Source organism: Actinoplanes sp. L3-i22 (assembly GCF_019704555.1).
GTDB lineage: Bacteria > Actinomycetota > Actinomycetes > Mycobacteriales > Micromonosporaceae > Actinoplanes.
On the sequence record NZ_AP024745.1, the window covers coordinates 1010795 to 1068200 of the forward strand.

Sequence of the window (57406 nt, forward strand, 5' to 3'; positions counted from 1 at the left end):
CTGTGGGCGGCCCGGCAGGAGTGGCCGGCGGCTAGATGAGGCGGAGGGTGGTGGCGGACCAGGCCTCCTGGTGGAGTTCGAGGCGTAGTGCCATGGCCCAGGTGCGTTCTCCGGTGACCAGTGCCACGGCGACCTCCACAGCGCCCGCCCGAGGCTCGCAGAGATGGACCCGGAGCACCGCGACCGGGGACGGCCGCTGCAGACGCCGGTCACCGGGCCGGCGCGGACGGCGCATGTCGGCGACCCGCCGAGCCCCGGCGAGCCCCTGCGCCACCACATCGGCGGCCTCGGCGGGAAGCGACAGTTGCCGCAGGTGCGTCGCCGGGCGGTGCCCGTTGAGGACCTCCACGCACATCCGCACGAACCGTTTGACCGCCAGCTTCGCGTCCCCGGAAGCACCCGCCACCACCGGCGGCTCCACCGCCACACCGCCGGATCCGGCCCCGGCGCTGCCGTGAGCTGTACCGCAGCCCACCCCGGGGCAGTCCGCGCCGCCGTCGCAGGCCGCGTTCGCCCGGGACAGATGAGTGCCGAGCCGCGGCCCGACCCGTCCCGGCACGCCCCGCCCGCCGGCATCGAGCCCCGGGCCGGCCGCATTGGCGCCGCCCCCGGACCCATGGCTCGCGTTGCTGTCGAGCCCGGCGGACCCGCGCTGCCCACTCGCGCCGGGTTCGTGGATCTCGCCGCTCGTGCCGGACCCCCGGCTCCTGCCACGGACGCTCAGCCCCTCGGCCCGATCGCCGCCGGACCCATCCCCGCCGGCAGGACCGCCGCCGGCAGGACCGCCGCCGGCAGGACCGCCGCCGGCAGGACCGCCGCCGGCAGGACCGCCGCCGGCAGGACCGCCGGCGGGCCTGCGCCCCGCCGCCCGGCCTCGACCGGATGGCTGGTCCGGCGCGGGCGGCTGGGACCAGTCCAGCGCCAACTGCTGAGCCGACGACCACAGCTGAGGCGTCAGCTCGTCGTCGAACGGGGGTTCATACCGCGGGACCGGGCGCAGGCGTATCGCCGCGCGGGACCCGGCGGGTGCAATGTCGGTCGCGGACCGCATCTTCACCGCCAATCCTTGCGTTTGCCTCCGTTTGCTTGCGACAGGCCCAGTCTGCCCACGTCCACAAGCGACCGTCAACGCCGCGAGGCGATTCTGAAACGACGCACAAAAGCCACATGAGCCGCTTAAAGCGCACGTACTTGGGAGGCACAAACTCGAGGAGGCGGCAGGATCCGCCGAAACCTAGGACCCGCTCACTCCGGATCCCGCTCGCTCATCGGGTTCTCCCGGACCCAGGCCGCGGTCTCCGCATACTTCCCCTGGATGTACTCCTCCAGCCGGGCCCGCTCCACCCGCCACTGCCCCCGCCCCCCGATCTTGATCGCGGGCAGTTCACCGCTGCGCACCATGTGATAGACCTGCGAGTCCGAGACGTTCAGCTCGGCCGCCACGTCGGACAGCAACAGGAACCGGGACTCCACGGTGGCCTCCACCCTCGTTGACTACGGCAGCTTGAGTTTGCCACCGTTTGCCGCTGTCATCATCCCGGGTGTCCACGATCCGGAGACGCCTGGTGGAATGGGCCTCTCCCGGACCGCGGCGGCGGTGTACTGACCGGGATGGCGACACAGGAGGAGAACGTGCCGATCACCGAGCTGGTCCGGGTCTACGTGCCGGCCACCATGCCGATGCTGGCGGCCCTGCGGGCGGAGGGCCGGCTCGGCACCGGGGCGACCGAGGCGCACGCGGTGACGCCCGCGCTGCGGGAGTGGTATGCCGAGGGCGACGAGGAGGAGCTGGAGTACGTGGCCTTCACCCGGGCCGCGCAGGCCGCTCTGCAGCTGCTCCGGCACGACGGCGACGCGCCCCGCCGCCGGGTGGTGGTTTCCGCGGACGTGCCGGCCGCCGCGCTGCTCCGGGAGGAGATCGAGCTGGGTTCCAGCACGGTCCGGCTGCCCGGCGCGGTGCAGATGACCGAGGTGGCGAGCATCCACGTGGACGGGACCGACGCGGTCGAGGCGGTCGCGGCGGCCGCCGAGGTGATCGACGAGGCCCTCGCCGGCGACCCGGACGCGCAGTTCACCGTCGACAGCGCCGAGGATCACGAGCTGGAGTGGTACGCCGTCACCGAGCTCGGCGAGCTGCTCTGAAACCCGTACTTCAAAAGATCAAATTCTTCATTGCCTCGGCTGCGGCCAATAACTGATCGTCGCTCCCGCGGGGACCCTTCCGGTCCTCGCAGGGCGCTGGCGCGCCCAGAACGCGAGGCCCTGCAGGGCGACGTCCGAGGGTGGTTGCGGAAACCCTCAGCCCCGCTCGGCGGGCGCTGACCGCTCCTCGTGGACGGCCTCGTCGGCGGTCTCCGCGTCGGCCTTGAGCTCGACCGGAGCGTCCGCTTTGTCGGACCGATCGGCCGGGCCGGACCACCCCGCCGCCGGAGTGTCCGCAATGTCGGACTGATCCGCGGCGTCCGCCCGGCCGGCCGCCGCGGCGTCGGTGATCTCGTCCTCGTCCTCGTCCGCCGCCGGGGACAGCGTCCGTCCGACCGCGACCATCGCGGTGAACGCGCCGACGAAGAGCACGATCAGCGCGCTGTTCAACCGGTTGGTACTGAGGATCTCCTGCACCGACTTCTCCAGCTCACTGACCTTGCCGGCCAGGTCGAGCACCTGCGCCCCGGCGGTCCGGGTCAGCACTTCGGAGATCACCGACAGCAGGCCCGCACCGGCGCCCGCGATCAGGTAGAACGGCCAGTGCAGGTCGGCGCCGGCCCGGCGCCCGGCGCGGCGCAGGACGACGAACACGATCAGGCCGGCGGCGAGACCGCTGAGCGCGGACTGCCCGTACGCGAAATTCTGGTTGGCATTCGCCGCGGCCTCGGTGGAGTCGTTGCCGAGCAGGTTCAGCACCGGGTTCTGCACGTACTGGTCGTTCAGGACCAGGCCGACGGCGAAGACGCCGAGCGTCGCCCAGCCGGCGGCGGCGATCACCGGCGGGACGCGCAGGCCGGCGAACGCCCCGCCGATGGTGGCGGCCGCGGCGACCGTTCCGCCGACCGCGGCGTACATCGTGCCCTCGGTGTTGATCGTGAAGAGCACCAGCGCGCAGAGCACACCGACCAGGAGCCCGCTGCCGGTGCCGATGGTGAACCGGACGGTGGCGCCGAGCGGCCGGCGGCCGCTCAGCAGGGTGAGCACCAGCAGGGCGACGGCGGCACCGGCCACGATGGCCGCGGAGACGGCGCCGGGCAGCGCGTAGGCCGTCGAGGTGACCTCCATCGCCGCGTCCGCCCAGCTGGTGATCTTGGCGCGGGCCGACAGCAGCATCCCGGCCGCCCAGGCGATCGCGGCGACTGCCAGCAGGATCGCGGTGAGGCGGGAGACCTCGCGGGTCTCCGGGGCGGACTGGGGCTCGGGGTCGGTCATGGGGTCAGGGTAATAGGCGAACCTGCGGACCCCTTACCGGCCGTCAGCGGGCCGGAAACCGCCCGTGGGAGCGGGCCCAGGGAGGGAGAACCGCCACATGTACTGATTGTCCGAATGTGCGCGGCGACTTGTCCAGCTATGGGGTTTTCCTGCCTCGGCCTGCCTGTCTGACCGAATAGGTGCTCCATTTTAGCTGGTCAACTCGGCGATGGGGCGCGAAACGCCCGGTCTGACCGCTCGTTGTCGGACTGTCTGTGCGGGACAGTCGTTTGTGGAGGCGCAAACTGGACGGATCGTGCGAAATCCTGGACGCCGGACCGACAAAGTGGCAGCTTAGAAGGCATGCCCGACTTCCAAATCAATCCCACGGCTGCCGCCTTGCTCGGCCTGCTTCACGAGGGGCCGATGACCGGCGGACAGCTCATGGCGGCTGCCGAACGCCGCCTCGGGCCCTACTGGTCGATGACGCGGAGCCAGGTGTACCGCGAGTTGCCCGTACTGGCCGAGATGGGGTATGTACGCCTCGGCAAGCCGGGTCCACGTTCCAGTCAGCCCTACGCGATCACCGCCTCCGGGAAGCGTGCCTTCGGGCGTTGGCTGACCGAGTCGCCCGGCCGGGACGCGCTGCGCAATCCGGTCGCGCTGCGAGTCGCCTTCGGTCAGCAGCACAGCACCGAGCAGCTGCAGACCCTCTACACCACTGCCAACCAGTACCACTCCGAGGCTCTGGCGATGGCCAAGGAACAGGCCAAGGAGGCGAAGAAGAACGACGACTCGTACGGCGCGGCCGCGCTGGAGTTCGCCGTCGCCTATCACAAGGCGGCGCTCAGCTGGTTGAAGACCGTTCCGTCCGATTGAGTTTTCCCGACGCCCCGGCCAGTGATCTGGCCGGGCGGCGTAGTCTTGAGTGTCGTGACCGCTGCCGACTTTCCCGAACAACTCAAAGCGCTCGACTCCACCCTGCGCAACATCGAGAACGTCCTGGACGTCGACAAGCTGCGCCGGGACAAGGCGGATCTCGAGGAGCAGGCGTCCGCGCCCGACCTCTGGGACGACCAGGCCCGTGCGCAGGAGGTCAACAGTCGTCTGTCGTACGTCGCCGGTGAGATCTCCAAGCTGGAGCGCCTGCGCTCCCGCCTGGACGACGCCGGCCTGCTCCTGGAGATGGCCGAGGCCGAGAGTGACGCCGACTCGGTCGAGGAGGTCGGCGCCGAGATCGCCACGCTGACCAAGTCGATCGAGGAGATGGAGGTCCGCACCCTGCTCTCCGGGGAGTACGACTCCCGCGAGGCGCTGGTGGCGATCCGGGCCGGGGCCGGTGGCGTGGACGCCGCCGACTTCGCCGAGATGCTGCTGCGGATGTACCTGCGGTGGGCCGAGCGGCACGGCTACCCGACCGAGGTCTACGACACGTCGTACGCGGAGGAGGCCGGCCTCAAGTCGGCCACCTTCACGGTCAAGGTGCCGTACGCCTACGGCACCCTGAGCGTCGAGTCGGGCACCCACCGGCTGGTCCGGATCAGCCCGTTCGACAACCAGGGCCGCCGGCAGACCAGCTTCGCCGGTGTCGAGGTGATGCCGGTCGTGGAGCAGACCGACCACATCGAGATCCCGGAGAACGAGCTCAAGACCGACGTCTACCGCTCGTCCGGCCCGGGTGGGCAGAGCGTCAACACGACCGACTCGGCGGTGCGGCTGACGCACATTCCGACCGGCATCGTGGTCACGTGTCAGAACGAGAAGTCCCAGCTGCAGAACAAGGCGTCCGCTTTGCGTGTTCTCCAGGCCCGCCTGCTGGAGCGCATCCGCCAGGAGGAGCGGGCCAAGATGGCCGATCTGAAGCAGGACACCACCGGATCGTGGGGCGACCAGATGCGTTCGTACGTCCTGCACCCGTACCAAATGGTGAAGGACCTTCGTACGGAGTTCGAGGTCGGCAACCCGATGTCGGTTTTCGACGGCGATGTGGACGGCTTCATCGAGGCGGGCATCCGCTGGCGCAAGCAGAACGAGATGGCCGCCTAGGCGGTTTGGTGACGTTGAGCGACCCCATCTGAACGCTCGGTCAGGTGAGGGTCGCTCATTTTTGTTGTTGCCGCAGGTCGCGAAGATTCCCGACCCCGGCGGACTTGGCGAATTCGTTACACCGCGTAGACTCCACTCCCGTGATTCAGCTCGAGAACGTGACGAAGACGTATCCGAAGGCGTCTCGGCCGTCGTTGGACAATGTCAACGTCGGGATCGAGAAGGGTGAGTTCGTCTTCTTCATCGGCCCCTCCGGTTCCGGTAAGTCGACGATCATCAAGTTGCTGTTGAAGGAGGTCCAGGCGACGCGCGGCAAGGTGGTCGTGAACGCCAAGGACGTCACTTCACTGCGCTCCTGGAAGGTCCCGCAGTTCCGCCGTTCGATCGGCTGCGTGTTCCAGGACTTCCGGCTCCTGCCCAACCGCACCGCGTACGAGAACGTCGCGTTCGCCCTCGAGGTGATCGGCAAGACCAAGGCCGTCGCCCGGCGGGTCGTTCCCGAGGTTCTCGAGCTGGTCGGCCTCGGCGGCAAGGAGCACCGGTATCCCCACGAGCTCTCCGGTGGTGAGCAGCAGCGTGTCGCGGTGGCCCGGGCCTTCGTGAACCGGCCGCTGATCCTGCTCGCCGACGAGCCGACCGGTAACCTCGACCCGGACACGTCGATCGAGATCATGCGTCTTCTGGACCGGATCAACCGGACCGGTACGACCGTCGTGATGGTCACGCACGACTCCAACATCGTCAACCAGATGCGCCGGCGGGTCATCGAGATCGAAAGCGGACGGATCGTCCGTGACCAGGCCCGCGGTGTCTACGGCTGAGACCGGCTCCGCCCACATGTTCAACGCCGATTCAGCAACACGCGGAGTCCTGGAAGGATCCCCCCGATGCGCGTGAAGTACGTTCTCAACGAGGTCCTGGTGGGCCTGTGGCGGAACGTCACGATGACGGTCGCCATGATCATCACCATTACGGTCTCGTTGGCCATGCTCGGCGCCAGCGTGCTGATGTATCTGCAGGTCGACCGGATGAAGACGTTCTACTACGGCGAGATCGAGGTTTCGATCTTCCTGGCGGACAACGTCGAGGACGCTCAGATCCAGGCACTGGATCAGAAGCTGAAGGCGAGCCCGCTGGTCAAGTCCTCCAACCACGAGACCAAGGAGCAGGCTCTCGAGCGCTTCAAGGTTCTCTACGCCGACTCGCCCGACTTCGTGGCCGCCGTGAACGCGGACAGCCTGCCGGAGTCGTTCCGCGTGAAGCTGAAGAACCCGGAGGACTACGACAAGTTCGCCAAGGAGATCGAGGGCGAACCGGGCATCCAGCGGGTGATCGACCAGCGGGAACTGCTGCAGAAGGTGTTCAACATCTTCAACTCGGTCCAGCTGATGTCACTGGTCTTCGCGATCGTGATGGCCGTCGCCGCGTTGCTGCTGGTGGGTAACACCATCCAGGTCGCCGCGTACAGCAAGCGCCGAGAAGTGGCGGTGATGAAGCTGGTCGGCGCGTCGAACTGGTTCGTCCAGGCACCCTTCGTCCTCGAGGCGGTGGTCGCCGGCGTGGCCGGCGCGGTCCTCGGGTTCGTCGGGCTGTTCATCGGCAAGGTGGTCCTGCTGGACAACAAGCTGCAGGCGCTGACCGCGATCCTGACGCCGGTGCCGAACGGCAACGTCTGGCTGATGTTGCCGCTGCTGGCCGGGGTCGGTGCGGTGCTGAGCGCCGGGACCGCCTGGATCACCCTGCGGTTCTACCTCAAGGTCTAGTCCCTTATCCGGACCTTTGTGCCGAAGGCCGCGACCCGACCGGGTCGCGGCCTTCGTGGCCTTCGGGCGGTTTGCAGCAATGCGGGCGATTAGTCGGAGTACGGTGACTCCCCGTGAGGTACCGCCGACCGAACCCGCTGCTGACCGTCGTCCTCTGCCTGCTCAGCGCCGTCGGACTCACCCTCGCGGTGCCGGCGCCGGCGCTCGCCGACCGGGACGACGCCGCGAAGGCCGCCCGCGCGGTACGCCAGGCCGAGGCGCTCCTGGAGAACGCCGGAGTGACCGCCCGAGCCGCCGCCCGCCGGCTGGCCGTGGCCTCCGCCGCCCTGCCGGTCGCCCAGCACCGGGTGGCCGCCTCACGGGGCGCCGTCGTCGCCACCCGGGTGCAGGCGGCCACCGCCCGGACCCGGGCCGACGCCGCCCGCCTCGGATACCAGACGATCGCCGCGGACTGGGCGGCCGCGCGGGAGCGGGTCGCCGGCGCCCGCGACCGGGTCGCCCAGATCGCCCGGAACAGCTACATGGGCAGCCCGATCACCCGGTTCAACCTGCTCGCCTCGGCCAGCGGCCCGGTCGACCTGATGGACCGGATGAGCCTGGTGGACGAGATGGTCCGCTCGGAGAACGCCCAGGTGGGCGAGCTGGTCGGGGCCCGGCGGGCGGCCCGCGCCGCACAGGACCGGGCCGGCGCGGCGAAACGGGCCGCCGAGGTGACCGAGGCGGACGCCGGCACCCGGCTGCGGGCCGCGCAGACCGCCCAGGTCGAGGCGGTCCGCGCCCGGCGGGACGTCTACCAGCTGGTGCTGGCCCGGCGGGCGGCGCTGGCCGCGGCGAACGCGCAGCGGGCCACCGTGCTGGAGCAGTACCGCGCGGCGGTCGTGGCGGAACGGAAGACCCGCACCAGCCTGCGTGGCTGGGAGACCCGCTCCGGGTACACCGGGCGGTACCACGGGCAGCTGCTGATGCCGGTGCACGGGTGGAAGAGCAGCGATTACGGGAACCGCTACGACCCGTACTATCGCGTCTGGCAATTGCACGCCGGGACCGACTTCGCGGCCGGGTCCGGAACCCCCATCCGGGTCGCGGCCTCTGGCCGGGTGATCCAGGCCGGCTGGCGAGGTGGGTACGGCAACTACACGTGTGTCAGCCACGGGCGGATCATGGGGACGAGTTTCTCCACCTGTTACGGCCATCAGTCCCGGATCTACGTCCACGTCGGGGAGTACGTCCGGCAGGGCGAGATCATCGGTCTGGTCGGAAGCACCGGCGCGTCGACCGGGTCGCATCTGCATTTCGAGACCCGTTTCGGCGGTGCGCCCCGAAATCCGCTGAATTATCTCCCGCCGTGCCTCTGCTGAGTCGCTCCGGCGGGTCGAGCTAAGATTGATCAGCACGATCGCCCGATCCGTCCTCGCCCGATCCGTCCTCAATAGCAAGGAGTCGCGGTATGCCACGCGAACAGGGGCGCAAGCTCGTCGCCTCCAACCGCAAGGCGTATCACGACTACGCGATCAGCGACACGTACGAGGCCGGCATGGTTCTCACCGGCACCGAGGTGAAGTCCCTGCGGTCCGGGCGTGCGTCGCTGGTCGACGCGTTCGGCCACGAGAGCGACGGCGAGATCTTCCTGCACGGCATGCACGTCCCGGAGTACACGCAGGGCACCTGGACCAACCACGAGCCCCGGCGGGTCCGCAAACTGCTGCTCAAGCGCGACGAGATCCACCGGATCATCGGCAAGCTCCGCGACGACGGCGTCACCCTGGTCCCGCTCTCGGTCTACTTCCAGAACGGGTACGCGAAGGTCGAGATCGGCGTCGCCAAGGGCAAGAAGAGCTACGACAAGCGGCAGGACATGGCCGAGCGGGACGCGAAGAAAGAGATCACCCGGGCCATGGGTCGCCGCGCCAAAGGCATGGGCTGACGGGGTATTCTGCCCAGCCAGACTTGTTGATCACTCCGCTCGGCGTGACCCGCCTTCCTCGAGGAGATCGGCCGTTGTCCTCCCAGTCCAAGCACAGAGACCGCCAGTTCTTCCTGGCCCGGGGCGTTTTCGGCCTGGCTGCCGCGATCCTGGTCGGCCTCGTCGTCTTCATCGCGGTACGGGCCGGCGGCTCCGCCTCGGCCGCCGACGACGCGGTGATGGTGCAGCCCTCGGCCGACCTGCGAGCCGTCGAGTCGACCGTCGTCCCGGCGACCGGCACCACGCCGCCGGCGTCCCCGTCCGCCCCGGTCGCGAGCTCCGCCTCGCCGTCCGCGTCGGTGTCGGCCAGCCCGTCGAAGAGCTCGTCGTCGCCGAAGCCGTCGAAGTCGTCGTCGAGCCCCAAGCCGTCGGTGACGAAGACGACCAAGGCGCCGGTCGTGGTCAAGCTGACCGTCGGTTGCTCCACCAACAAGTGGAACGGCGGTTTCGTGTCCAGCGTGACGGTGCAGAACACCGGCTCGCAGCCGCAGAACTACGACGTGACCGTGACCTACTCGGAGAACGTCCGGCTGGTCTCCGGCCCGTGGAGCAACGCCCACGCGGCAGGCGGCAGCGGCACCCGGCTGACCTTCCGGGGCAACTCGGCGGTGGCACCGGGTGGCTCCACCACTTTCATGTTCCAGGGCGGCCCGAGCGACTCACACAGCCAGGCCCGCGTCGATCAGAAGGGCTGCACGGTGGGGCTCGCCGCGGGATGAGCTAACATGGGCGAGCTGTACCAATATCCAGGGGGTGACTGGTTTCGACTTCGTACGTGGAGACAGGGGAAGCGAGCCGAGGAAGCCAACGTCGTCTCGAGAATCGGTCGTTGGAAACTTATAAGCGCCAACTCTAAGTTTGACGCTGACCAGTACGCTCTCGCCGCCTGAGGCAAGTAGCGTGGTCTGTCGGTCTGGGAGCGCCTCCGTCCCAGCTGCCGGCATCAGCTAGGAGGCTGGCCAACCGGTCCCGGTCGCGGGGACCGCACGGCGAGATTAATCTGCGACTGGGCCCATCGTCCGGACTTGCTCACGTGAGCCGGAGGGCCGAGTAGGGATTTAGTGAGCTGCGCTCGGAGAAGCCCTGACGAAGCAGCGAAGGACCCGGGTTCGATTCCCGGCACCTCCACCCAGTGGGGGTCACTCGAAGCCGCGAGAGCGGTGAGAGTTCACCTGGAACGGCGGCACGGCCCGAAATGGGTCGGGCCGCCGTTGTCGTTTCCTGCTTGGTCGGACGGTGGGGATCGCGGGGGTGTGGTTATTTGTCCTGGTAGTGGCGGTAGCAGGAGGCAATCTCCAGATCGGTGCCGCGGACGCGGTAGATCAGGCGGTGTTCGTCGTTGATGCGGCGGGACGACCAGCCGGCCAACGGGCCTCGCAGCATCTCGGGCTTGCCGATCCCGGTTCCCTGCGGGTCCCGTTGTACGTCGATGATCAGCTTGCTGATGCGCCGGGCCATCTTCATGTCCCGGCGCAGCCAGCCGTCGTAGTCCTGCCATGCGTTGGGCGTGAAGACGATGCGCAGGCTCACGCGGCGTCCTTGCCCCGCTCGGGCGTGGTGGCGGCGCCGGGGTCCAGCAGCGGGTGTTCCTCGAGCAGCCCGGCGTCGGCCTGCGCGATGCTTTCCAGCAGGCGGCGAGCGTTGGTGGCGGACCCGAGCGCGTGCAGCGTCTCGGTCATCGCGTTCCATTCGTCGAGCGAGACCATGACGACCGCCTTGCCGCCTCCGCGGGGGATGACGCACTCCTCGGCGTCCTCGATCACCGCGTCGACCACGGCCGCGAAGTTCTTCCGCACATCGCTGATCGTCAAAACCTTCATGGTGGTGGCCCCCACTTTCACGTTGCGTACCTCCGAATGTACGTCTGAGCGTACGGCTGCAGCAATCGAAGCGGCCGTACGTCGGTGGTGTCGGGCCAGCAGCTTGGCCCGGTCGGTCGGGCGGGTGTGGATGGGCTGTGGACAACCCGCTGGTGTGGACAGCCCGGATCGATGGGCGTCACGCAATCAGGCGGCGTGGGGTGCATGATTAGGTTGAGGTTACTGAGAGTGATGTGATGAGTTGTAGGGTGACGAGGGTCATGGGGGAGCGTAAGCTACCGGCGAGTAACAAGCTCATGCCTTGAACGCGTTCATGGTCGGCATCCGTGAAGACACCCACATTCACGTTTCCGCCGTAGGTCCGGCAACGTCGCTAGAACTACATGGGAGTCGATTGATGATCATTGGTGTTCTTGGGGAGTCCAGTGCTGGTGAGCGGCGTGTCGCCGCGACGCCGGCGACTGTGGGGCAGTTGCTCAAGCTGGGGTATGAGGTGGTCGTCGAGCCGGGGGCGGGGCGCCAGGCGTCCTTCTCCGACGAGGCGTACGCGGAGGCCGGCGCGACGATCGGCGATCCGTACCGGGCCGATGTGGTCTTCACGATCAACGCGCCGGAGCCGGCCCGGCTCGATCGGCTGAAGCCGGGAGCGACGCTGGTCGGGGTCTTCAGCCCGCGGCTGAACCAGGAGCTCGTCGACGAGTTCGCGCGGCGGCCGATCACCGTGCTGTCGATGGACGCGGTGCCGCGGATCTCGCGGGCGCAGTCACTGGACGTGCTGTCGTCGATGGCCAACATCGCCGGGTACCGCGCGGTGATCGAGGCGGCGCACGCGTTCGGACGGTTCTTCACCGGGCAGGTGACCGCGGCCGGCAAGGTGCCGCCGGCGAAGGTGCTGGTGGCCGGCGTCGGCGTGGCCGGGCTCGCGGCGATCGGCGCGGCCGGCAGCCTGGGTGCGATCGTCCGCGCCACCGACCCCCGGCCGGAGGTCGCCGACCAGGTCAAGTCGCTGGGCGGGGAGTACCTCGCGGTGCGGGCGGCGGACGTCGAGGTCTCCTCGACCGGGTACGCCAAGGAGATGTCCGACGACTACAACGAGCGGGCGGCGCGGCTCTACGCCGAGCAGTGCGCGGACGTGGACATCATCATCACCACCGCGCTGATCCCCGGGCGGCCCGCGCCGCGCCTCCTCACCGAGCGCATGGTGGCGAGCATGAAGCCGGGCAGCGTGATCGTCGACATGGCCGCCGCGAACGGCGGGAACGTCGAGGGCGCGGTCGCCGGCGAGGCGGTCACCACGGCGAACGGCGTGACCATCATCGGGTACACCGATCTGGCCGGGCGGCTTCCCGCGCAGGCGTCCCAGCTCTACGGCACCAACCTGGTGAACCTGATGAAGCTGATGACGCCGGAACGCGACGGACAGCTGGTGCTCGACTTCGAGGACGTGGTGCAGCGCTCGATCACGGTCGTACGCGAAGGGGATTTGACCTGGCCCCCGCCGCCGGTGGCGGTCTCGGCGGCGCCGCCGGCGGTGGAGCAGCCGCCCGTCAAAGCGCTGGAGAAGCCGAAAAATCGGACGCTCCCCGTGGCCGGTGTGGGCGCGGCGCTGTTGTTCCTGCTCACGGCACTGGCGCCGGCCGCGCTCCGCGGGCATCTCACGGTGTTCGCGCTGGCGATCGTGATCGGGTACTACGTGATCGGGCACGTGCACCACGCCCTGCACACACCGCTGATGTCGGTGACCAATGCGATCTCCGGGATCATCGTGGTCGGCGCGCTCCTGCAGCTCGGGCACGGCGGCGCCGTCGTCACCGCGCTGGCGTTCGTCGCCATCCTGCTGGCCAGCATCAACGTCTTCGGTGGCTTCGCGGTGACCCGCCGCATGCTCGCCATGTTCACCAGGAGCTGACCCCGATGACCATCGAAACGGCCGCTCAATCCGCGTATCTCGTCGCCGCGCTGCTCTTCATCCTGGCGCTCGCCGGACTCTCCCGGCACGAGAGCGCCAAGCTCGGCAATGCCTTCGGCATCGCCGGCATGGCCCTGGCTCTTCTGGCCACCATCGCGCTGGCCATCGACGACCATTTGCACGGTACGGCGTTGGCCCTGCTCCTGGTCGCCGTCGCGGTCGGCGCCACGATCGGCCTGTACCGGGCCGGCAAGGTCGAGATGACCGGCATGCCGGAGCTGATCGCCCTGCTGCACAGCTTCGTCGGCCTGGCCGCGGTGCTCGTCGGGTGGAACGGTTACCTGCACGTCGAGGGCGATCCGGACGGGGCCGAGGCGACCGTGCTGGCCGCCCAGGACCTGCTCGGGATCCACAGCGCCGAGGTGTTCATCGGGGTGTTCATCGGCGCGGTGACGTTCACCGGGTCCATCGTGGCGTTCCTCAAGCTGTCCGGGCGGATCAACTCCCGGCCGTTGACGCTGCCCGGCAAGAACCTGCTCAACGTCGGGGCGCTGGTCGCGTTCGTCCTGCTCACAGTCTGGTTCGTGATCGACCCGCACCTGTGGCTGCTGATCCTGGTGACGGCGATCGCGCTGGCGCTCGGGTGGCATCTGGTGGCGTCGATCGGTGGCGGGGACATGCCGGTCGTGGTGTCGATGCTGAACAGCTACTCCGGCTGGGCGGCGGCGGCCTCCGGCTTCCTGCTCTCCAACGACCTGCTGATCGTGACCGGGGCGCTGGTCGGGTCGTCGGGCGCGTACCTGTCGTACATCATGTGCAAGGCGATGAACCGGTCCTTCCTGTCGGTGATCGCCGGCGGGTTCGGGATCGAGTCCGGGCCGTCCGACGACACCGACTACGGCGAGCACCGTGAGATCCAGGCCGACGCGGTCGCCAAGCTGCTCGCCACGGCCGAATCGGTGATCATCACGCCGGGGTACGGGATGGCGGTCGCCCAGGCGCAGTACGGCGTCGCCGAGCTGACCCGCAAGCTGCGCGAGAAGGGCGTGGACGTCAAGTTCGGCATCCACCCGGTCGCGGGCCGGCTGCCCGGACACATGAACGTGCTGCTCGCCGAGGCGAAGGTGCCCTACGACGTGGTCCTCGAGATGGACGAGATCAACGACGATTTTGCCCGTACGTCGGTGGTCCTGGTGATCGGCGCGAACGACACGGTGAACCCGGCCGCCACCGACGACCCGTCGAGCCCGATCGCGGGCATGCCGGTCCTGAAGGTGTGGGAGGCCGCCGAGGTGATCATCTTCAAGCGCTCGATGGCGTCCGGGTACGCGGGCGTGCAGAACCCGCTGTTCTTCCGCGCGAACAGCGCCATGCTGTTCGGCGACGCCAAGGACCGGGTGAACGACATCCTCAAGGCGTTCTGAGTACGGCGTGACGTCGCTGGGCCCCGGTCGATACGGCCGGGGCCCGTTCCGTCGTACCCAAATCGATTGTGGTTTTCGGGGTTGTTCTTTTGCGGCTTGCTCACTGGCGGCGGACGAAGAGGGGGTAGGCCTCCGGGCGGCCGTGCCGGTCCTGGGTGACGCTCCAGTGCTGCAGGACCCAGCCGGCCCGGGTGATCGCGCGGAGCATGACGGTCCAGTCGGCGATGTTGCCGGAGAGCTGGTGGCCGCTGGCCGGGGATTTCAGGCGCGGCGTGAAGTACCAGTCGCCCGCGTCGAACGCCTCCTGCGCCTCGGTGCCGAGCGTGTTGGCCTTGGCGTTCTTGATCCACCCCATGCCTGGTCAGGCTAGTCCAGGCGGGCGACCGTCGATCGTCGAATCGGCCGACAACGGGGCAGTTCCATGTATCGATGAAAGGTTAAGATTCTTTCACGTTCGACCCATGGGGGATATTGATGAGCCGTATCAGTCTGGCTCGCCTCGGAGCTGCCGCCGCCGTCGGGATGCTGGTCGCGGGGGTCTTCGCCGCGCCCGCCCTGGCCGCCACCGGCACGGTCCTGGGCGTCTTCACCACGAGCTCCGGCACGCCGATTGCCGGCGCCAGCGTCACCGCCTACTCGGGCGAGGGCGACTGGCTCAAGGACACCACGACCAACTCCGCGGGCAGCTACCGTCTCACCGGCGTGACCGCCGGTGGCGGCGTGCAGCTCCAGTTCAACAACAACGGCCTCGAGCACTGGGCTCCCGGCGTGATCGACCAGGCGAATGCCACGACGTACGCGCTGGCGGCGGGCGGCACCCTCACGGTCGACGAGAAGCAGCCGGTGACCGGCACCATCGCCGGGCACTTCACCGACGCGGGTGGGGCGCCGGTGCCGTACGCGAACGTCACCGTCAGCGGCCTCGCCTCGTGGGCCTGGCTCTACGGCTCCGCCGACGACCAGGGCGCCTACTCGGTCGAGGCGCTGCCGGGCACCTACCGGGTCTCGTTCAAGTGGGACAGCGTCGAGCAGTGGGCGGTCCAGGCCGCCGACGAGGACGCCGCGACCACGATCACCGTCACCGGCGGGCAGACCACCACGGTCGACGACCACAAGCTGCCGACCGGCACGGTCGGTGGCCACCTGGCCGCGGCCGACGGGTCGCCGCTGCCCGAGGCGCGGATCACCCTGCACCGCGGCGACCAGCAGGTCGGCTACGCGGTCACCGACGAAGAGGGCAACTACTCGCTCGGCGAGGCGCTGGCCGGCGACGGCTACACGGTGTCCTACGCGGTCGGCGACGGTCCCGACATCTACGTGCCCGGCACGGCCGACCCGGCCAAGGCCCACAAGTTCAGTGTCGTGACGGGTCAGCTGACCACGATCGACGACACCCGGCCCACCCCGGCCACCGTGCACGGCAAGCTGCTCGGCGGCGACGGCAGCCCCAAGGTGGGCTACCCGGTCACGGTCGCGCTGGCCAGCAACGACAACTGGGTTCAGCTCGACGCCACCACCGGCGCCGACGGCACCTGGACGGTGCACGACGTCACCCCGGGCGACTACCGGGTCTCCTTCACCGGCCCCGACGGCGGCCGCAGCCAGTGGGCGTTCGGGAAGAGCACCGAGGACACCGCCACGCTGATCCCGGTCACCAGCGGCGGCGACATCACCGTCGACGACACCTGGCTGCCCGGCGCCACCCTGGTGGTCAACGCGGTCGACGCCGGCACCGGCGCCGCGGTCAGCGACTACTGCGTGTCGGTCCTCTCGCCCGGCGACGGCTCCGGCTGTGCCACCAGCGGCAGCCAGGTCACCATCACCGACCTGCCGGGCGGCACCTACCAGATGTCGGCCAGCCCGGGCGAGGGCAGCTACTACCTCGCCACCGACCTGCAGCCGGTGACGCTGACCCCCGGCGAGACCAGCACGGCGACGATCCGGCTGACGCTCGGCGGCAAGGTGTCGTTCGCGGTCACCGACCACGTGAGCGGCGCGCCCGTCAACCGGGTGTGCCCGGCGTTCGAGGTGCTCGGGCACGGCGGCCTGCCGGACGGCTACGGCGACTGCACCGACGCCACCGGCAAGGCGACCACGGTCAGCATGGCCGGCGGCACCTACGAGATGTACGCGGTCGCGCCCACCGGCTACGGCGACCAGTGGGTCGGCAAGACCGGCGGCACCGGCGACCAGAAGGCGGCGGCCCGCATCAAGGTCACACCCGGCAAGACCGTGAAGGCGCCGGCCGTGCTGCTCGACAAGCCGGGCACCATCACCGGCACGGTCACCGACGCGACCGGCAAGCCGCTGGGCGGGACGAACGTGTCGTGGAGCGCCTGGGGTGACGCCGGGCCGGCCTGGGGCACCGACGCCGACGCGCAGGGCCACTACACGATCAGTGACCTCGGGCCGTACGCGTGGCCGCTGCTCTTCGGCGCCACCGGATACCCGCGGCAGTGGTCCGGGCACGGGGGCAACCGCTTCCTGGCCGAGACGGTGACCGTGGTGCCGTCCGGAACCACCACGTACGACTTCACCCCGGTGGCCGGATCGACGATCAAGGGCACGGTGACCGCGCCGGCCGGGGCGAACTGGCGGATCCACGCGTTCAACGCCGCTACCGGTGACCAGATGGGGGTGTTCGACTCGTACAACGTGGGGGCGGGCGGCGCCTACGAGATGCCGGTGATCGGCGGTCAGCAGGTGAAGGTCGACTGGAGCTGGTACATCGGCGAGTCCGACCATCACGGCTGGTACGACAACGCCGGGGACATCGACACCGCGACCAAGGTCGGGATCCCGGCCAACGGCGGCACGAAGAACCTGAACCTGACGATCAACTAGGCACGCGCGGGGGCGAACCGGATCGGTTCGCCCCCGTGGCCCGGGCCGGGTCACGGGCGGGTTGTGGACAACAAAAAACGCCCGGACTCAGTCCGGGCGTTTTGCAAGGGTGGAGCTGAGGGGACTCGAACCCCTGACCCCCACACTGCCAGTGTGGTGCGCTACCAGCTGCGCCACAGCCCCTTGCCTGTCCCCAGGGCGTTTCACCCGGGCACGCTGGAAATACTACACACCCGCCGAGGGTCCCCCGCAGCACCCCCTCAGTTCAGCGAGACGTCCGGGGGGAAGTGGGCGACAGCAGCGAGGATGTCGCCCTGCCGGCGGAGGACCATGGCCCACAGGTCGTCCGGCCGTTCGACGAACGGGTCGCCGGGGAGGGCGTCGAAGACGAACCAGGAGCCGGCCGCGATCTCCTCCTCCAGCTGGCCGGCCGACCAGCCGGAGTAGCCGGCGAAGACGCGGATGCCGGCGACGTTCTCCCGGAGGCGCTCCGGGTCGGCGGACAGGTCGAGGGTGCCGAGGGAGCCGGCGACCGGATGAAAACCGGTCACCCGCTTCTTCACCTCGGGGCGGGTGCGGGCCAGGCAGATCGCCGACTCGGGCTGCACCGGGCCGCCCTCGAAGAGCACCGCGGGGTCGCCGGCCAGATCACCCCAGTTGCCGAGCACCTCGGCGACCGGGACCTCGGTGGCCCGGTTGAGGACCACCCCCAGGGCGCCGCCCGGCTCATGGGCGACGAGCAGCACGACCGTACGGTCGAAGTTGGGATCTTTGAGGGTCGGGGTGGCAACCAGCAACTGACCGGTCATCGACTCCACCGACCGGCCTCCGATCCGCTGCCCCTCACCGAACACGGGATGCCTGCCGCCCGTCCGACGTCAACGCCATGTCAGCACATTAGCCTGCGATTCCGGCCACCGATAAGGTCTGTACATGAACCCGTCACCCCCGGCAGCAGAGATCGGTGTCATCGGCGGATCCGGTCTGTACGCACTGCTCGACGGCGCCATTGAACACGACGTCGCGACGCCGTACGGTCCGCCATCCGACAAGATCACGATTGCCGAGGTCGGCGGCCGGCGGGTGGCGTTCCTGCCGCGGCACGGGCGGGACCATCGTTTCCCGCCGCACAAGATCCCCTACCGGGCGAATCTCTGGGCGCTGCGCTCGCTGGGGGTGCGTCAGATCATCGCCCCGTGCGCGGTCGGTGGCCTGCGGCCGGAGCTGGGCCCGGGCACGTTCGTGGTGCCGGATCAGCTGATCGACCGGACGAGCGGCCGGGTGCAGACGTTCTACGACGAGGGCGCGGTGCACGTGTCGTTCGCCGATCCGTACTGTCCGGACGGCCGGGCCGCGGTCCTGGATTCCGCCGCCCGGGTGAACGCGGTCGACGGCGGCACCATGATCGTCGTCGAGGGCCCCCGGTTCTCGACCCGCGCCGAGTCCCGCTGGTTCACCTCGATCGGCGGCACGATCGTGAACATGACCGGTCACCCGGAAGCGGTCCTCGCTCGCGAGCTGGCCCTCTGCTACACCGCCATCGCGCTCGTCACCGACCTGGACGCGGGCGTCGAGGGCGATCACGGGGTGACCCAGGACGAGGTCTTCGGCGTCTTCGCGGAGAACACCGCCCGGCTCCGGGACGTGCTGCTCGACGCGGTGGCCAAGCTGCCGGTCGCGCGCACCTGCCCGTGTCAGGACGCCCTTCAGGGCATCAAGCTCCCCTTCGAGCTGCCCTGACCGCAGATCTGCCCGAGCACAACAAGATCAAAGGCGTCAAGCTCCTTTGCGTACGGCCCGGATCGCGCCGGCGCCGAGCACCTCGGCCAGCCGTGGCATGACGGCCCGCACCGCCGGTTCGGCCGCGTACCGGTTGAGGTGCCGCCCCGCGTCGAGCAGGTCGGTACGGATGGTGGCCGACCCGAGCCCGGCGCTGTCGTCCAGGGCCGTCGCCAGCGCGGCGCACCCGTCCTCGACCCGGCCGGTGGCCAGCAGCGCGAGCGCGTACCGCGCGCCGAGCCGGGCCCGGGTGCGGGTGGCCCAGCGCGGGGTCTGGTTCAGCTGGCCGACCAGGCGCCGCCCGGCCTGTTCGGGGCGGCCCAGGTCGTAGAGGCACCACCCGGTGGCCATGGCGACCGGGTCGTCGATGGTGGACGTGCCGAGCACCGGCTCGGTGGTGTCGTCGCGCCGGTTCAGCCACCAGGTCGCGGCGCGGTCGAGCGCGTGCCGGCACGCGTCGTAGTCGCCCTGCAGCGCGTGCCCCTGGGCTTCGCGTTGCGCGGCCAGGCCGAGCACCCGGCCGCCGCAGTTCATGTTCTGCACCCGCCGGGTGAGGCTGACCGTCTTCGCCCCGTTCCGCTGGTACATCGCGATGTCGGCCCGGCGGATGTCGGCGTACGCCGCGATGTGGTGATCGCCGCCCTCGGCCGCGTACCGCACGGCCAGCCCGGTCCACCAGAGCGCGTTGTCGTCGTCCCCGGATTCCTGGGCCATCCAGCCGGTGAGCTCCGCGTACCGCCCGGCGAGCAGGAGCAGCCGGGATCGGATCGGCTCGGGTGCGGACCGGGCGGTCAGCTGGACGGCCTGGGTCCCGGTGATCAGGACCGGGAGCAGCACGGCCGGCGGCAGGGACTGGGTCATCCGGCGCAGGCTGTCGAACTGGGCCCGGAAGGTGTCGACCAGGTGGCCGGTGTCCCGGATCGGGCCCGGGGTGGACGGCCACTCGGCGTTGCCGGTGGCGGCGTCGAAGCGGCCGCGGCCACCGGGGTCGAGCTCGATCAGCCACCGGCCCTCCCGGGTGGGGTCCGCGGCCGGCGGGTCGTCCGGGCCGGCCGGCCGGCCCGGGGCGAGCGCGGCCAGTTTGCCGTCCGCGTCGAGTTCGGCGTCGCAGAGGCGGGCGAGTTGGCGGCCCGGCACCTTCGTACCGTTCTCGATCTTGCTGATGTGGCTCTTGCTGTAGTTCACCGACCGGGCGAACCGGGTCAGCGAGACACCCGCGGCGAGCCTGCGTGACCGCAACTCCGCGCCGAACGACAGGGCCATGACGTTCCTTCGAGAGGCGTCCCTAACGGATGGCCGCCCAGAATACAAGCTGGCGACTGATCGAGGCACGTGCTTGATGAAGATCATTTGTCATGGATTTCAAGAATAAGATTCACAAGTCCGGCCGGAGCTTGGGCGCTGTGCGGTCGTCGCGGCCCGGCCGTCCCGTTCGCCACATTGTGGATCAGCCGTTCGTGCAGATCGGCTGGTCAGCCCGGGAAATATTTGATCTTCCCGAATGGGGGACGGGAAACGTCTTGCCGCCTCGCGCGGCGCCGTGGAACTCTGTCGACGGCCGATATTGGCATTATCTCGCGCTTTCCATGGTGATGTCGCGTGGTTGAAAGCCGCATTGAGGAGAGTCGCGTGACGGATTTCTTCATCAGCTATCGAACGGCGGACCAGGCCGTTACCGCCGTTTATCTGAAGCACGTTCTCAGTGAACGGTTCGGCGTCCGCCGGGTGTTCCTGGACAACACCGCGATTCCGCTCGGCGAGCCCTTCCCGCCGGTTCTCGAGCAGGCGCTGGAGCAGTGCCGGGTGCTGATCGCGCTGATCGGCCCGCGCTGGCTGGCCGCGGACGAGCACGGCCACCGCCGCGTGGACGACCCGGCCGACTGGGTGCGCCGCGAGGTCACCCGCGCGCTGGAGCGCGGCATCCCGGTGATCCCGCTGCTGGTCGGCGACGCCACGCTGGTCGCGGCGGAGCTGCCTGCGGAGCTGGCGCCGCTGGCCGAGCGGCAGTACCTGCAGATCCGGCTCCGGGCCCTGGAGCGCGACGTGCAGCCGCTGATCGACCGGCTCGAGGAGTTGACCGAGCCGGCCGAGGAGCATCCGCGGTCCGGCACGACGCCGGCCGGGCCCGGCGTGAACAACAATTTCTACGGCCGGACCGACGCCCGGCACAGCACTTTCGGCAATCGATACAACTGACGTTCACGGCCGGAATCAGGGGACCGCCGATGTCCGACATCGAGGATCGCACCGAATCGGGCCCGTCCGGGGTGCGTCCGGAAACCGATGAATCGAAGCCGGTCGGCCCGGAAAAGCCGGCGGCGAACAAAGAGCAGCCGGCCGGTCGAAAGGTCAAGAACCGGGCCGACGACAATCGCAACGACCAGGCCTCGCATCTGGCGAACCTCAAATTCTCCGGATACGTGGACGCGCGCTACAGCAATTTCGGTGGTCCCGGCGACGGCGGGAAACCGCACCAGGCAGCCGGCAAGGTGGCCGGGAAACTGCTGCCCCGGCACGTCGCCGAGATCGCCACCCGATATGCGCGCCCGGACTGTTTCGGCGACGCGCTCGACCGCTTGCGGAACGAGCACGTGATCGTGCTCGAGGGCAAGCCGGGAACCGGCCGCCGGGCCGGCGCGGTCGCGCTGCTGCACGAGGCCGGCGCCGCGCCCCTGGTCCTGCTCGCCCCGAACCTGACCCTGGCCGCGCTGGCCGACCGGGAGTACGACGAGGGCTGCGGCTACCTGATCGTCGACCGCTTCAGCGAGCGCAACGACGCCCTCGCGGAGGTCAACTGGAGCGGCGTCCGGGACCAGGTCCACGAGGCCGGCGCGTACCTGGTGGTCACCACCGGGTCCGGGATCCGCGGGGTGTCGCGCGTCGAGTGGACCCGGCCGGCCGCCGACGAGGTGCTGATCGCGCAGCTCATCGGGCGCGACGTCGACGAGGCGACCGCCCGGCGGACCGTCGGCGAGCTCGCCGGTGACCTGCCCGCCGAGGTCAGCCTCGCCGGGCTGGCCAGCTTCGCCGGGCAGATCGCGGACGGCCGGGATCCGGGCGAGGCGCTCGCCTCACTGCGCCGCAACGCCGGGCACGAGGTGCGCGCCTGGTTCGCCGAGAACCCCGACGACCGGCAGATCCTGGAGGTCACGGCGCTCTGCTTCACCCAGCGGGTGGACGTCCGGAGCTTCGAGAACGCGTTCGAGCGGCTGGTCGCGTCGATGTCCAAGCGGCTGCCCGGCAAGTACAAGAAGGTGCTGGCCAAGCCGGCCGACCGGCCGCTCGCCTCGCGCGGCCGTCGGGTGAACCTGATCGACGTCAAGTCGGTGCAGGCGGACGTCGGCACGGCCAGCATCGTGGTTTTCAAGGACGACGAGTACTGCCGCTGCGTGCTGGCCGAGCTGTGGCGCACCCAGGACAACGCGTTCTGGGACGGCGTGGCCGAGTGGCTCGACGAGATGGTGTTCGAGGCCGACAGCCTCCCGGTGGCGAACGGGCTGGCCGCGCTGGCCTGCTCGGCGTTCGAGGAGGTGCACAGCTCGTACCTGCAGACCTGGTCGCAGGGCTCGATCGGGCTGAACGGGCAGTTCACCGCGATCTACACGCTCTGGTACATGTGCCTGGGCGAGCTGGCGCCGGTGGCGCTGCAGATCGCGGCGGGCTGGGCGGCCCCGGACCGCAACCTCGACCAGCGGTGGAGCGCGGTGATCGCGTTCAGCGGCAACCTCGGCTGGGCGTTTCCGGTCGAGGCGGTCAACCAGCTGTGGCGGCACCTGGTCGCCCGCAATTCCGACCTGCAGGCCACCGCGGGCCGGGCGATGGCGCAGCTGTTCGCCGACCTGACCGACGACCCGGAGTACGACGCGAAGGCCGTACCGGCTCTGCTGGCGCCGAAGATGCGCAAGTTCGGCCTGAAGGACGGCACCAGCCGGATGCGGGCCGAGGAGCAGAAGCGCTTCCAGGAACTGGTCATGTCGGTGACCCTCGCGGTGCTCAGTGTCCGGAGCTTCGAGACCGGGCAGCCGGCGGTGATCCGGTACCTGGTCCGGCACCGCGAGGAACGGTCGGACCGGCTGCCGATGATCGCCCGGCTCTGGGCCGGCCTGCTCTGCTTCCGCCCGCTCCGGCGCGAGGCGATCGAGGCGCTGCGGACCAGCCTCCGGGCCCTGCGCGAGCTCAGCGAGACTCCGCGCGAGGACGCCCGGCTGATCGGCGAGGCGCTGTCCGACGCGCTGCCGCCGCACGAGCACGACCACTTCAAACGCGACTTCAACCACGTCAATCAGCAACTCAACCGCGGGCGGCGTGATCTCTCCGCCGATGTGCTGCTGGCCTGTATCGACGCCGTCTCCCGCGTTCTGCCCGAAGGAGCAGCATGAGCACCGTCACCTACCCGATCACCGTCCGGCGGCGCCTGGAGAAGGCCGAGAAGCGGCGCTGGTTCAGCAAGGCGGAGCGCGGCGGCGCCGACATGCTGAAGCCGGACGCGCACCACGTGTTGATCTACCGGGTCAACGGCAACTACATCCAGGACAGCGACCGGTTCGGCGGCTCGGACGAGCGCGTGGTGCAGGCCACCCACGTGAGCATGGTCGACATGCGGCGCAACGCGCCGGTGGTGGTCCGCCTGGAGATCCCGTCGCAGGACGCCGCCGCGTTCGAGGTGTTCGTGACGTTCACCTGCACGGTGACCGACGCGATCGCGGTGGTGCGCGACGGGGTGGAGGCGCAGCAGGCGCTGTGGAGCCATCTCAAGGCGCACAACCGGATCTTCGAGCTCGGGCTGGGGTTCCCGCTGTCCGAGGTCAACCAGGTCCGGCCGATCGTGAGTGCCCAGGTCAAGGCGTACCTGACGATCCGGCCGCCGATCGTCTCCGGGATGGAGGTGACGATCGCCAGCGTCGAGATGTCCAACCCGGAGGTGGTGGCGAAGTTCGCCACCACGAACCGGGACCGGGACTACGAGGTGAAGCTGAAGGAGCTGGAGCTTCAGCACCAGCACCGGATCGCCAGCGGACGTCAGTTCAACGACCACGACCTGGCCAACAGTCAGCTGGACCACGACGAGGCGACCCATCTGCGCAAGCGCGGCACCAGCCGGCGCGAGGAGCTCGCCGACACCGTGCACGGGCACGACCTGGACTCGCTCACCCAGCACCACACCCGGGAGCAGGAGGCGGCCACCGCGGCGCACCGGCAGGTCCTGGACGGGAACCGGGCGGCGTTCGCCCGCAGCGAGTTCGCGCAGGACATGGAGATGATCGGCCAGGACCCGCGGCGGGCGCTGATCGCGGCGTTCGCGGCCGGCCGGATCGAGGCGCCCGAGCTCTCCGACAAGCTGCGCCAGCTCGACGACCAGGACCGGCTCGCCCAGATCGAGCAGGCCCACTTCGAGCGGGAGCACACCCTGAAGATCGAGGCGGACAACCGGGCGGACAACCGGGACGAGCGGGAGCGGGCCGAGCGGGAACGGGCGCGGCAGCACGAGGCGCGGATGAAACAGTCCGAGGAGAGCCGCGCCGAGCGGGCCGCGAAGGCGCAGGCCGAACGCGAGGACCGGATCCTCAAGGAGCAGCGCGAGCGGGAGGACCGGCTGCGGAAGGAGCAGGCCGATCAGCTCGCCGAGCAGCAGAGCCGGGAGCAGCAGTACTCGCTGCTGAAGATCCTTGCGGCCAACGGGCAGTTCAACAACTCGGACATGCAGAGCGAGCGGATGCTCGCCGAGTTCATGAACGTGCCGGCGCCCGCCGTCGACACCGCGGAGAAACCGCCGCTGACCAGCCATGCGACCGTGTCGGCCGAGGCCGGCGCGGAGGACTCCGACGACGACCCGGGGCTGCGTGAGGAAGATGTCTGAGTCCGTCATCACCCGCCCCCGCAGCGGCACCAGCTCCGGCGGCGACGACGACCGGCGGGATGCGCTGCTGCCCGCCCGGCCGCAGCGGGGGATCGGCCGGCAGCTGCGGCGGATCGCCGGGATCGACGAGCGGCTGCTCGACTGGATCCCGCAGGAACGGCACCGCTACGCCCGGCTCGGCGCGATCATCCTCAACACCGCGCTGATGGCGGCGCTGTCGATGAGTGTGCTGCTGGGCAGCGTCGACATCCCGGTCTGGCTGATTCCCCCGGTCGCGTTGATCTGGGGATACCTCATCCTGAGCTTCGACGGCTGGCTGGTGGCGAGTACCCACGGCGTACTGGGCATGGCGAAGTTGAAGATCTTCCTGCCGCGCCTGGTGATCTCGGTGCTGATGGGGGCGGTGATCGCCGAGCCGCTGCTGCTCAAGGTGTTCGGGCCGGCCATCCACACCGAGATCAACGCGGAGCGCAAGAACGAGGTCGACGACTACGAGAGCCGGTTGAAGGACTGCAATCCGGTCGCTCTGGGCGCGGTGATCCCGGACGGCTGCGGCGATTTCCAGCTCAATGTCGCTGACAACCCGGCCGGCGTACGGAATGAGCTGGCCCTCGCGAGTGACGAGCGGGTCAAGCTGCAGGGCCAGATCGCGAAGATCAACACGGAGCTGACCAAGCGGGAGAACCTGGCCCGCGCGGAGTGCAACGGCGACCCCGGCCCGGGACTGTCGAACCGGCGCGGCGAGGGACCGAACTGCCGCCGGGATCGTCAGGAGGCCGACCGCTACCGCGCCTCCAGCGGACTCGACGCGCGTCAGACCGACCTGATCAAGGTCAACCGCCGGATCGACGCGCTGACCGCTCGGGACGGGACGGCCAGCACCGCCTACGCGGCCGGGCTGAACACCGAGATCGAGAAGAAGGTGCAGCAGAAACGGGACGGGCGGGAGCAGATCGGCATCCTCGACGAGGACAAGGCGCTCGGCGCGCTGACCTCGGAGAGCCTGTTCGTGCTGGTCGGCTCGTGGCTGCTGCGGCTGCTGCTGGTGACGATCGACTGCCTGCCGGTGCTGACCAAGCTGATGAGCCGGCCGACCATGTACGACGCGGCGGTCGGCCGGCAGCTGGAGACCAGCGACCGGCTGCACACCAAGACCCTGACCCGGCGCGAGCAGGACGACGCCGGCCGGGTGGACGTCGCGATGCGCCGCGACGAGCACCGGGTGCGCACCGAGATGGCCGAGATCGAGGACCTCCGGCGGGGCGCGCGCGCCGACCGCGAGGCGGACCTGGACAACCAGATCGAGGAGCTGGCCGAGCGCCTGCGGAACGCCGGCGGTTAGTCGGCTTCGGGTCGCAGGTCCTTCTCCCGGCGGCGCAGCTCCTCCTCGCGGCGGCGGAGGTCGGCCTCCCAGTTCTTCATGATCTGGTCGTCCTCCTTGCGGGAGGCGGCCAGGCCGCGGAGGAACTCCGGGTCGTCGTCCGGCGCGACCGGGCCGCGGCGGGGGCGCTGGTCCTCCGGGAAGCCGCCGCCGGGGCGCCACACCGTGCCGTTGCTCAGCTGGACCGCGCGGGCCGGACGGCCGGCGACGAACCAGGCGATCGCCCCGATCGGGGAGAACAGCAGGATCAGGAAGACCCAGAGGCCGCGGGGGAGTGCGCGGATCGCGAACTCCTCCACCGACAGGCAGTCGATCAGGGCGATGACCAGCAGCGCCAGGTCGACCAGCGCGAAGAGTGAGTACAGGCGAAACACCCGGCAGATGATGCCAAAGACGGGGCGTCCGCGCAGCCCCGTCGGCGGTCCGCGGTGGGGCGTTCGGGGTCGGTACGGCCGCGGGGGTTCCTTCGTACCGAATGAGATTGATGTTGGTTTTCTGGCCCTTGTCGGTTAGCGTCCAAAACGCGTCGGCGATTTCTGCTCCGCGCTAGGACCATAAGGTTCTTATACAGCGCGTGACCGGTGAGTAACTTGAGTGGTTGCTGGCAATTCCGGCCTCCCCGTTTTCTGCCCTGCGTCTCCTGTTAACCGGGTGTGTGTGCGCTGTGTACAGAGGCTGTTCAGCGTGTGCATCGCACGCGTGACGATCTAATCCACGGTTCCGCGTGCTCCCACCCTTCAGGCGAGGCGGAACTGTGTCTGCGGCGCGTTTCGGATTTCTACCGACCCGATCATCCGACTGGGTCGGCTGGCGACTGCTGACCACCAACAACCGTGACCTGGGCCGATCCTCGACCGTCTACCCGGACCACGAGGGAGCCCGGCTCGCGGCGCAGTGGGTGCAGGAGCACGTCGCCGACATGCGGATCACGCTGGTCCGCAGCAGCTCGATCGGCTGGCGCTGGCGGATGCTGGCCGGGGACACCATCGTCGCGGTCGCCAGCCGGGACTACCACCGCCGGCTGCAGGCCGAACGCTCCGCCGCCGTGATGCTCACCCTGCTGCCCCGGGCCGAGCCACTCGCCCTCGGCCTGCGGTCATGACCGACACCCTGGTGCTGCCCGAGGTGGCCGAGCCGGCGGAGCGGGTGGAGACCCGTCGCCGGATCCGTCCCTCGGGCGGCGTCGACCTGGTCTACCGGATCGTGCTGCACTGCGGTGGCGCGCTGGTGCTGCTGCTGATGACCCTGGTCGGCGTCTTCCTGCTCCAGAAGGCGTCGCGGGCGCTGAACCTGGCCGGCTGGTCGTTCCTGACCACCGAGGCGTGGGAGCCGGACTCCGGGAAGTTCGGCATCGCGGCGGTGCTGACCGGCACGGTGCTGATCGCCGGTGTGGCGATCGCGATCGCGGTCCCGATGGCCACCGGCATGGCGCTGTACGTCTCCGAGTACTCCGCGCGCTGGCTGCGCCCCTGGCTGATCCTGCTGGTCGACCTGATGGCCGCGGTGCCCAGCGTGGTCTACGGCCTCTGGGGCTTCGCGTTCCTGCAGGGTCACGTGATCGGGCTGGCGCGCTGGCTGTCCACGTACTTCGCCTGGATCCCGCTGCTGAAGGTGACCAACGCGGACCCGCGCGACCCGCTGGCCACCGCGACCGTCTACACCTCGTCGACGTTCATCGCCGGGATCGTCGTCGCGATGATGATCTCCCCGGTGATCTGCTCGATCATGCGGGAGGCGTTCTCGCAGGCGCCGATCGGCGAGCGGGAGGGCGCGTACGCGCTGGGCGCCACCCGCTGGGGCATGATCCGCTCGGTGGTCCTGCCGTTCGGGCGGGGCGGCATGATCGGCGGCACCATGCTCGGCCTGGGCCGGGCGCTCGGCGAGACGATCGCCGTCTACCTGATCATCTCGCCGGTCTTCGTGATCCAGCCGCACATCCTGCAGAACGGCGCCAACTCGGTCTCCGCGCTGATCGCACTCCGGTACGGCGAGTCCGGCCCGGTCGCCCTCTCCGCGTTGATGGCCGCCGGCGTGGCGCTGTTCCTGATGACCCTGATCGTGAACTTCGGCGCCGGAATGATCGTGGCCCGGAGCCGCTCCGGTGCGGAGAGCGAGGCGTGATGACCGAGATCCGGCGCAACACCTCGACCGTGCGCAGCGAGGACATCTACGTCCGGCTCGGCGCCATGGTCGCGGCGCTCGCCCTGACCGCGCTGGTCTTCTACTGGATCGCCCCGTTCTCCGGGGTGCTCGGCTTCGCGGTCTGCTGGTACGTGGTGTTCCTCGGCCTCTACGCCGTACTGCTCTGGCTCGACCAGGGTGGCCCGGCGGTCCGGGACCGGCTGGTCGAGACGCTGATCCGCAGCACCGCGGGGGTGATGCTCGCCGCGCTGCTCCTGGTCGTCGTGTTCACCGGGTGGAAGGGCATCAGCGCGCTGCGGCACCTCAACTTCTACACCCAGGACCTGAGCGTCACCGGTCCGCTCGCCCCGCTGACCGAGGGCGGCGTGGTGCACGCGGTGGTCGGCACGCTGGAGCAGATCGGCCTGGCGCTGGCGATCACCATCCCGGCCGGGATGCTCTGCGCGCTGTTCCTGGCCGAGACCCGGGGCGGCTTCCCGCGGCTGGTGCGGACCATCGTCGAGGCGATGACCGCGCTGCCGTCGATCGTCGCCGGGCTCTTCATCTACGCGACCGTGCTGCTGATCCTCGGCTTCGACCAGTCCGGGTTCGCGGCCTCGCTGGCGATCAGCGTGATGATGCTGCCGATCATCGTGCGGGCCGCGGACGTGGTGCTGCGGCTGGTGCCCGGCCACCTCAAGGAGGCGTCGCTGGCGCTCGGCGCGAGCCGCTGGCGGACGGCCTGGCACGTGATCCTGCCGACCGCCCGGCCCGGCCTGGCGACGGCGGTCATCCTGGGCACCGCCCGCGGGATCGGGGAGACGTCGCCGGTGCTGCTGACCGCCGGCTACAACAAGGCGCTCAACACCGACGCGTTCCACCAGGCGCAGGTGTCGCTGCCGCTGGCCACGTTCACGCTGATCAAGTCGCCGGAGCCGAGCATGGTGGCCCGCGGCTTCGGGACCGCGACGCTGTTGCTGGTCCTGGTGGTGGTGCTCTTCCTGCTGGCCCGCGCGATCGGTGGGCGGGGCTCGCAGGGGATGAGCGGCGGCCAGTTGCGCGGGCGGGTCCGGGCGTCGGCCCGGGATGCGGCGCGCTTCCAGAAGCAGACGCCGTGGGGGACGGAGCAGGTGGTCGTCGGGCCGGTGTCGTCGCTCGAACCCGTCGCGCCGATCCCGGTCGCGCCGATCCCGGTCGCGGCGGTTGCGGCCGCACCGGTTGCGGTCGCGGCGGCATCGACCGCGTCGGTCCCGGCCGCGTCGGCGTCGGCGGGGGAAAAAGCGGATATGGCGGATAAGGCAGTACAAGCGCAATCCGAACAAGCAAATGAGGTTCAGTGACCATGTTGAGGCGCGCGATCCGCGCCGCATCCGCGGCGCTGCTGGTACTGACGCTCACGGCGGCCGGCCAGTTGGCCGGTGTCGTCCCGGCTGCGGCGGTCGTCTACGTGCCGATCACCGGCGCGGGCTCGACGTGGAGCTCCAACGCGATCGACCAGTGGAACTCCAACGTGAAGCAGTACGGCATCACGGTGAACTACACGGCGAACGGCTCCACGGCCGGCCGCAACCAGTTCGCCAGCGGCCTGCTCGACTTCGGCGTCTCGGAGATCGCGTACGGCAAGGACGACGCCGGTGACACCGAGGCCAAGCCCAAGTTCAAGTACGCCTACATGCCGATCGTGGCCGGTGGCACCGCGTTCATGTACAACCTGGAGATCGGCGGGAAGCGGGTCACCAACCTGCGGCTGTCCGGCGACACGCTCGCCAAGATCTTCACCAACGTGATCACGGTCTGGAACGACCCGGCGATCAAGACCGACAACCCGGGCCTGTCGCTGCCGGCCCGCAAGATCGTCCCGGTGGTGCGGTCCGACGGCTCCGGTACGACGGCCCAGTTCACCACGTGGATGAAGGCCCGCTACCCGGACATCTGGGACGCTTACTGCAAGAAGGCCGGCCGGTCCACCCCGTGCAAGGTGACCTCGCTGTACCCGACGATCGCGGGCAGCGCGATGACCGCGCAGAGCGGCTCGCAGAACGTCGCCGGTTACGTCGCCCAGGCGTCCAGCGTCGGCGCGATCACGTACGTCGAGTACTCGTACGCCAAGAACGCCCGCTTCCCGATCGCGAAGATCCGCAACGCGAAGGACTACTACGTCGAGCCGACCGCGCAGTCGGTGGCCGTGGCCCTGCTCGCCGCGAAGATCAACCAGAACGAGAACTCGGCCGACTACCTGACCCAGGACCTGAGCGGCGTCTACACCTACAGCGACACGCGGACGTACCCGCTGTCCAGCTACAGCTACATGCTGGTGCCGACGCAGACGACCGACAAGTTCACCACGAACAAGGGCAAGACGCTCGGCGCGTTCGCCTACTACTTCCTCTGCGAGGGGCAGAAACAGGCGGACGACCTCGGCTACTCGCCGCTGCCGAAGAACCTGGTCCAGGCCGGTTACACGCAGGTCGCCAAGATCCCCGGCGTGGTGGCGAAGCCGCCGGACCTGTCCGGCTGCAACAACCCGACGTTCTCCAAGGACGGCACGAACATCCTGGCGAAGAACGCGCCGTACCCGAAGGCCTGCGACAAGGTCGGCACCACGCAGTGCGCGACCGGCACCGGCGGCGCCACCCAGGACACCCCGACGACCGGGGGCGGTACCAAGACCGGCACCGGCACGGGTACGAACACCGGCACCACCGGCGCCGGGACGGGCACGGGCACCGGGGCGACCGCCGGGAACGGCGCCGCCGCGGGTGCGATCGACCCGGACACCGGGCTGCCGGCCGGCGGCGGGGCCGGTGGCACCGGAGTGGACTCCGCGCTGGCCGGCTCGGTGACGGTCGGCCCCCAGCTCGACTCGACGCTGAAGTGGGTGCTGATCTCGCTCGCGGTCGCGTTGCTGGTCGGCCTCACCGTCGGCCCGCCGCTGATCGCCCGGGGACTGCAGCGGGGCGGTAAGCGATGATCCGGCGCTGGACCGCGGCGTTGCTCGCCGCCGTACTGGTGATGTTCGTCGCCCCGACCCCCTCGGCCGACGCCGCGGACACTACCGCGGTCACCGTCACCGGCAAGGGCGACTTCAAGGACCTGAAGGTCACCGTCAGCCAGACCACCAACCTGATCAACCAGGTCCTGGACGTCACCTGGACCGGCGGCAAGGCCACCAGCGACATCGCCGTCTACGACAACTACCTGCAGCTCATGCAGTGCTGGGGCGACGCCGCGACCGGCCCGACCCGGGAGCAGTGCCAGTTCGGCGCGCTCTACACCGACACCCGGGGCGGCCAGTGGACCGGCACCCGGCAGCTGAACTACGCGCCGTACTGCCCGCCGGCCGACGAGACGGCCGGCACCTGCACCGGACTGCGGGACCCGCTCGAGACCCGCAAGCCGACGAAGGTGGGGGAGCAGGTCTACGCGCCGTTCACTCCGGTCGAGGGCGACGCGATCTCGGCCGGTGGCGGTGGCGAGTACTTCGACGCGACGACGACCAACGAGATTCCGTACGGCCGGACCGGCCCCGACGGCAAGGGCGAGGAGTTCTTCGAGGTGCAGACCGCCCTCGAAGCGCCCGGCCTGGGCTGCGGGTCGCCGCTGGCCAACGGCACCGGCCGGTCCTGCTGGCTGGTCGCCGTCCCGCGCGGCGACAAGGAGGTCGACGGCTCCGTCGGCGACGCCAAGCCGCACCACTGGCTGGACTCCTCCCCGCTGAGTGCCGCCAACTGGGCCAACCGGCTCGTCGTGCCGCTGAAGTTCCAGCCGCTGGGCCGGGTCTGCCCGCTCGGCGCGGTGGAGAAGCGGGTGACCGGCGCCGAGGCGATGACCGAGGCGATGATCCGCTGGCAGCCGACCCTGTGCGCGGGCAACCGCAGCGACCGGGTGTTCGGCTGGACGCAGACCACCGACGGGGCGGCCCGCGACCGGCTGGTCACCCCCGATCCGGGCCTGGTCTTCCTCAACCAACCGGCGGCGCCGGTGACCGGGCGGAAGGTGGTCTACGCCCCGGCCGCGGTCTCCGGGCTGGCCATCGCGATGAACATCGACTGGCAGTCCGGCTCCGGCGCCACCGCTGAGCAGGCACAGAACGAGGGCAAACGGCTGCCCGCGCTGAAGCTCACCGCGCGGCTGGTGGCCAAGCTGCTGACCCAGTCGTACCGGTCCGGGGCCGATCTGAAGCGCGAACCGCTGCTGAAGAACCCGGAGACGATCAGCTACGACGAGGAGTTCCGGGCGCTGAACCCGGAGTGGGTGCCGAAGGACAAGGAGAACGCCACCACGGCCGCGGAGATGCCGCTGGCCATCGGTGACGCGCTGCTCGGGGTCGGCCAGACCGACATGGCCACCCTGCTCTGGCAGTGGGTGCTGTCCGACAAGGACGCGAAGGCGTTCCTGACCGGCACGGCCGACCCGTGGGGGATGGTCGTCAACCCGGCCTACCCGGAGCTGACCTGGCCGCAGGACAACTTCCCGAAGAGCGACCTCTACTGCGTCAAGCTGCGCAACGACGCCCAGCAGGACGTCGACTGGTGCACGCTGGACATGCATCCGTACGCCAACAACATGCACGACGCGGCCCGGTCCGCGGCCCGCGGTGACACGCTGGTCCGCAACGCCACCTCGCGGGACAGCACCGGCGCGGTGATCGGCTGGAAGAAGGGCAACCCGCAGTCGCCGGGCAAGCGGGCGGTGCTCGCGGTGACCGACGTGGCGACCGCCCAGCGGTTCGGGATGCCGATGGTCCAGCTGCGCAACGCGGCCGGCAACTTCGTCGCGCCGACCACGGACAGCCTGCTCGCCGGGGTGGCCGCGATGAAGCCGTCGACCGTCGACAAGAACGTGCTGGCGCCGGACCCGGCCACCACGGCGGCCAAGGCGTACCCGCTGACCTCGGTGATCTACGCGGCGACCGCGCCCGCGGATCTCGACAAGGCGGTCGGCAAGGCGTACGCGGACCTGCTGCGCTACGCGGCCGGCAACGGCCAGACGCCGGGCGTGAAGCCGGGCACCCTGCCGGCCGGATACGCCCCGCTGCCGGCCAAGCTGCGCACCCAGACCAAAAACGCGGCCACCACGATCGAGAAGACCGCCGGGGTGAAGGCCGGCTCGACGTCGACGCCGGACGATTCCGACCCCACCACGCCGGGGGGCACGCCGACCACCGCGGCCACCACCGCGGCCGCCGCCACCGCGCCGGACGTGCCGGCCGCGACCCCGAGCGGGATGGGCGCCGCGGTCCCGGTGGCGGTGTCCAACCCGACCCCCGGCAGCCCGCTGGGCAAGGTCCGGTACGGGCTCTTCGGCGCCCTGGCCCTGGGGCTGCTCGCGGCCCTGGCCGGGCCGATCCTGCTGACCATCGCCCGGGCCAAGCGGCCCGGGTGACCACCCATGAAGACGTCTGTGGCCAGGAGCAACCACTCCTGGCCACAACGACCGGCAGTTCGCAGCTGCCGGCGGAGTGCGGCCGGACAACAGTCCGGCACGCGAACGCAGAGAAAAGGATAGCCGCAGTGCAGAACAAACGGTTCCTGGCCGCGGTCGGGATGGGGCTCATCGCGGCACTCGCCGTGACTGCCTCCCCGGCCCAGGCCGACCCCACCGGGGCGCCCACCTACCGCACTCTCGCCGGTGTCGGATCGGACACCACCGAAGGCGTCATGAACGGCCTCTCCGAGGTCATCGTCGACGCCGGCGGCACCAAGCAGATCGCGTCCTACGACGCGTTCGGCTCGGCGACGATCAAGACCAAGGAGACCGGTTGCGAGATCAACCGGCCGGCCGGTTCCGGCAACGGCGTGACCGCGCTGGTCGCGTCGCTCGACGCCGGTAACGGTTGCCTCGACTTCGCGCGCTCCTCGAGCAACAACGCGGCGTCGTACGCGGGCAAGAACCTGACCTACATCCCGTTCGCGGTCGATGCCGTCACCTACGCGGTCCGGTCCGACAGCACCATCTCGCGCAAGTTCACCAAGGCGCAGCTCACCACGATCTACAACTGCGGCGGCGGCGCCAACTTCAAGCCGCTGCTCCCGCAGTTCGGCTCGGGTACCCGCAGCTTCTTCCTGAAGTCGCTGGGCTTCACCGACGCCGCCAACTTCACCCAGACCACGAACCACACCTGCATCGGCGAGGTCGACGCGACCGGCGCTCCGCTGCAGGAGAACAACGGCACCCTGCTGACCGACGCCAAGCAGATCGCGCCGTACTCGATCGCCCAGTACCTCGCGCAGACCACCGTCGCGGTCCCGGACGTGCACGGCAAGACCGTGCTCGGCCAGCTGGACGGCATCGCGCCGACCGTGCTGAACACCGCTTCGACGATGGCCCGTGACGTCTACAACGTCGTCCCGACCGGCAAGCTGGCCGCCGAGCCGTACGCCTCGGTCTTCGTCGGCCCGACCTCGAAGGTCTGCGCCAACCCCAACACGATCAAGAAGTTCGGCTTCGCGCCGCACGCGTCCTGCGGCGACACCAACCTCCGCACCCCGTGATCGAAGGCGAGAAGACTTCCATGAAGCTCACGTCCAAGGGCGCCGTGGTCGCGATCGCGGCCACCGCTCTGGTCCTCCCGTTCGGCGCCGCGGCGCAGGCTGCCCCGGCCGCCGGCACCCTCGGCACCTGGGCCGCGGCGAAGACCGCCGGCCTCGACTTCGAGGTGACCAAGCTGCACACCTCGGCCGGCTGTGCGGCCGACACGTTCCAGTACTTCGCCACCATCTACGGCCCCGGCAAGTTCGCCGCCGGTGCCCCGTTCGCCCAGCCCCAGGACCTCGGTCTGTCGACGACCGCCGGTTTCGACGTCCAGCAGGACAACAGCGTCAAGGACATCGCCACCGACCTGGGCACGGTCATCGTGCCGGGTGAGTACGACGTCGTGATCAGCTGCACCGACGCGTTCTCGAACGTGCTGGGCACCTTCACCGGCGCGTTCTACTTCACGACCGCGACCGACTGGACGACCACCGACCCGAACTCGACCGCGCCGTCGACGACGGTCGTCACCGCCGCGCCGACCGGCTCGGTCAAGGTCGGCGACGAGGTCACCCTGAACGCCGCCGTCACCCCGGCCACCGCCGCGGGCTCGGTCCAGTTCAAGGACGGTGCCGACAACCTCGGCGCCGCGGTCACCGTCGCCAGCGGTGCCGCCCAGCTGAAGACGTCGGCGCTGGCCGCCGGCTCGCACTCGATCACCGCGGTGTTCACCCCCACCACGGCGGGTGTCTCCGGCTCCACCTCGGCCGCCACCACCGTGGTCGTCGAGGCCGCCGCGGCGCAGACCACCACCACCGCCCTGGTCGTCGACCCGGCCGGCTCGGTGGAGCGGTACGCGCCGGTCAAGCTCACCGCGACGGTCACCCCGGCCGGTGCGGCGGGCACGGTCCAGTTCACCGACGGTGGCAAGGACCTCGGCTCCGCGGTGACCGTCGCCGGCGGCACCGCCGTGCTGAACACCAGCAGCCTGGGCGAGGGTGACCACGGCTTCACCGCCAAGTTCATCCCGGCCAGCGCGGCGAGCTTCACCGGGTCCGAGTCGGCCGCGGTGGCGCTCTCCGTCACGCCGTTCAAGGGCGGCAGCGCCTCGCAGACGATCTCCACCACGGTGGAGAGCGGCGCGCTGACGATCAGCGTCGAGAACACCGCTCCGGTCGTGCTCCCGGCCCCGGCCCTCACCACGGACGCCTCGAAGCTCACCACCGCGGGCAGCATCAACGCGCTGACCGTCACCGACACCCGGGCCGGCAACTTCGGCTGGAACGTCTCCGGCCAGGTCTCGGACTTCTCCGACGGCGCGAGCCACGCGATCAACGCCGCCAACCTGGGCTGGTCGCCGAAGGTCATCGACAAGTCCGTGTCGCAGACCGTCACCGCCGGCACCAAGGTCGACCCGGCCAACGCGATCGCGCCCGGCGCGGCCGCGCCGTCCGGCCTCGGCCTGGCCAGCGCCCGCACCCTGGCGCTGGCCGGCAAGGGCGCCGGCGTGGGCACCGCCCACGTCTCCGCCGACGTCTCGCTGCAGGCGCCGACCACCACGGTGGCCGGTACCTACACCGCGACCCTCACCATCACCGCCATCTGATTCACCCCGGTGCGGGGCGGCACTGCCCGCCGCCCCGCACCACCCCTTTCGTTCAAGGACGGTCACCATGCGGCGTGCGGTCACGGCACTGCTCGGCATCCTCATCGGCATCGGTCTGGCCGGTCCCGCAGCCGCGGCCCCGGCGAGCGGCGACGGCCGGGTCACCTTCGGCGTCCGGCCCACCGGCAAGACCGGACCGGACAAAAGATCGACCTTCGCGTACGCGGCGACGCCCGGCGGTGTCGTCGACGACCAGGTGGAGGTCTCCAACGCCGGGACCAAGCCGATCACCGTGAAGGTCTACGCCAGTGACGCGTTCACCACCACCGGCGGCGGCTTCGACGTGCTCGCGGCCGGCGGCAGGTCGGACGACGCCGGAGCCTGGCTGAGCATGTCCAAGAGCTCGGTGACGGTGCCCGCCCGCGGCCGTACGGTCGTCCCGTTCACGCTCCGGATCCCGGCCACCGCCACGCCCGGCGACCACACCGCCGGCATCGTCGCCTCGGTTTCCTCGCTGCAGACCGACGCCAAGGGCAACAAGGTCTCCGTCGACCAGCGTGTCGGCTCGCGCGTCTACCTGCGGATCAGCGGCGCGCTCGAGCCACGGCTCACGGTGGAGAAGCTGACCGCGAAGTACCACCCGAGCTCGAACCCGCTGAAGACCGGCCGCACCACGCTGACCTACCTGGTGCGCAACACCGGCAACGTCCGCCTCGGCGCCCACCAGAAGGTCACCGTCAGCACCCTCTGGGGCGGCGAGCGCGTGGCCGACGGCGTCGCGGACGTGGCCGAGATCCTGCCCGGCGACGCGGTCACGATGACCGCCGAGGTCGACGGCGCGCTGCCCGCCGTGTGGCTGACCGGCGCCGTGCACGCCGACCCGCTGCCGCAGCCCAGCGACCAGAAGCTCGCGCTCAGCGCGGTCACCCGGGAGTACGGCTTCTGGGCCTTCTCATGGACCACCGCGGTCGTGATCCTGCTGCTCGTCGGGCTGGTGACCGGCTGGTTCCGGAACCGGCGCCGCCGGCGCCGCCGGGTGGTCAAGAATGCTTGAGAGCGCGCTGGTGGCCCTGCTGCTGGCGTCCCCGGCGTCCGGCACGATCACGTTCACCCCGGCGAACAGCATCGACCTGGCCTCGATCAAGGTGCACACCTCCGGGGGCTGCCCGGCTCCCGCGGACGGCTTCTACGCGGTCGCCCGGGGGCACGGCTTCCCGAAGGACGGGCAGGTGGTGACCGCGCCGACCGCGGCCGGGATGTCCGCGACGGGCGGGTTCGACGTCTACTTCGGGCAGACCATGGCCGACTTCGCGGCGGACAACCACACCGAGCTGAGCGGGCAGTACGACGTGACCGTGTCGTGCGTGGACTCGTTCAAGGGCACGGTGTTCGCGGAGTACACGGGCGCACTGACGTTCACCAGCCCCAAGACGTACAAAAGCGGCACTTTGTCGGCCGGAACCACCGCATCGCCGGCGCCCTCGGCCGCAGCCGTGATCGAACCCGTCCCGGAGACCGTGACCGAGGCCGCGCCCCCGCCCCCGGCCCCGGCGAAGCCGTCCCTGTGGTGGCTGGTCGCCGGGCTCGCCGCCGTGCTTCTCGCCTTCGAGGCCGGCCGCCGGTTCGGCCGCCGCACCCGCACCCCGTGACACCTCAGGAGGACCAGTGACGACCACGATCACTCCGGTCGATCCGGCCCCACCGGAGGCCCCGCCGATCCCCGCGCCGCCCCCGCCGCCGGTCGCGCCGAAGCCCGTCCCGGCCGCGTCGCCGGAGCCGGCCGGGCTGGTCACGCCGCCGGCCCCGCGTCCCGGACCGTTCTGGGCGCGGCTGAGCGGCACCGCGTTCTCCATCCTGGCGGCGGTGCTGCTCGGGTTCATCGCCCAGTTCACCGTGCTCGGCGACCTCGGGCACGACCGGGCGCAGAAGCTGGCGTTCGCGAACTTCCGCGCCGACCTGGCCCTGGCCACCGCGCCGGTCAACCACGTCAGCGAGGATGGCAAGACGCCGCTGGCCGAGGGCACCGCGGTCGCGGTGATCGAGATCCCGGCGATCGGCGTCCACGAGGTGGTCTTCGAGGGCACTGACAGCGGGGTGCTGACCCGCGGCCCCGGGCATCGGCGCGACACCGTCTTCCCCGGCCAGGCCGGGACCAGCATCCTGATGGGTCGCCGGGCCGGGTACGGCGGCCCGTTCTCCCGGATCGGCGAACTGGCCGGCGGCGACCGGATCTCCGTGATCACCGGGCAGGGCGAGCAGTCCTACGAGGTGATGGGCGTCCGCCGGGCCGGCGACCCGCAGCCGGCCGCGCTCGTCCCGGGCGCCGGCCGGCTGACCCTGATCACCGCCGACGGGACCGCGTACCTGCCGGACAACGTGCTCCGGGTCGACGCGAAGCTGACCTCGAAGGTGCGGGACCCGTCGTCGCTGGCCGTCTCCACCGCGCTGTTGCCACCGGCCGAGCAGATGCTGGGCATCGACCTGATCGCCCTGGTCCCGCTGGTCCTCTGGGGACAGTTGATGTTCGTCTCGGCGCTCGCCATGGCCTGGGTCCGGCAGCGGCTCGGCCTCTGGCACGCCTGGCTGATCGGGCTGCCCGTGCTGACGCTGCTCGGCCTGCTGGTCGCCGGCCAGGTCACCCGCCTGCTGCCCAACCTGATCTGAAAGAGGACCACGATGACCGAAACCGCACTCCAGCCGTCCGTCCTCGCGTCGGTGCGGTCCGACGCGCTCGCCCTGGAGGCCGAGGCGATCTCCGCGTGGTTCGGCGAGCGCAAGGTCCTCGACCGGGTCTCGCTGACCATGCCGGCCCGTCAGGTGACCGCGCTGATCGGCCCGTCCGGCTGCGGCAAGTCGACGTTCCTGCGGATCCTGAACCGGATGCACGAGCTGATCCCGAGCGCCTCGCTCGCCGGTGAGGTGCGCCTGGCCGGCGAGGACATCTACGACGCGTCGGTCCGGGTGACCGAGGCCCGCCGCAAGATTGGCATGGTGTTCCAGAAGCCGAACCCGTTCCCGGCGATGTCGATCTACGACAACGTGGTGGCCGGGCTCAAGCTGACCGGCACCCGGGCGTCCCGGCGGGAGAAGGACGGCCTGGTCGAGGAGAGCCTGACCCGGGCCGGCCTGTGGAAAGAGGTGCGGGACCGGCTGCGCCAGCCGGGCGGCGCGCTCTCCGGCGGCCAGCAGCAGCGGCTCTGCATCGCCCGCTCGCTCGCGGTCCGGCCGAAGGTGCTGCTGATGGACGAGCCGTGCTCGGCGCTCGACCCGACGTCGACCCGGCGCATCGAGGAGACCATCACCGAGCTGGCCGAGACGGTCACCATCGTGATCGTCACGCACAACATGCAGCAGGCCAACCGGGTGTCCCACCAGTGCGCGTTCTTCCTGGCGGAGCAGGGCACCCCGGGCATGATCGTGGAGACCGGCGACACCGACCAGATGTTCAACGCCCCGGCCGACCCGCGCACCGAGGCATACGTCAACGGCCGCTTCGGCTGATGTACACCGGGTGGTAGCGCGGATGCGGTGATCGGCTTCTACCCTGCCTGGAGTGCGAACCGTCTCGACGGGACCGACGCGCACGTACGGAGCCACCGCGACCTCGTCCGCGCTCGTCGCCATCGCCCTCATCCTTGTGGGCTGCCAACTCTTCGTCATCCCGCTCTGGCTGCTGCCGCGAGGCACCGCCTGGGGATGGCTCCTGCCGCTGCTCGTGCTGACCAACACCCCACTGTGGTCGTTGCTGCACGAGACCATCCACGGATCCCTGCTGCGCGACCGACGCTGGAACGACCGGCTCGGCCGCACCCTGGCGGTCGCCTACGGCGCGCCGTTCGCCCTGCTCAAGGCCGGGCATCTGCTGCATCACCGGTTCAGCCGGACCCCGCGCGAGCGGACCGAGATCTTCGACCCGGGCCGGTCCAGCTGGGGCGCCCGGGCGCCCGGTTACTACCTGCGCCTGTTCGGCGGCCTCTACCTCTCCGAGGTGTCGTCGCTGCTGCTCGCGCCGCTGCCGAAGCGGGGCTGGGCGTGGGTGAGCCGTCGTCTGGAGGACCCGGAGACGGTCACCTCGCTGCTGCTCGACACCGTCGCGGCCCGCCGGCTCGGCGCGTTCCGGCTGGACTCGGCGCTGATCGTGGCGCTGCACGCGGCCGCGTTCGCCGCCTACGGTCCACACTGGTGGATGCTGCCGGCGGCGCTGCTCGGGCGGGCGTTCGTGGTGTCGGTGGCGGACAACGCCTACCACTACGCCACGCCGCTCGACGAGCCGCTGGACGCGATGAACCTGTCCCTGCCCCGGCCGCTGGAGACGTTCATCCTGGCGTTCAACCTGCACGGCGTTCATCACCGGCACCCGGGCCTGGCCTGGCCGGATCTGCGTGGCGCGTTCCTCGCCGACGGCGGCCGGTTCGACCTGAGCTGGTGGCACGCGGCGGTCCGGCAGATCCGCGGGCCGATTCCGGCGACCGCGGACCGGCTGCGCGGTCGCGGCGCGGTCAGACCCCCAGGTGGCGACGGCTGATCAGGTCCTGCAGCTCGATCACCAGTTGCTTTGGCGCGAGCGGCTTCGCCAGGTAGCTGTCCGCGCCGGAGATCAGCCCGGCGTCCACGTCGTAGGCATGGGCATTTCCGGACACCATCAGGATCGCCATGTCCCGGATGGCCGGGTTGCTCCGGGCCAGCTGGCACAGCTCCATGCCGTTCATCGCCGGCATCCGGACGTCGGTGATCATGCCGATCGGCTTGGCGACGGTGAGGATCCGGGCGGCGGTGTGCCCGTCCTTGGCACCCAGCGCGCGGTAGCCGACCGCTTCCAGGCTCACCGTGAGCAGGTCACGGACGTCGGCGTCGTCGTCGGCGATCAGGATCAGGTTCTGGTTCATTCGGGGCTCCTCCTCGTGAGCCTTCCTCTTCGGCGGACGTTTGCCACACAGCAGTTATCTTCGGTTGCGGGTGAGGAGCAGACCAAAGATCAAATTCAGACTTTCCTACGCTGCGGCCAATAACTGACCGTCGCTCCCGCGGGGACCCTTCCGAGCCTCGCAGGGCGCGGGGCGCCCGGAACGCGAGGCCCTACAGGGCGACGTCCGAGGGTGGTTGCGGACAAAACCTCTGCCTTCGGCAGAAGAACGCGGTCCTCGGCCCGCGCACCGAAAACAATGGCGCATGGCCTTCTCCTTCTCGATGCACGCGCAACCGACCGACGCCGCCGACTGGCTCGACCTGGCCCGCCGCGCCGAGGCCGCCGGGTTCCAGGCGCTCTACACCCCCGACCATCCGGGCAGCTCCACGTCCCCGTTCGTGGTCCTGGCCGCCGCGGCCGCGGTCACCAGCACGATCAAACTGGGGTCGTACGTGCTGAACGCCGGCATCCGCGAGCCGATCCTGATCGCCCAGGACGTCGCCACCCTCGACCTGATCTCCGGCGGCCGGGCGATCCTCGGCCTCGGCGCCGGCCACACCCCGGCCGAGTGGGCCGCGGTCGGGCGGGAGCGTCCCGGCGTCCGCGCGCGTGTCGACCACTTCATCGAGGTGGCCGAGGCGACCGTGCGGATGCTGGCCGGCGACGGTCTGGCCACGCCGCGCCCGGTGCAGGACCGGGTGCCGCTGCTGTTCGGCGGCGGCAACACCCGGCTGCTGCGCTGGGCCGCCGGGCACGCCGACCTGATCGGGCTCTCCGGGCTGGGCCGCACCCTGGCGGACGGGCACACGCACACCGCGAAGTTCTCGCCGGCCGTGGTGGACGCGCAGGTCGAGCTGGCCGGCGGGACTCCGGTCGAGGCGCTCGTGCACTACTTCGAGGTGACCGGCGACGCGGGTGCGGCGTACGCGAAATGGGCCGTGGACGCCGAGATCAGCGAGGCGGAGGCGGCCCTGACGCCGTACATGATGGCCGGAACGCCGAGTGAGCTGACCGCGAAGCTGGAGCAGAGCGAACGCCGGTGGGGAATCTCGCGCTACGCGGTCCGCCGCCCGGCCTTCGACGGCGTCGCGGCCCTGCTCGCGGCCGGGCCCGTCACTGCGTCGTGACGGTCGTCGTCGAGGCGCTGCTCTTCAGCCGGAACGCGTTGAGCGTCAGGGTCAGCGTGAACGGGTCCGGGTCGCTGGCGTCGCCCAGGGTGTTGCCCTGCTTCAGGTCCGTCGACTCGATCAGCACCGCCCGTGGCTGGGTGGTCTGCAGCTTCTTGATGAACGTGCTGATGTCGTCCACGTTCCCCTCGGCGGTGAGCGTGATCGGCAGTTCCCGGGCGGCGGTGACCGCCTTCGACTCGTCCCGGCCGGTGGCGGTGTAGGCGTTGACACCCAGGCCCAGGTTCGTGCCCATGGTCTGCAGCTGACGCAGGAACGTGGGGATGTCGTCGTCGGTCGGCAGCGCGTTCTTGTACTTCTTCAGCAGCGAGGCGTAGTCCGGCAGGTTCGCGCTGTCCGCCTTGAGCTGGGACAACTGGGTCCGCAGCGTGGACAGCTGGGTGCTGGCGTCCTCGGCCTGGGCCCGTACGTCCGACGCCTCGGTGTACTTCGGGCCGATCATCAGGAACCAGCCGGCCGCGATCAGCACCGCGGTCAGGGCCAGGCCACCGAAGAGCCAGAGCCGGTCGGATCGGAGCGCGCCCATCACTTTCCTCCGGAGGACTTGCACTCGGTCGCGCTGAAGCGCCCGCAGAGCGACTTGTCGGTGATGTAGACGGTGAGCGTGAAGGCGACCTTGCCCTTCTTGACCACCTTCTCCTGCCCCTTGCTGGTCAGGCTGGTGACGAACGGGCCGTCCACGTAGGTGAGCTTGTCCAGCGCGTCGACGTAGGCGGCGACCGCCTTCTTCTGCGGCGCGTTGCCGGTGATGGTCAGCTCGCCGACCTCGTCGGCGTCCAGGGTGCCGGAGCTGCCGGTCGAGTCGTTGGCCAGTTCGCCGCCGATCTCGGTCACCTCCACCCCGGCGTCGTCACCGGTGGCCCGGAGCAGGTCGAGCAGGTTCTGCCAGGACAGGTCCTTCGCCAGCAGGGTGGCGAGCTGCTTCTTCATGACGATGTTGCTGTTCTTGGTCTCGGTCAGCGTCTTGTACTGCCGCTGCTGCAGCTGCACCGCGGCCACCTGGTGGGTGATCTGCTCGAACTCCAGGTCGGCGTCCTGCTTCTGGCCGGCCGCGGTCCAGTACCAGCCGCCGAGCAGGCCGAGCACCAGCACCACCGCGATCAGCACGACGGTCCGGGTCCGCCGCGCCCGCCGCCCGTCGCTGATGTCCTGCGGCAGCAGGTTCGCGCGGATGGTCAGCACCCGGGACGCCTGCTGCGGTGAGACCGACGGGTCCACCGGCATCAACGCGGTCGTGGTCATCGGGATCCTCCGAGGGTGAGGCCGATCGAGACGGCCGCCGACGGGACGAAGCTGTCGAACCCGCGCTCCCGCGCCCGGCGGGTGTCGCGCAGGCGGGAGGTGCTGTCCGCGTACATCACCGCGATGCCGCCGAGCTGCTCCTGCAGGTGCTCGGCGAGACCGGGCATGAGCGCCCCGCCGCCGCACAGGGCCAGCCGGGTGACCTGCTTCTGCCGCTCGCCGGAGGCCAGGTAGGTGAACGAGCTGCGCAGCTCGCTGGCGAGCGGGCGGACCGCGTCGGTGAGCGCGGCGACGCTGTCCGGGGTGCCGTCGCCGTGCAGGCCGTACCGGCACTTGAGCTCCTCGGCCTGGGCGGCCGGGATCCCGAGGCGGGTGGCGATGCTGTCGGTGATCTCGGCGCCGCCGCGCGGCAGGGTCCGGACGAACAGCGGCTCGCCGTCCGCGTGCACCACCACGCTGGTGATGTCCGCGCCGATGTCGACGATCGCCTCGACCTGGGTGTCCAGCCGGGAGGCGGCCCGCAGCAGGGCGAACGAGGCCAGGTCGACGCCGGTCACGTGCAGGCCGGCCTTCTCCACCGCGTGCACCAGCTCGACCACCGCGTCCTTGGGCATGGCGATCAGCAGGCCACGCACGGTCGGGTTGTCGCCGGGCTGCTCCAGCGGGTAGAAGTCCAGCAGCGAGCGCTCGACCGCGAGCGGGAGCGCGTCCTTGACCTGGAACGGCAGGGCCTGGCGCATCTGTCCGGAGGGCAGGTTCGCGATCGACATCTCGCGGACCACCAGCTGCGGGTTGGTCACCCCGAGGCTGACCCGCTTGGTGCCGAACCGGGAGGCGGCCCAGAGCTGCTTGAGCGCGTGCGTGACGGCGAGCGGGTCCTGCACCACGCCGCCGTGCACCGCGCCCGGGTCGAGCGGGATCTGGCCGAAGTTGATCAGGGTGTAGTCGTCCCGGGTGCGGCGGACCTCGACCGCCCGGATCGAGGATGAGCCGATGTCCAGCCCGATCGGTGTTGCGCCTGCCATCGGCTTTCCTTTCTGGTCGTCTTCCTACGGGGGCTATCGGTCGTTACGCGATCGGGGTGAGCAGGTTGGCGTACCAATCGGCGATCGGCGCCGCCGCGAACACCGCCAGCAACGCGCCGGCCAGCATGTACGGCCCGAACGGGATCCGGCTCTTGCGCCCGGCGGCCCGGGTGAGCAGCAGGATCGCCCCGGCCACGCCACCGAGCAGGAACCCGGAGAACGCGCCGACCGCCACCGCGCCCCAGCCGAGCCAGCCGAGGTAGAAGCCGAGCAGCGGGGCGAGCTTGACGTCGCCGCCACCCATGCCGAACGCGCCGAGCACCCGGTAGACCAGGTAGAGCAGGATCGCCGCGACCGCGCCCCGGAGCAGGGCGCCCGGGTCGCCGGCGAGCAGGGCGGCCGGGACCAGCAGGGCGGCGGCCACCGCGTACGACGGCAGCACGATCTTGTTGGGCAGCCGCATCACGTCCAGGTCGATCATCGCCAGCGCGATCGCGACCGCGGCCAGGTAGAGGTAGCCGGGCAGGGCCCAGGACCAGCCGAAGCGCGCGGCCACCGCGACGAACAGGGCGGCGGTGCCGGCCTCGACGAGCGGGTAGCGGGCGCTGATCGGGGTGGCGCAGTCGGCGCACCGGCCGCGCAGCAGCAGCCAGCCGAGCACCGGGACGTTGTGCCGGTTGCGCACCGCGTGGCCGCAGTTCGGGCAGTGCGAGCCGGGCGAGACCAGCGACTCGTCGCGGGGGACCCGGTAGATCACCACGTTCAGGAAGGAGCCCACCGCGAGGCCGAGAATTCCGACGACGACGAGCAACGGGATCAGCGGCATGCTCGGGCTCCTCTCACGTGGGCTGGGGTGGCGCCGCCGCCGGCGGCGCCACCCCAGGGGTCACTGACCGGCGTCAGGCGCAGGTGGTGAGGCTGATGCCGCTGACCGCCTGGACCGAGCCGCCGCTCGCGGAGAGGTAGCGGTAGGTCTTGCCGCTGCCGCCGCCGTTGGACGCGCAGAGCTTGTAGGTGCCGTCCGCGTTGTTGATGTAGGTGAGCTTGGTCTTGTCGGAGAGCGTGATGGTGCCGGCGGTGCCGCCGGAGATCCCCGGGAGGGCGAGCGAGGCGACGGTGCCGTCAGCCGACGCGCTGGCCGGGTACGTGTTGTTGTTGCTGGTGTAGAACTGCTCCACCGCGCTGATCGCGCCGCGGACGTCGGACTGCGCCGACTTGTCGGCCGCGCCCTGGCGGTAGTTCAGGTAGACCGGCACGGCGATCGCGACCAGGACGCCGATGATGACGACCACGACCAGGAGCTCGATGAGGGTGAAGCCCTCGTCGTCCTTCTTGGCGAGGAGGTCGGCGCGCTTGACGGCCAGACGGTCGATGACGTTCTGCATGATGGGGTGCCTCCAGGGCGAAGGGGTGGGTGGAGCGGGGTGGGAGAGCCGGGCTCGGGCGCCCGGTGGAGCTCCGGCCGTCGGGAAGCGGCCGGTATTACCTCGCGTGCCGTACCGCACGCTGGGTCAGTTCGACTGGATGTTCTGGTAAATGCTGAACATCGGCATGTAGAGACAGATGACCATGCCGCCGACCACCGCGCCCATCAGCAGCACCATGATCGGTTCGATCGACGCGGCCAGGGACTCGGCGGCGGAGTCGACTTCTCTGTCGTAGAAGTCGGCAACCTTGTCGAGCATCTGACTGATCTGACCGCTCTCTTCCCCGACCTCGATCATCTGGTTGACCATCTCGGGGAAAACCTTGTGGTTGCGCATCGCCGTGGACATCGGCTGGCCGTCCCGGACGGTCGCGCCGATGTCCTTCATGGCGAGGTTGATCACCTCGTTGCCGGTGGTCTCGCCGACCACCGCGAGCGCCTGCATCACCGGCACGCCGACGTTCAGCAGCAGGCCGAGGTTGCGGGAGAACCGGCTCATCGCCAGTTTCTGCAACAGCTGGCCGAAGACCGGCAGGCCGAGCTTGATCCGGTCGACCCGCAGGCGGAAGTCCGCGCTGGTGCGCAGCCGGCGCTTGTAGACGACCGTGGTGGCGATCCCGGTGCCCAGTACCAGTGGCCCGCCCCACCACATGTTGTGGCTGGTCGTGACGAGGAACTGGGTGATCGCCGGGAGCTGCCCGCCGAGGCTCTTGAACATCTGCTCGAAGATCGGAACGATAAAGATCAACATCGCTGCGATCAGTACGAACGTGAAGCCCAGCACGATCGCCGGGTAGGTCAGCGCACCCTTGATCTTGCCGCGTAGCGCGGTGTCCTTCTCCAGGCTCTCGGCGATCTGCTCCAGCGCCCGGTCGATCATGCCGCCGGTCTCGCCGGCCCGGATCATCGCGATCATCAGGCGCGGGAAGACCCGGTCGTGCTTGGCCATCGACGTGGAGAGCCCACCACCGGCGGCCACGTCGGTGCGGACCTCGCCGAGCGCCCGCTTGAGCGCCGGCGCCGAGGTCTGCTCCTCCATGATCGACAGCGAGCGCAGCAGCGACATGCCGGAAGCGGTCATCGTGGCGAACTGCCGGGCGAAGACCGCCAGGTCCTTGAGCTTGACCCGGTTGCCCAGCCCGGGGATCTTCAGCTCGCGCTGCAGACCCTGCCCGGCCTCGGTGAGCCCCAGCGGCACCTCGCCACGCTGCCGCAGCATGTGGGTGGCCGCCGCCTCGTTGGGGGCCTCGATGGTCCCCTTGGACTTCTTCCCCCGGGCGTCGATGGTGTTGTACATGAACGTCTTGTTGGCGGACATGATCAGCTCCGCCCGACGAGCCGCTTGAGTTCCTCCGGCGAGTGGCTGATCTCCAGGGCGGTCTGCATGGTGATCGCGCCCTCCCGCACCTTCTCGGCCAGGTGCTGGTCGAAGGCGAGCATGCCCTCGTTGCCACCGGCCTGCATGAAGGACGGGATCTGGTGCGACTTGCCCTCCCGGATCAGGCTCCGGATGGCCGGCGTCGCGCTCAGGATCTCGCAGATCACCGCCCGGCCCTTGCCGTCCGCACGCGGGGCCAGCGCCTGGGTGATCACGCCCTGGAGACTGGCCGCGAGCTGCGCGCGGATCTGCAACTGCTGGTGCGGCGGGAAGATGTCGATGACCCGGTCGATGGTCTGGGTGGCGCTCTGCGTGTGCAGCGTCGCCATCACCAGGTGACCGGTCTCGGCGGCGGTCAGCGCCGTCGCCGTGGTGGTCAGGTCCCGCAGCTCACCGACCAGGATGATGTCCGGGTCCTGCCGCAGCGCGTGCTTCAGCGCGCTGGCGAACGTCTCGGTGTCCGAGCCGACCTCGCGCTGGTTCACGATGCTGCGCTTGTGCGGGTGGAGGAACTCGATCGGGTCCTCGATGGTGATGATGTGGTCGGCGCGGCTGCGGTTGGCCAGGTCGAGCAGGGAGGCCAGCGTGGTGGTCTTGCCGGACCCGGTCGGGCCGGTCACCAGCACCAGGCCACGGGGCAGATGGGCGAAGCGGCCCACCGACTCCGGCATGCCCAGCTCGTCCAGCGGCTTGATCTTGTGCGGGATGGCCCGGAAGACCGCGCCGCACGAGGTGCGCTGGCGGTACAGGTTGCCGCGGTACCGGGAGACGCCGACGATGCTGTGCGCGAAGTCCATCTCCTGCTCGCGCTGGAACGTCTCCCACTGCATCGGCGTGACCGCGGCGCGGGCCAGCAACTCGGTGTCCGAGGCGTTGAGCTTGCCGTACCCGGGAACCGGGCGCAGCGAGCCGTCCACCCGCATCATCGGCGGCGAACCCACCGTGAGGTGCAGGTCCGAGCCGCGCGACTCGACCAGCGTGATCAGCAACTGGTCGAGCACGGCGAGGTCGTCCGCGGTACCGGCGGACTCCGCCTGCATCGCCTCGTGCTCGATCGTGTCCATCTGCCGTTCGGTCCCTCTCCAGTTCGTGTTCCGACACTTTCTGAATCGGCACGACGGGAGTCCGGTTTAGTTGCGACCCGGGTGCGGTCACACCGCGACTCGGGAGACCTCGCGTACCGAGGTCAGTCCGCCGGACGCTTTGGCCAGGCCGTCGGCGCGCAGGTCGTACATCCCCTGGGCCACCGCGACGTCCCGGATCTCGCCGGCCGGAGCGCGCCGGATGGTCAGTGACTCGATCTCCGGGCTGATCGGCATCACCTCGTGCAGCGCGATCCGGCCCTTGTACCCGGTGTTCGCGCAGTTGCGGCAGCCCACCGGCCGGTACAGCACGTGCGGGAAGGCCAGGTCCTCCAGCGGCCAGCGGGCCGCGTAGATCTCCTCCTCGGTCGGCGCGTACGCCTCCTTGCACCAGTCGCACAGCCGCCGCGCCAGCCGCTGGGCCAGCACGCAGTCCAGCGACGAGCCGACCAGGAACGGCTCGATGCCCATCTCGGTGAGCCGGGTGACCGCGCCGGGCGCGTCGTTGGTGTGCAGCGTGGAGAGCAGCAGGTGACCGGTGAGCGCCGCCTCGACGGCGATCTGCGCGGTGGTGCCGTCCCGGATCTCACCGATCAGCACCACGTCCGGGTCGGACCGCAGGATGGCCGGCAGCACCGCCGCGAAGGTCAGCCCGGCCTTCACGTTCACCTGCACCTGGTTGACCCCGCGCAGGCGGTACTCGACCGGGTCCTCGATGGTGATCACGTTGACCTCGGGCTTGCTGATCCGGCCGAGCGTGGCGTAGAGCGTGGTCGACTTGCCGGAGCCGGTCGGGCCGGTGACCAGCACCATCCCGTGCGGCTTGGTGAACGACCCCTCGAACCGGCTCAGGTTGTGCTCGGTGAACCCGAGTTTCCGGATGTCCAGGTCGATGCCGCCGGTGTCCAGGACCCGGAGCACGATCTTCTCGCCCCACACCGTGGGCAGCGTGGCGGTCCGCAGGTCGACGCTCCGGTCCCGGATCATCGCGGTGATCCGGCCGTTCTGCGGCACCCGCTTCTCGGTGATGTCGACGCCCGACATGATCTTGATGCGCGAGGTCAGCGCGGCCATCACGCCCTTCGGCACGATGTCCACCTCGTGCAGCACGCCGTCGATCCGGTACCGCACCCGCATGTCGTCCTCGGTCGGCTCCAGGTGCAGGTCGGACGCGCGGTTCATGACGGCCTGCTCGATCAGGCTGTTCACGTACCGGACGATCGGGGCGTCCTCGGTGCTGGTCTGCTGCGCGGTCATGCCGGTCGACTCGGCCGCGGCGTCGGCCAGGTCGCCGAGGTCGCTGTCCTCCCGCTGCAGCTTCTCGATGATCCGGCGGACCTCGCTGCGGGCCACCACCACCGGGCGGACCGTCATGCCGGTCGCGGCCCGGACGTCGTCCAGCGCCACCACGTCGGCCGGGTCGGTCACGCCGACCACCAGCTCGCCGTCGTTGATCGCCAGGCCGAGCACCCGGTGCCGGAGCACCACCGGCAGCGGGATCCGCTTGAGCGCGGTCGGGTCCGGGGTGAAGCCGACCAGGTCGAGCGTGTTGATGCCGAACGCCGCGGCGGCCGCCTGGGTCAGCTGCTCCTCGGTGACGACCTGGTCGTTGATCAGGACGGCACGGACCGGGCGACCGCTGCGCAATGCCTCTTCGGCAGCCGCGTCGATCGCATGCGCGTCGACGCCGATCTGCTTCAGAGCATCGAGCAGCGGACGGAAGGTTTGGTCCATGGAATCCTCAACCGCGGCGGCACAGGGTATACACCCCTCCATCGGACATCCCGCCGCAAACCTGAGCAGCTAGGACGCGTGGCGGAAGGTGCGGCGGTAAGCGGACGGGGCGACCCCGATGGTCGCGTGCAGGTGCTGCCGGAGCGCGGTGGCGCTGCCCAGCCCCGCGCGGCGGGCCACCACGTCCACCCCGAGGTCGGTCGACTCCAGCAGCAGGCGGGCGTGCTCGACCCGCTGGCGCAGCAGCCATTGCCGCGGGCTGGAGCCGGTCTCGTCGCGGAAATGCCGGGTGAACGTGCGCACGCTCATCCGGGCGTGCGCGGCCATCTCCTCCAGGGTGACCGGCTCGCTCAGCCGGTCCAGCACCCAGGCCCGGGTCGGCTCGGTGCCGCTGCCCGCGGCGGCCGGCACCGGGCGCTCGATGTACTGCGCCTGCCCGCCGTCCCGCCACGGCGGCACCACGCAGCGCCGGGCCGCCCGGTTCGCCGCCTCGGAGCCGTGGTCGGAGCGGATGATGTGCAGGCAGAGATCCACCCCGGCGCCGACCCCGGCCGAGGTCAGCACGTCCCCGTCGTCGACGAAGAGCACGTCGAAGTCCCAGTTGACGCCGGGGTAGAGCCGGCGCAGACGCGGCTCCCAGCCCCAGTGACTCGCCGCCGGACGGCCGTCGAGCAGGCCGGCGGCGGCCAGCACCGAGGCCCCGGTGCAGATCGACACCATCCGGGCGCCGCGCGCGGCCGCCGCGAGCAGCGCCTCCCGGATGACCGGATCGAGGGTGCCGTCGGTCATCGGCCCGGTGCCGTGGATGCCGGGGATCACCACGGTGTCGGCCACGGCCAGGGTGTCCAGGCCGTGATCCGGCACGACGGTGAAGCCGGCCGAGCTGTGCACCGGGCCCGGGCCACAGACCCGCACGTCGTAGAGGTGATCGGTGTCGGAGCGGCGGGCGGCCCGGAACACCTGCGGCGGCACGCCCAGATCGAAGCCGACCACATCGTCCAGGACCAGGACCGCGAGCACATGGGGCATGGCCTGATTCTTGCGCATGATGGCTCTCCGGCCACTCGTCCGGGAGGTCCGAAGTACGGAGAATTCAGATTGTGAAAGCACGCCTCCACCCCGCCTGGTCGGTCGCCGCCGTCGCGTTCATCGCCCTGATCGGCGCGGCCGGCTTCCGTTCCACCCCGTCCGTCATGCTCCAGCCACTGCACGACGAGTTCGGCTGGTCGCTCGGCACGATCTCCGCCGCCGTCTCGGTCAACCTGCTGCTCTACGGCCTGACCGCCCCGTTCGCCGCGGCGCTGATGGCCAAGTTCGGCATCCGCCGGGTGGCCGCCGCCGCGCTCGGCCTGGTCGCGCTCGGCTCCGGCCTGACCGTGTTCATGACCGCCAGCTGGCAGCTGATGCTCTGCTGGGGCGTCCTGGTCGGGCTCGGCACCGGCTCGCTCGCGCTCGGCTTCGTGGCGACGATCACCGGACGCTGGTTCGTCAAGCACCGCGGCCTGGTCACCGGCGTGCTCACGGCCGGCGGCGCCACCGGCAACCTGATCTTCCTGCCGGTGCTGTCCCGGATCACCGAGGCGCACGGCTGGCGCACCGCCGCGCTCATCGTGACCACGATCGCGCTCCTGGTCGTTCCGCTGATCCTCTGGCGCCTGCGGGACCACCCGCAGGATCTCGGCGTGACCGCGCTCGGCGGCGTCACCGACCCGCCGGCCAAGCCCACCGGCAATGCCGCCCGGACCGCGCTGGTCGCTCTCCGGGACGCCGCCAGGACACGGGCGTTCTGGCTGCTCGCGGGTGGTTTCGCGATCTGCGGGGCGACCACCAACGGGCTGGTCGGCACGCACTTCATCCCGGCCGCGCACGACCACGGCATGCCGAACACCACGGCCGCGAGCCTGCTCGCCCTGGTCGGCGCGTTCGACATCGTCGGCACGATCGCGTCCGGCTGGCTCACCGACCGGGTCGACAGCCGGATCCTGCTCGGTGGCTATTACGCGCTGCGCGGGCTGTCGCTGCTGGTCCTGCCGTCGATCCTGGCCGCCACCGCGCACCCGAGCATGCTGGTCTTCATCCTCTTCTACGGCCTGGACTGGGTGGCCACCGTGCCGCCCACGGTCACCCTGTGCCGGGAGTACTTCGGCGCGGCCGGCCCGGTCGTCTTCGGCTGGGTCTTCGCCTCGCACCAGTTCGGCGCGGCGATCGCGGCCACCGCCGCCGGCCTGGTCCGCGACCAGCTCGGCGCGTACACCTGGGCCTGGTACGGCGCCGGCGCGCTGGCCATCCTCGCCTCGCTGCTGAGCCTGATGCTCTTCGCCGGCAAGCACCTCAAGCCGATCGCGCCCGGCCTCGGTCTGGCGGTCCCGGCAAAAGCCTGAAAAACAATTATTCGGTACGGGCGTGGCCCGCGCCCGCGCCGGGACCCTGGGCGGGTCGCGTCGCGGCCCGGTGCGCGGCGGCCCCGCGACGGGATCGCCACGGGGCCGGGCACACGTCGTACCGAAAGCGGATCTTGATGTTGATCTTGATCGACGGTCAGGGCGTGACCTCGACGACCTCCATCAGGCCGCTGAGCATCAGAATCTGGCGTACGTTGTGGCTGGGGCGGGCCAGCTGGAACGCGATCGCCTGGTCACGGGCCCGCTGGAAGCCGGAGATCAGCGCGCCGAGCCCGGTCGAGTCGATGAAGGCGACCTCGTGCATGTCGACCACGATCTGCCGGGGCCGGCCGGCGACCGCCTCGCCGAGGGCCAGGCGCACCTGTTCGACGGTCAGGACGTCTATCTCGCCGCGTAGCGAAACGGTGGTAAGGGTGCCGTCGGCATCCAGGCTCGTCACTTCTTCGATCACCGGGGGCCTTCCGTCTCGCCGGGCGGGTGCCCGCTTTGCTGTGGCGGGGGTTCCACGTACGGTAATCGGCATCACCAAGACGTGAGGAGCACGGTGTGCCGATCCGTGGCGGTCTGCCGCCGCGCAATTCCCGCTTCGTGGGTCGTGAAGATCTACTGTCCCGCGTGCGTGGCCTGCTCGGCAACGGTCCGGTGGTGCTGCTGCCGAGCCCGGACCATCAACTCGGCGGAACTGGACGTACCCAGTTGGCCGTGGAATATGCCTACCGTCATGCGGATGCGTATGACCTCGTCTGGTGGATCCCCGCCGAGCAGAACGCCGGGATGCGGGCCGCGCTGGCCGGCCTGGCCCAGAAACTCGGCCTGCCCGAGGTCCGCGACCTCAACCGCACGCTCGGCGCGGTCCGCGACGCGCTGAGCCGCGGCGAGCCCTACCGGCACTGGCTGGTCGTCTTCGAGAACGCGAACCGGCCCGAGGACATCATGCCGTACCTGCCCTCCGGCGCCGGCCACGTGCTGGTCACCAGCCGGAACCCGCGCTGGACGGCCGAGGTGGCGCAGGCCCTGCCGGTCCCGGTCTTCGACCGGACGGACGCGGTCGACCTGCTCCGGGCCCGCGCGCCGGAGCTCACCGCGGCGGACGCCGACCGGATCGCGGCCCGGCTCGGCGACGTGCCGATGGCGCTGGACCTGGCCGCCGCGGTGCGCACCGCCACCGGCTGGCCGGTCGCCGAATACCTGGACCGCTACCACCACCGGGCCGCCGAGCTGGCCTTCCCCACCCCGATCCGGGTCACCTGGGGCCTGGCCGCCGACGCGCTCGGCGAGGCCGCCCCGGCCGACCGGGCACTGCTCGAACTCTGCACGTTCCTGGCCAGCGCCCCGGTCTCCTGGCAGCTGCTCTGGGCGGCGCGGACCCTGCCGCTGGAGCCCGAGGTGGCCCGGACGGTCCGGGTCGAGCGCCGGCTGCGGGCCGCGATGCGGCGGATCGCCCGGTTCGGGCTGGCCGGGCTGGACCCGTCCGGCGAGCGGCTCACCGTGCACCCGCTGGTCCGCGGCATGTTCGGCCAGGAGCTCAGCTCGGAACGGCACGCCGAACTGCTGCGGACCGTGCGCGGCATGCTGTCGGCGGCCGACCCGGGCGACCCGGACAACCCGGCCGGCTGGTACCGGTATGCCGAGCTGGCCCCGCACCTGATCCACTCCGACCTGCTCGGCGGCGACGCCGAGGAGGTCCGCCAGCTGGTGATCAACTGTATCCGGTTCCACTACGCCCGCGGCGACTACGACTCCAGCCGGGAGCTGGCCGGCTCGGCGGTGGCCCGCTGGAAGGACGGCCTGGGCGAGTCCGCCGAGCAGACCCTGCTCGCCTCGTTCCACCTGGCGAACGCGCTGCGCGCGGTGGGCCGCTCGGCCGACGCGCGGAACCTGAACCTGCAGACCCTGCGCACCCAGCGGGAGGTGTTCGGCGCCGACGACGAGGCCACCCTGGCCACCGCCAACAGCGTCGGCGGCGACCTGCGCATGCAGGGCCACTTCGGGCAGGCCCGGCAGCTCGACGCGGACAACCTGGTGCGCTACCGCCGGCTCTTCGGGGAGAGCTTCCCGACCGCGCTGCGCTGCGCCAACAACCTCGCCATCGACCTGCGGCTGCTCGGCGACTTCCGGGGCGCCCGGGCGCTCGACGAGCAGACCCTGCGGCACCGGCAGGCGATCTTCGTGGACGGGCATCCGGAGACCCTGTCGTCGCGGGCCGCGCTCGCCTACGACCTGTTCGGGCTCGGCGACTGGTCCGGGGTCGCCGAGGTGCTCGCCGGGCAGGCCGAGCAGGTCGCCGAGGACCATCCGTTCGCGCTCTGGGCCGGCCGGTTGACCGCGATGGCCGCGTACCGTCTCGGCCTGGCCGAAGCCCGCGAGCTGGCCACCGCGAACCTGGCCGCCTGCCGGCAGCGGTTCGGCGACCTGAACGTGGACGCGCTGGCCACCGCGGTCTCGCTGGCCAACTGCGTACGCGCCGCCGGTGACCTGGTCACCGCCCACGAGCTGCTGGAACGCGCGGTGATCCGGTTCCACGCGGTGCTCGGCGACGAGCATCCGTTCACGCTTGCCGCGTCCGCCGGGCTGGCCGGTGTGGTGCGGGCGGCCGGGCGGCACCACGAGGCGCGGACCATCGACGAGGAGGTGCTCGGCGGGCTGCGGCGCAGCGTCGGCGCCGATCACCCGTTCACGCTGAGCTGCGCGAACGGGCTGGCCGCCGATCTGTTCGCGGCCGGTGAGGCGCAGCCCGCCCGGGAACTGGCCGCGGACACGTTGCGGCGGTCCCGGGTGGTGCGCGGCGCCGATCATCCGGACACCGCGGCCTGCGCGTGGAACCTGGCGCTGGCCGATCGGGACGAGGCCGGGCGGCAGCAGGCGCTGGCGGCGCTGACCAAGGCGTACGGCGACGGCCACCCGGTGTTCCGGGTGACCGCCGCCGGGCAGCGCTTGGAGACGGATATCGACCTGCCGCCGTTGTAGCCGTTGTTGCTCAGGAGGCCAGCGGGATCTCCTTGTCGGCCTGCTTGTCGAGCAGCTCGGTCACGCCGAGCGCCGGCATCGGCCGGGCGAAGTGGTAGCCCTGGGCCCGGCTGCACGCCAGCTCCCGCAGCCACTCGGCCTGCGCCGCGTCCTCCACACCCTCGGCCACCGGCGCCAGGTTGAAGGTCCGGGCGATGTGCAGCACCGCCTCGGCCACCGACGCGTCGCCGCTCTCCGGCATCGCCTGCACGAACGACCGGTCGATCTTGATCACGTCCACCGGCAGCGCGCTCAGGTGGCTGAGCGAGGAGAAGCCGGTGCCGAAGTCGTCCAGCGCGATCCGCACCCCGAGGCCCTTCAGCTCGCTCAGGATCCGGGCCGACTCCGCCAGGTCGACCAGCGCGACCGACTCGGTCAGCTCCAGCACCAGGTGCTCCGGCTCCAGGCCGGTGCGCTCCAGCACCGAGCGGACCTCGGCGACCAGGTTCGGGTTGCTCAGCTGCGAGGCGGACAGGTTGACGTTCATCTCGAAGCCGGGGAACTGCAGCTGCCAGAGCACGGCCTGCCGGCACGCCTCCTCCAGCACCCAGCCGCCGAGCCGGGGGAGCAGGCCGAGCCGCTCGGCCAGTTCCAGGAACAGGCCGGGCGCGACCAGGCCCTTCTCCGGGTGCTGCCAGCGGATCAGCGCCTCGACGCCGACCGTCTGCTCGCCGTCCAGGTCGACGATCGGCTGGTAGTGCACCTCGAACTCGCCCAGGTCCAGGGCCCGGATGATGTCGCCCTCGGCCTTGCGCCGCTGCTCCTCCAGGGCGAACACCTCCGGGTCGAACTTCCGGGCCGAGGCGCCGCCGTCCAGCTTCGCGCTGTGCAGGGCCTGGTCGGCCTCGCGCAGCACGTGGTCGACGCCGCTGCCGCCGGCGGTCAGCGCGACACCCGCGCTGGCCCGGACGGTCATCTGCATGCCGGCCACCTCCAGCGGCCGGTGCAGCTCGGTCAGCACCCGCTCGGCCACCGCGACCGCGGCCTGCTCGTCCTCCAGGCCGGGCAGCAGCACCACGAACTCGTCGCCGTCGAGCCGGGCGACCACGTCGTTGGCGCGGACGTTCGCGGCCAGCCGGTCGGCCGCCGCGCGCAGCAGCTCGTCGCCGACCTCGTGCCCGTACGTGTCGTTCAGCTCGCGGAAGCCGTCCAGGTCGACGACGATCACCGCGGTCATGGTCCGGCTCGCCTCGAACAGCTCGTGCTCGGCGCGCTCCAGGAACATCTTGCGGTTGCCGACGCCGGTCAGCGGGTCGCGATACGTCTGCCGGGCCAGCATGGCCCGCTGCGTGGTCATCTCGGTCATCAGGGCCCGGTCGGTGCCGGCCCCGAGCCAGCGCCGGGCCAGCACCGCGACGGCCATCCCGAGCAGCAGCCAGATGGCGCCCGGGGCGAGTTCACCCTGGACATGCCGGATGCCGCTGACCGCCAGCGCCGCCGCGGTCGGCGCGAAGCGCAACATCGGCCGTTCCGGCGCGATGAGCAGCATGGCGATGCCGAGACAGAGCGCCGCGGCCAGCGGTACCAGCCGGGACGCCAGGCTGACGTCCGCCGCGTTCGCTGCCGGCCACACCAGCAGTACCAGCGAGGCCAGCACGACGCCGTCATCCACGACGCGCCGCATCCGGTCCAACG

52 protein-coding genes, 1 tRNA gene and 1 other RNA gene are annotated in these 57406 nt (G+C 70.5%); 32 read left to right on the forward strand and 22 right to left on the reverse strand.

The window, feature by feature from the left end; genetic code table 11:
- Nucleotides 1-31 precede the first annotated feature (31 nt).
- Nucleotides 32-421 carry an Rv3235 family protein gene (locus L3i22_RS54560; RefSeq protein WP_370644370.1) on the reverse strand — a complete coding sequence of 130 codons (390 nt, stop codon included), beginning with the start codon at nt 419-421 and terminating at the stop codon, nt 32-34.
- 824 nt (nt 422-1245) lie between these two features.
- On the reverse strand, nt 1246-1473 hold the full coding sequence (locus L3i22_RS04670; RefSeq protein ID WP_221329782.1) for a helix-turn-helix domain-containing protein: 228 nt from the start codon (nt 1471-1473) through the stop codon (nt 1246-1248).
- Between the two features lie 138 nt (nt 1474-1611).
- Between L3i22_RS04670 and L3i22_RS04675 the strand changes: the two genes are divergently transcribed.
- Nucleotides 1612-2142 carry a hypothetical protein gene (locus tag L3i22_RS04675; protein ID WP_221325770.1) on the forward strand — a complete coding sequence of 177 codons (531 nt, stop codon included), beginning with the start codon at nt 1612-1614 and terminating at the stop codon, nt 2140-2142.
- A gap of 156 nt (nt 2143-2298) precedes the next feature.
- Here the strand turns inward: L3i22_RS04675 and L3i22_RS04680 are convergent, their stop codons facing one another.
- Nucleotides 2299-3417, reverse strand: coding sequence for a hypothetical protein (locus L3i22_RS04680; RefSeq protein ID WP_221325771.1), 1119 nt, complete (start codon nt 3415-3417; stop codon nt 2299-2301).
- A gap of 342 nt (nt 3418-3759) precedes the next feature.
- On the opposite strand from L3i22_RS04680, the gene L3i22_RS04685 reads away from it, so the two are divergent.
- The 8 genes from L3i22_RS04685 (at nt 3760) to ssrA (ending at nt 10299) form a co-directional block, all read left to right on the forward strand.
- Nucleotides 3760-4275, forward strand: a complete 516-nt coding sequence (locus tag L3i22_RS04685) for a PadR family transcriptional regulator (protein WP_221325772.1) — start codon at nt 3760-3762, stop codon at nt 4273-4275.
- A gap of 54 nt (nt 4276-4329) precedes the next feature.
- Nucleotides 4330-5442: a peptide chain release factor 2 gene (prfB, locus tag L3i22_RS04690; protein ID WP_221325773.1), complete on the forward strand. Its 1113-nt coding sequence runs from the start codon at nt 4330-4332 to the stop codon at nt 5440-5442.
- Between the two features lie 140 nt (nt 5443-5582).
- Nucleotides 5583-6263 (forward strand): cell division ATP-binding protein FtsE, encoded by a 681-nt coding sequence (gene ftsE, locus L3i22_RS04695; protein WP_221325774.1) that lies wholly within the window; start codon nt 5583-5585, stop codon nt 6261-6263.
- A gap of 66 nt (nt 6264-6329) precedes the next feature.
- On the forward strand, nt 6330-7205 hold the full coding sequence (gene ftsX, locus L3i22_RS04700) for a permease-like cell division protein FtsX (protein ID WP_221325775.1): 876 nt from the start codon (nt 6330-6332) through the stop codon (nt 7203-7205).
- Nucleotides 7206-7318: 113 nt separating this feature from the next.
- Nucleotides 7319-8563 carry a M23 family metallopeptidase gene (locus L3i22_RS54270; protein ID WP_221325776.1) on the forward strand — a complete coding sequence of 415 codons (1245 nt, stop codon included), beginning with the start codon at nt 7319-7321 and terminating at the stop codon, nt 8561-8563.
- A gap of 89 nt (nt 8564-8652) precedes the next feature.
- On the forward strand, nt 8653-9129 hold the full coding sequence (gene smpB / locus L3i22_RS04710) for an SsrA-binding protein SmpB (protein WP_221325777.1): 477 nt from the start codon (nt 8653-8655) through the stop codon (nt 9127-9129).
- Nucleotides 9130-9203: 74 nt separating this feature from the next.
- Entirely contained in the window at nt 9204-9887 is a 684-nt protein-coding gene (locus L3i22_RS04715) for a cellulose binding domain-containing protein (RefSeq protein ID WP_221325778.1), read from the forward strand.
- A 30-nt stretch (nt 9888-9917) separates the two neighbouring features.
- Nucleotides 9918-10299: a transfer-messenger RNA gene (gene ssrA / locus L3i22_RS04720) on the forward strand.
- Nucleotides 10300-10425: 126 nt separating this feature from the next.
- Here the strand turns inward: ssrA and L3i22_RS53300 are convergent.
- Together L3i22_RS53300 and L3i22_RS53305 are read right to left on the reverse strand one after the other, a co-directional pair.
- The gene (locus tag L3i22_RS53300) at nt 10426-10698 is read right to left on the reverse strand and encodes a Txe/YoeB family addiction module toxin (RefSeq protein WP_255657947.1); all 273 of its coding nucleotides are present in this window, start codon (nt 10696-10698) and stop codon (nt 10426-10428) included.
- The gene (locus tag L3i22_RS53305) at nt 10695-10979 is read right to left on the reverse strand and encodes a type II toxin-antitoxin system Phd/YefM family antitoxin (protein ID WP_255657948.1); all 285 of its coding nucleotides are present in this window, start codon (nt 10977-10979) and stop codon (nt 10695-10697) included. The genes L3i22_RS53300 and L3i22_RS53305 overlap by 4 nt, the downstream gene beginning before the upstream one ends.
- Before the next feature lie 406 nt (nt 10980-11385).
- On the opposite strand from L3i22_RS53305, the gene L3i22_RS04730 reads away from it, so the two are divergent.
- Both L3i22_RS04730 and pntB read left to right on the forward strand, forming a co-directional pair.
- Nucleotides 11386-12897, forward strand: coding sequence for a Re/Si-specific NAD(P)(+) transhydrogenase subunit alpha (locus L3i22_RS04730; protein ID WP_221325779.1), 1512 nt, complete (start codon nt 11386-11388; stop codon nt 12895-12897).
- A gap of 5 nt (nt 12898-12902) precedes the next feature.
- A complete protein-coding gene (gene pntB, locus L3i22_RS04735) occupies nt 12903-14321 on the forward strand; it encodes a Re/Si-specific NAD(P)(+) transhydrogenase subunit beta (protein WP_221325780.1) in 1419 nt (472 codons plus the stop codon).
- A gap of 100 nt (nt 14322-14421) precedes the next feature.
- Here pntB and L3i22_RS04740 read toward each other — a convergent pair whose 3' ends face one another.
- On the reverse strand, nt 14422-14676 hold the full coding sequence (locus L3i22_RS04740; protein WP_221325781.1) for a hypothetical protein: 255 nt from the start codon (nt 14674-14676) through the stop codon (nt 14422-14424).
- Between the two features lie 119 nt (nt 14677-14795).
- On the opposite strand from L3i22_RS04740, the gene L3i22_RS04745 reads away from it, so the two are divergent.
- A complete protein-coding gene (locus tag L3i22_RS04745; RefSeq protein WP_221325782.1) occupies nt 14796-17165 on the forward strand; it encodes a carboxypeptidase-like regulatory domain-containing protein in 2370 nt (789 codons plus the stop codon).
- 110 nt (nt 17166-17275) lie between these two features.
- On the opposite strand, the gene L3i22_RS04750 is transcribed toward L3i22_RS04745, so the two are convergent.
- Together L3i22_RS04750 and L3i22_RS04755 are read right to left on the reverse strand one after the other, a co-directional pair.
- A tRNA-Ala gene (locus tag L3i22_RS04750) sits at nt 17276-17348 on the reverse strand.
- 77 nt (nt 17349-17425) lie between these two features.
- Nucleotides 17426-17974, reverse strand: a complete 549-nt coding sequence (locus tag L3i22_RS04755) for a YqgE/AlgH family protein (protein WP_221325783.1) — start codon at nt 17972-17974, stop codon at nt 17426-17428.
- Nucleotides 17975-18098: 124 nt separating this feature from the next.
- Between L3i22_RS04755 and L3i22_RS04760 the strand changes: the two genes are divergently transcribed.
- On the forward strand, nt 18099-18905 hold the full coding sequence (locus tag L3i22_RS04760) for an S-methyl-5'-thioadenosine phosphorylase (RefSeq protein ID WP_221325784.1): 807 nt from the start codon (nt 18099-18101) through the stop codon (nt 18903-18905).
- Between the two features lie 36 nt (nt 18906-18941).
- Here L3i22_RS04760 and L3i22_RS04765 read toward each other — a convergent pair whose 3' ends face one another.
- Entirely contained in the window at nt 18942-20207 is a 1266-nt protein-coding gene (locus L3i22_RS04765; protein ID WP_221325785.1) for a helix-turn-helix domain-containing protein, read from the reverse strand.
- Nucleotides 20208-20573: 366 nt separating this feature from the next.
- Between L3i22_RS04765 and L3i22_RS04770 the strand changes: the two genes are divergently transcribed.
- Genes L3i22_RS04770 through L3i22_RS04785 form a run of 4 tightly spaced genes read left to right on the forward strand, consistent with a single transcriptional unit; the run spans nt 20574 to nt 26143 of the window.
- A complete protein-coding gene (locus L3i22_RS04770) occupies nt 20574-21140 on the forward strand; it encodes a toll/interleukin-1 receptor domain-containing protein (protein ID WP_221325786.1) in 567 nt (188 codons plus the stop codon).
- Nucleotides 21141-21169: 29 nt separating this feature from the next.
- Complete coding sequence (locus tag L3i22_RS04775; RefSeq protein WP_221325787.1) at nt 21170-23323, forward strand: hypothetical protein; 2154 nt, start codon at nt 21170-21172, stop codon at nt 23321-23323.
- Entirely contained in the window at nt 23320-24801 is a 1482-nt protein-coding gene (locus tag L3i22_RS04780; protein WP_221325788.1) for a hypothetical protein, read from the forward strand. Before L3i22_RS04775 ends, L3i22_RS04780 begins: the two co-directional genes overlap by 4 nt.
- Complete coding sequence (locus L3i22_RS04785; RefSeq protein WP_221325789.1) at nt 24794-26143, forward strand: DUF4407 domain-containing protein; 1350 nt, start codon at nt 24794-24796, stop codon at nt 26141-26143. Before L3i22_RS04780 ends, L3i22_RS04785 begins: the two co-directional genes overlap by 8 nt.
- Here L3i22_RS04785 and L3i22_RS04790 read toward each other — a convergent pair.
- Nucleotides 26140-26556, reverse strand: a complete 417-nt coding sequence (locus tag L3i22_RS04790) for a PLD nuclease N-terminal domain-containing protein (protein ID WP_221325790.1) — start codon at nt 26554-26556, stop codon at nt 26140-26142. The two genes, L3i22_RS04785 and L3i22_RS04790, sit on opposite strands and share 4 nt — an antisense overlap.
- 380 nt (nt 26557-26936) lie before the next feature.
- Between L3i22_RS04790 and L3i22_RS04795 the strand changes: the two genes are divergently transcribed.
- The 12 genes from L3i22_RS04795 to L3i22_RS04850 all read left to right on the forward strand — a co-directional run bounded on the left by L3i22_RS04795 (nt 26937) and on the right by L3i22_RS04850 (nt 40908).
- Nucleotides 26937-27284, forward strand: coding sequence for a hypothetical protein (locus L3i22_RS04795; RefSeq protein WP_221325791.1), 348 nt, complete (start codon nt 26937-26939; stop codon nt 27282-27284).
- Complete coding sequence (gene pstC / locus L3i22_RS04800) at nt 27281-28303, forward strand: phosphate ABC transporter permease subunit PstC (protein ID WP_221325792.1); 1023 nt, start codon at nt 27281-27283, stop codon at nt 28301-28303. The genes L3i22_RS04795 and pstC overlap by 4 nt, the downstream gene beginning before the upstream one ends.
- Complete coding sequence (locus L3i22_RS04805) at nt 28303-29643, forward strand: PstA family ABC transporter permease (protein WP_221325793.1); 1341 nt, start codon at nt 28303-28305, stop codon at nt 29641-29643. The genes pstC and L3i22_RS04805 overlap by 1 nt, the downstream gene beginning before the upstream one ends.
- A gap of 2 nt (nt 29644-29645) precedes the next feature.
- Nucleotides 29646-31274, forward strand: coding sequence for a phosphate ABC transporter substrate-binding protein PstS (gene pstS, locus L3i22_RS04810; protein ID WP_221329784.1), 1629 nt, complete (start codon nt 29646-29648; stop codon nt 31272-31274).
- Complete coding sequence (locus L3i22_RS04815; RefSeq protein WP_221325794.1) at nt 31271-33688, forward strand: hypothetical protein; 2418 nt, start codon at nt 31271-31273, stop codon at nt 33686-33688. Before pstS ends, L3i22_RS04815 begins: the two co-directional genes overlap by 4 nt.
- Nucleotides 33689-33816: 128 nt before the next feature.
- A complete protein-coding gene (locus L3i22_RS04820) occupies nt 33817-34797 on the forward strand; it encodes a hypothetical protein (protein ID WP_221325795.1) in 981 nt (326 codons plus the stop codon).
- 20 nt (nt 34798-34817) lie between these two features.
- Nucleotides 34818-36383: an Ig-like domain-containing protein gene (locus tag L3i22_RS04825; protein WP_255657950.1), complete on the forward strand. Its 1566-nt coding sequence runs from the start codon at nt 34818-34820 to the stop codon at nt 36381-36383.
- A 67-nt stretch (nt 36384-36450) separates the two neighbouring features.
- Nucleotides 36451-37437 carry a WxL protein peptidoglycan domain-containing protein gene (locus tag L3i22_RS04830; protein ID WP_221325796.1) on the forward strand — a complete coding sequence of 329 codons (987 nt, stop codon included), beginning with the start codon at nt 36451-36453 and terminating at the stop codon, nt 37435-37437.
- Nucleotides 37430-38032, forward strand: coding sequence for a hypothetical protein (locus L3i22_RS04835; protein WP_221325797.1), 603 nt, complete (start codon nt 37430-37432; stop codon nt 38030-38032). The genes L3i22_RS04830 and L3i22_RS04835 overlap by 8 nt, the downstream gene beginning before the upstream one ends.
- Before the next feature lie 16 nt (nt 38033-38048).
- Complete coding sequence (locus tag L3i22_RS04840; protein ID WP_221325798.1) at nt 38049-39047, forward strand: sortase; 999 nt, start codon at nt 38049-38051, stop codon at nt 39045-39047.
- A 12-nt stretch (nt 39048-39059) separates the two neighbouring features.
- Nucleotides 39060-39884, forward strand: a complete 825-nt coding sequence (gene pstB, locus L3i22_RS04845) for a phosphate ABC transporter ATP-binding protein PstB (RefSeq protein ID WP_221325799.1) — start codon at nt 39060-39062, stop codon at nt 39882-39884.
- Between the two features lie 52 nt (nt 39885-39936).
- Nucleotides 39937-40908 (forward strand): fatty acid desaturase, encoded by a 972-nt coding sequence (locus L3i22_RS04850; protein ID WP_221325800.1) that lies wholly within the window; start codon nt 39937-39939, stop codon nt 40906-40908.
- Here L3i22_RS04850 and L3i22_RS04855 read toward each other — a convergent pair.
- Nucleotides 40883-41269, reverse strand: a complete 387-nt coding sequence (locus L3i22_RS04855) for a response regulator (protein WP_221325801.1) — start codon at nt 41267-41269, stop codon at nt 40883-40885. The two genes, L3i22_RS04850 and L3i22_RS04855, sit on opposite strands and share 26 nt — an antisense overlap.
- Before the next feature lie 283 nt (nt 41270-41552).
- On the opposite strand from L3i22_RS04855, the gene L3i22_RS04860 reads away from it, so the two are divergent.
- A complete protein-coding gene (locus L3i22_RS04860; RefSeq protein WP_221325802.1) occupies nt 41553-42416 on the forward strand; it encodes an LLM class flavin-dependent oxidoreductase in 864 nt (287 codons plus the stop codon).
- Here L3i22_RS04860 and L3i22_RS04865 read toward each other — a convergent pair.
- The 9 genes from L3i22_RS04865 to L3i22_RS04905 all read right to left on the reverse strand — a co-directional run bounded on the left by L3i22_RS04865 (nt 42403) and on the right by L3i22_RS04905 (nt 51410).
- Nucleotides 42403-43002, reverse strand: a complete 600-nt coding sequence (locus tag L3i22_RS04865) for a type 4a pilus biogenesis protein PilO (protein ID WP_221325803.1) — start codon at nt 43000-43002, stop codon at nt 42403-42405. The genes L3i22_RS04860 and L3i22_RS04865 overlap by 14 nt on opposite strands.
- Nucleotides 43002-43718 carry a hypothetical protein gene (locus L3i22_RS04870; RefSeq protein WP_221325804.1) on the reverse strand — a complete coding sequence of 239 codons (717 nt, stop codon included), beginning with the start codon at nt 43716-43718 and terminating at the stop codon, nt 43002-43004. The genes L3i22_RS04865 and L3i22_RS04870 overlap by 1 nt, the downstream gene beginning before the upstream one ends.
- On the reverse strand, nt 43715-44743 hold the full coding sequence (gene pilM, locus L3i22_RS04875) for a type IV pilus assembly protein PilM (RefSeq protein ID WP_221325805.1): 1029 nt from the start codon (nt 44741-44743) through the stop codon (nt 43715-43717). The genes L3i22_RS04870 and pilM overlap by 4 nt, the downstream gene beginning before the upstream one ends.
- A gap of 43 nt (nt 44744-44786) precedes the next feature.
- On the reverse strand, nt 44787-45569 hold the full coding sequence (locus L3i22_RS04880; protein WP_221325806.1) for an A24 family peptidase: 783 nt from the start codon (nt 45567-45569) through the stop codon (nt 44787-44789).
- Nucleotides 45570-45642: 73 nt separating this feature from the next.
- Nucleotides 45643-46128: a prepilin-type N-terminal cleavage/methylation domain-containing protein gene (locus L3i22_RS04885; RefSeq protein ID WP_221325807.1), complete on the reverse strand. Its 486-nt coding sequence runs from the start codon at nt 46126-46128 to the stop codon at nt 45643-45645.
- Nucleotides 46129-46254: 126 nt separating this feature from the next.
- On the reverse strand, nt 46255-47487 hold the full coding sequence (locus L3i22_RS04890) for a type II secretion system F family protein (protein ID WP_221325808.1): 1233 nt from the start codon (nt 47485-47487) through the stop codon (nt 46255-46257).
- A gap of 2 nt (nt 47488-47489) precedes the next feature.
- On the reverse strand, nt 47490-48611 hold the full coding sequence (locus L3i22_RS04895) for a type IV pilus twitching motility protein PilT (protein ID WP_255657954.1): 1122 nt from the start codon (nt 48609-48611) through the stop codon (nt 47490-47492).
- Between the two features lie 87 nt (nt 48612-48698).
- On the reverse strand, nt 48699-50363 hold the full coding sequence (locus tag L3i22_RS04900; protein ID WP_221325809.1) for a GspE/PulE family protein: 1665 nt from the start codon (nt 50361-50363) through the stop codon (nt 48699-48701).
- Nucleotides 50364-50432: 69 nt separating this feature from the next.
- The gene (locus tag L3i22_RS04905; RefSeq protein WP_221325810.1) at nt 50433-51410 is read right to left on the reverse strand and encodes a GlxA family transcriptional regulator; all 978 of its coding nucleotides are present in this window, start codon (nt 51408-51410) and stop codon (nt 50433-50435) included.
- A 50-nt stretch (nt 51411-51460) separates the two neighbouring features.
- On the opposite strand from L3i22_RS04905, the gene L3i22_RS04910 reads away from it, so the two are divergent.
- A complete protein-coding gene (locus tag L3i22_RS04910) occupies nt 51461-52744 on the forward strand; it encodes an MFS transporter (protein ID WP_221329787.1) in 1284 nt (427 codons plus the stop codon).
- 157 nt (nt 52745-52901) lie between these two features.
- Here the strand turns inward: L3i22_RS04910 and L3i22_RS04915 are convergent, their stop codons facing one another.
- Nucleotides 52902-53216 (reverse strand): STAS domain-containing protein, encoded by a 315-nt coding sequence (locus tag L3i22_RS04915; RefSeq protein ID WP_221325811.1) that lies wholly within the window; start codon nt 53214-53216, stop codon nt 52902-52904.
- A gap of 95 nt (nt 53217-53311) precedes the next feature.
- On the opposite strand from L3i22_RS04915, the gene fxsT reads away from it, so the two are divergent.
- The gene (gene fxsT / locus L3i22_RS04920) at nt 53312-55732 is read left to right on the forward strand and encodes an FxSxx-COOH system tetratricopeptide repeat protein (RefSeq protein WP_221325812.1); all 2421 of its coding nucleotides are present in this window, start codon (nt 53312-53314) and stop codon (nt 55730-55732) included.
- Between the two features lie 10 nt (nt 55733-55742).
- Here the strand turns inward: fxsT and L3i22_RS04925 are convergent, their stop codons facing one another.
- Nucleotides 55743-57395, reverse strand: a complete 1653-nt coding sequence (locus L3i22_RS04925; protein WP_255657955.1) for a bifunctional diguanylate cyclase/phosphodiesterase — start codon at nt 57393-57395, stop codon at nt 55743-55745.
- Nucleotides 57396-57406 lie beyond the last annotated feature (11 nt).

Bases quoted from the DNA above. Each gene is read 5' to 3' on its own strand.
- L3i22_RS04675 (WP_221325770.1), top strand. From the start codon at position 1,612: ATGGCGACACAGGAGGAGAACGTGCCGATCACCGAGCTGGTCCGGGTC.
- L3i22_RS04680 (WP_221325771.1), bottom strand. From the start codon at position 3,417: ATGACCGACCCCGAGCCCCAGTCCGCCCCGGAGACCCGCGAGGTCTCC.
- L3i22_RS04685 (WP_221325772.1), top strand. From the start codon at position 3,760: ATGCCCGACTTCCAAATCAATCCCACGGCTGCCGCCTTGCTCGGCCTG.
- ftsX (WP_221325775.1), top strand. From the start codon at position 6,330: ATGCGCGTGAAGTACGTTCTCAACGAGGTCCTGGTGGGCCTGTGGCGG.
- smpB (WP_221325777.1), top strand. From the start codon at position 8,653: ATGCCACGCGAACAGGGGCGCAAGCTCGTCGCCTCCAACCGCAAGGCG.
- L3i22_RS04730 (WP_221325779.1), top strand. From the start codon at position 11,386: ATGATCATTGGTGTTCTTGGGGAGTCCAGTGCTGGTGAGCGGCGTGTC.
- pntB (WP_221325780.1), top strand. From the start codon at position 12,903: ATGACCATCGAAACGGCCGCTCAATCCGCGTATCTCGTCGCCGCGCTG.
- L3i22_RS04740 (WP_221325781.1), bottom strand. From the start codon at position 14,676: ATGGGGTGGATCAAGAACGCCAAGGCCAACACGCTCGGCACCGAGGCG.
- L3i22_RS04745 (WP_221325782.1), top strand. From the start codon at position 14,796: ATGAGCCGTATCAGTCTGGCTCGCCTCGGAGCTGCCGCCGCCGTCGGG.
- L3i22_RS04755 (WP_221325783.1), bottom strand. From the start codon at position 17,974: ATGACCGGTCAGTTGCTGGTTGCCACCCCGACCCTCAAAGATCCCAAC.
- L3i22_RS04760 (WP_221325784.1), top strand. From the start codon at position 18,099: ATGAACCCGTCACCCCCGGCAGCAGAGATCGGTGTCATCGGCGGATCC.
- L3i22_RS04765 (WP_221325785.1), bottom strand. From the start codon at position 20,207: ATGGCCCTGTCGTTCGGCGCGGAGTTGCGGTCACGCAGGCTCGCCGCG.
- L3i22_RS04775 (WP_221325787.1), top strand. From the start codon at position 21,170: ATGTCCGACATCGAGGATCGCACCGAATCGGGCCCGTCCGGGGTGCGT.
- L3i22_RS04780 (WP_221325788.1), top strand. From the start codon at position 23,320: ATGAGCACCGTCACCTACCCGATCACCGTCCGGCGGCGCCTGGAGAAG.
- L3i22_RS04785 (WP_221325789.1), top strand. From the start codon at position 24,794: ATGTCTGAGTCCGTCATCACCCGCCCCCGCAGCGGCACCAGCTCCGGC.
- pstC (WP_221325792.1), top strand. From the start codon at position 27,281: ATGACCGACACCCTGGTGCTGCCCGAGGTGGCCGAGCCGGCGGAGCGG.
- L3i22_RS04805 (WP_221325793.1), top strand. From the start codon at position 28,303: ATGACCGAGATCCGGCGCAACACCTCGACCGTGCGCAGCGAGGACATC.
- pstS (WP_221329784.1), top strand. From the start codon at position 29,646: ATGTTGAGGCGCGCGATCCGCGCCGCATCCGCGGCGCTGCTGGTACTG.
- L3i22_RS04815 (WP_221325794.1), top strand. From the start codon at position 31,271: ATGATCCGGCGCTGGACCGCGGCGTTGCTCGCCGCCGTACTGGTGATG.
- L3i22_RS04825 (WP_255657950.1), top strand. From the start codon at position 34,818: ATGAAGCTCACGTCCAAGGGCGCCGTGGTCGCGATCGCGGCCACCGCT.
- L3i22_RS04830 (WP_221325796.1), top strand. From the start codon at position 36,451: ATGCGGCGTGCGGTCACGGCACTGCTCGGCATCCTCATCGGCATCGGT.
- L3i22_RS04835 (WP_221325797.1), top strand. From the start codon at position 37,430: ATGCTTGAGAGCGCGCTGGTGGCCCTGCTGCTGGCGTCCCCGGCGTCC.
- pstB (WP_221325799.1), top strand. From the start codon at position 39,060: ATGACCGAAACCGCACTCCAGCCGTCCGTCCTCGCGTCGGTGCGGTCC.
- L3i22_RS04855 (WP_221325801.1), bottom strand. From the start codon at position 41,269: ATGAACCAGAACCTGATCCTGATCGCCGACGACGACGCCGACGTCCGT.
- L3i22_RS04860 (WP_221325802.1), top strand. From the start codon at position 41,553: ATGGCCTTCTCCTTCTCGATGCACGCGCAACCGACCGACGCCGCCGAC.
- L3i22_RS04865 (WP_221325803.1), bottom strand. From the start codon at position 43,002: ATGGGCGCGCTCCGATCCGACCGGCTCTGGCTCTTCGGTGGCCTGGCC.
- L3i22_RS04870 (WP_221325804.1), bottom strand. From the start codon at position 43,718: ATGACCACGACCGCGTTGATGCCGGTGGACCCGTCGGTCTCACCGCAG.
- pilM (WP_221325805.1), bottom strand. From the start codon at position 44,743: ATGGCAGGCGCAACACCGATCGGGCTGGACATCGGCTCATCCTCGATC.
- L3i22_RS04880 (WP_221325806.1), bottom strand. From the start codon at position 45,569: ATGCCGCTGATCCCGTTGCTCGTCGTCGTCGGAATTCTCGGCCTCGCG.
- L3i22_RS04885 (WP_221325807.1), bottom strand. From the start codon at position 46,128: ATGCAGAACGTCATCGACCGTCTGGCCGTCAAGCGCGCCGACCTCCTC.
- L3i22_RS04890 (WP_221325808.1), bottom strand. From the start codon at position 47,487: ATGTCCGCCAACAAGACGTTCATGTACAACACCATCGACGCCCGGGGG.
- L3i22_RS04895 (WP_255657954.1), bottom strand. From the start codon at position 48,611: ATGGACACGATCGAGCACGAGGCGATGCAGGCGGAGTCCGCCGGTACC.
- L3i22_RS04900 (WP_221325809.1), bottom strand. From the start codon at position 50,363: ATGGACCAAACCTTCCGTCCGCTGCTCGATGCTCTGAAGCAGATCGGC.
- L3i22_RS04905 (WP_221325810.1), bottom strand. From the start codon at position 51,410: ATGCGCAAGAATCAGGCCATGCCCCATGTGCTCGCGGTCCTGGTCCTG.
- L3i22_RS04925 (WP_255657955.1), bottom strand. From the start codon at position 57,395: ATGCGGCGCGTCGTGGATGACGGCGTCGTGCTGGCCTCGCTGGTACTG.